57 protein-coding genes and 2 riboswitches (2 of these 59 cut by a window edge) are annotated in these 55,741 nt (G+C 68.6%); of the genes, 26 read left to right on the forward strand and 31 right to left on the reverse strand.

Annotated features, from left to right (window positions below; all coding sequences use genetic code 11):
• The 13 genes from M3195_RS06740 to M3195_RS06800 form a co-directional block, all read right to left on the reverse strand.
• Window positions 1-288 carry the 5' portion of a PH domain-containing protein gene (locus M3195_RS06740; protein WP_251585858.1) on the reverse strand. 276 nt of this gene lie to the left of the window's left edge, so the window shows 288 of its 564 coding nt (coding positions 1-288); it begins with the start codon at window positions 286-288; its stop codon lies off the left edge, out of view.
• 2 nt (window positions 289-290) lie between these two features.
• Window positions 291-1,964: a dipeptide ABC transporter ATP-binding protein gene (locus M3195_RS06745; protein WP_251585860.1), complete on the reverse strand. Its 1,674-nt coding sequence runs from the start codon at window positions 1,962-1,964 to the stop codon at window positions 291-293.
• Complete coding sequence (locus tag M3195_RS06750; RefSeq protein ID WP_251585862.1) at window positions 1,961-2,905, reverse strand: ABC transporter permease; 945 nt, start codon at window positions 2,903-2,905, stop codon at window positions 1,961-1,963. The genes M3195_RS06745 and M3195_RS06750 overlap by 4 nt, the downstream gene beginning before the upstream one ends.
• The gene (locus M3195_RS06755; protein WP_251585864.1) at window positions 2,898-3,824 is read right to left on the reverse strand and encodes an ABC transporter permease; all 927 of its coding nucleotides are present in this window, start codon (window positions 3,822-3,824) and stop codon (window positions 2,898-2,900) included. The genes M3195_RS06750 and M3195_RS06755 overlap by 8 nt, the downstream gene beginning before the upstream one ends.
• A gap of 100 nt (window positions 3,825-3,924) precedes the next feature.
• The gene (locus tag M3195_RS06760) at window positions 3,925-5,559 is read right to left on the reverse strand and encodes a peptide ABC transporter substrate-binding protein (protein WP_251585866.1); all 1,635 of its coding nucleotides are present in this window, start codon (window positions 5,557-5,559) and stop codon (window positions 3,925-3,927) included.
• A gap of 259 nt (window positions 5,560-5,818) precedes the next feature.
• A complete protein-coding gene (gene gcvP / locus M3195_RS06765) occupies window positions 5,819-8,641 on the reverse strand; it encodes an aminomethyl-transferring glycine dehydrogenase (RefSeq protein ID WP_251586439.1) in 2,823 nt (940 codons plus the stop codon).
• A gap of 61 nt (window positions 8,642-8,702) precedes the next feature.
• On the reverse strand, window positions 8,703-9,080 hold the full coding sequence (gene gcvH / locus M3195_RS06770) for a glycine cleavage system protein GcvH (RefSeq protein ID WP_251585868.1): 378 nt from the start codon (window positions 9,078-9,080) through the stop codon (window positions 8,703-8,705).
• The gene (gene gcvT, locus M3195_RS06775) at window positions 9,077-10,183 is read right to left on the reverse strand and encodes a glycine cleavage system aminomethyltransferase GcvT (protein WP_251585870.1); all 1,107 of its coding nucleotides are present in this window, start codon (window positions 10,181-10,183) and stop codon (window positions 9,077-9,079) included. The genes gcvH and gcvT overlap by 4 nt, the downstream gene beginning before the upstream one ends.
• Window positions 10,184-10,237: 54 nt before the next feature.
• Window positions 10,238-10,330: riboswitch (glycine riboswitch) on the reverse strand.
• A 1-nt stretch (window position 10,331) separates the two neighbouring features.
• Window positions 10,332-10,426, reverse strand: a riboswitch (glycine riboswitch).
• A 58-nt stretch (window positions 10,427-10,484) separates the two neighbouring features.
• Window positions 10,485-11,321 carry an ABC transporter ATP-binding protein gene (locus M3195_RS06780; RefSeq protein WP_251585872.1) on the reverse strand — a complete coding sequence of 279 codons (837 nt, stop codon included), beginning with the start codon at window positions 11,319-11,321 and terminating at the stop codon, window positions 10,485-10,487.
• The gene (locus M3195_RS06785; protein WP_251585874.1) at window positions 11,318-12,181 is read right to left on the reverse strand and encodes an ABC transporter ATP-binding protein; all 864 of its coding nucleotides are present in this window, start codon (window positions 12,179-12,181) and stop codon (window positions 11,318-11,320) included. Before M3195_RS06785 ends, M3195_RS06780 begins: the two co-directional genes overlap by 4 nt.
• Complete coding sequence (locus M3195_RS06790; RefSeq protein WP_251585876.1) at window positions 12,178-13,161, reverse strand: ABC transporter permease; 984 nt, start codon at window positions 13,159-13,161, stop codon at window positions 12,178-12,180. The genes M3195_RS06785 and M3195_RS06790 overlap by 4 nt, the downstream gene beginning before the upstream one ends.
• Window positions 13,154-14,149 carry an ABC transporter permease gene (locus M3195_RS06795; protein WP_251585878.1) on the reverse strand — a complete coding sequence of 332 codons (996 nt, stop codon included), beginning with the start codon at window positions 14,147-14,149 and terminating at the stop codon, window positions 13,154-13,156. The genes M3195_RS06790 and M3195_RS06795 overlap by 8 nt, the downstream gene beginning before the upstream one ends.
• A gap of 40 nt (window positions 14,150-14,189) precedes the next feature.
• Window positions 14,190-15,881: an ABC transporter substrate-binding protein gene (locus M3195_RS06800; RefSeq protein ID WP_251585879.1), complete on the reverse strand. Its 1,692-nt coding sequence runs from the start codon at window positions 15,879-15,881 to the stop codon at window positions 14,190-14,192.
• Between the two features lie 276 nt (window positions 15,882-16,157).
• Between M3195_RS06800 and M3195_RS06805 the strand changes: the two genes are divergently transcribed.
• The 7 genes from M3195_RS06805 (at window position 16,158) to M3195_RS06835 (ending at window position 23,492) form a co-directional block, all read left to right on the forward strand.
• Window positions 16,158-16,844, forward strand: coding sequence for an NUDIX hydrolase (locus M3195_RS06805; RefSeq protein ID WP_251586441.1), 687 nt, complete (start codon window positions 16,158-16,160; stop codon window positions 16,842-16,844).
• Window positions 16,841-18,178, forward strand: coding sequence for a quinolinate synthase NadA (nadA, locus tag M3195_RS06810; RefSeq protein ID WP_251585880.1), 1,338 nt, complete (start codon window positions 16,841-16,843; stop codon window positions 18,176-18,178). The genes M3195_RS06805 and nadA overlap by 4 nt, the downstream gene beginning before the upstream one ends.
• Window positions 18,175-19,659 carry an L-aspartate oxidase gene (gene nadB / locus M3195_RS06815; RefSeq protein WP_251585881.1) on the forward strand — a complete coding sequence of 495 codons (1,485 nt, stop codon included), beginning with the start codon at window positions 18,175-18,177 and terminating at the stop codon, window positions 19,657-19,659. Before nadA ends, nadB begins: the two co-directional genes overlap by 4 nt.
• A complete protein-coding gene (nadC, locus tag M3195_RS06820) occupies window positions 19,659-20,510 on the forward strand; it encodes a carboxylating nicotinate-nucleotide diphosphorylase (RefSeq protein ID WP_251585883.1) in 852 nt (283 codons plus the stop codon). The genes nadB and nadC overlap by 1 nt, the downstream gene beginning before the upstream one ends.
• A 4-nt stretch (window positions 20,511-20,514) precedes the next feature.
• Entirely contained in the window at window positions 20,515-21,654 is a 1,140-nt protein-coding gene (locus tag M3195_RS06825; RefSeq protein WP_251585885.1) for a cysteine desulfurase family protein, read from the forward strand.
• 88 nt (window positions 21,655-21,742) lie between these two features.
• Window positions 21,743-22,690, forward strand: coding sequence for a glycosyltransferase family 2 protein (locus tag M3195_RS06830; RefSeq protein ID WP_251585887.1), 948 nt, complete (start codon window positions 21,743-21,745; stop codon window positions 22,688-22,690).
• A gap of 28 nt (window positions 22,691-22,718) precedes the next feature.
• Window positions 22,719-23,492: an SDR family NAD(P)-dependent oxidoreductase gene (locus tag M3195_RS06835; RefSeq protein WP_251585889.1), complete on the forward strand. Its 774-nt coding sequence runs from the start codon at window positions 22,719-22,721 to the stop codon at window positions 23,490-23,492.
• A 21-nt stretch (window positions 23,493-23,513) separates the two neighbouring features.
• Here the strand turns inward: M3195_RS06835 and M3195_RS06840 are convergent, their stop codons facing one another.
• Window positions 23,514-25,565 carry an ABC transporter ATP-binding protein gene (locus M3195_RS06840; protein ID WP_251586443.1) on the reverse strand — a complete coding sequence of 684 codons (2,052 nt, stop codon included), beginning with the start codon at window positions 25,563-25,565 and terminating at the stop codon, window positions 23,514-23,516.
• 196 nt (window positions 25,566-25,761) lie between these two features.
• On the opposite strand from M3195_RS06840, the gene M3195_RS06845 reads away from it, so the two are divergent.
• A complete protein-coding gene (locus M3195_RS06845) occupies window positions 25,762-27,237 on the forward strand; it encodes an MDR family MFS transporter (protein WP_251585891.1) in 1,476 nt (491 codons plus the stop codon).
• Between the two features lie 24 nt (window positions 27,238-27,261).
• Here the strand turns inward: M3195_RS06845 and M3195_RS06850 are convergent, their stop codons facing one another.
• Window positions 27,262-27,411 carry a hypothetical protein gene (locus M3195_RS06850; protein WP_251585893.1) on the reverse strand — a complete coding sequence of 50 codons (150 nt, stop codon included), beginning with the start codon at window positions 27,409-27,411 and terminating at the stop codon, window positions 27,262-27,264.
• A gap of 118 nt (window positions 27,412-27,529) precedes the next feature.
• Between M3195_RS06850 and M3195_RS06855 the strand changes: the two genes are divergently transcribed.
• Window positions 27,530-28,129, forward strand: coding sequence for a 1-acyl-sn-glycerol-3-phosphate acyltransferase (locus tag M3195_RS06855; RefSeq protein ID WP_251585895.1), 600 nt, complete (start codon window positions 27,530-27,532; stop codon window positions 28,127-28,129).
• Here M3195_RS06855 and M3195_RS06860 read toward each other — a convergent pair.
• A complete protein-coding gene (locus tag M3195_RS06860; RefSeq protein WP_251585911.1) occupies window positions 28,096-28,296 on the reverse strand; it encodes a hypothetical protein in 201 nt (66 codons plus the stop codon). The genes M3195_RS06855 and M3195_RS06860 overlap by 34 nt on opposite strands.
• 84 nt (window positions 28,297-28,380) lie before the next feature.
• Between M3195_RS06860 and M3195_RS06865 the strand changes: the two genes are divergently transcribed.
• Window positions 28,381-28,905, forward strand: a complete 525-nt coding sequence (locus tag M3195_RS06865) for a DUF6328 family protein (protein ID WP_251585913.1) — start codon at window positions 28,381-28,383, stop codon at window positions 28,903-28,905.
• Window positions 28,906-28,930: 25 nt separating this feature from the next.
• Here the strand turns inward: M3195_RS06865 and M3195_RS06870 are convergent, their stop codons facing one another.
• Window positions 28,931-29,470, reverse strand: coding sequence for a Dps family protein (locus M3195_RS06870; RefSeq protein WP_251585915.1), 540 nt, complete (start codon window positions 29,468-29,470; stop codon window positions 28,931-28,933).
• Between the two features lie 102 nt (window positions 29,471-29,572).
• Between M3195_RS06870 and M3195_RS06875 the strand changes: the two genes are divergently transcribed.
• The 3 genes from M3195_RS06875 (at window position 29,573) to M3195_RS06885 (ending at window position 30,933) form a co-directional block, all read left to right on the forward strand.
• On the forward strand, window positions 29,573-30,082 hold the full coding sequence (locus M3195_RS06875) for a GNAT family N-acetyltransferase (protein WP_251585916.1): 510 nt from the start codon (window positions 29,573-29,575) through the stop codon (window positions 30,080-30,082).
• A 76-nt stretch (window positions 30,083-30,158) separates the two neighbouring features.
• Window positions 30,159-30,458, forward strand: a complete 300-nt coding sequence (locus M3195_RS06880; RefSeq protein WP_096715219.1) for a Fe-S cluster assembly protein HesB — start codon at window positions 30,159-30,161, stop codon at window positions 30,456-30,458.
• A gap of 130 nt (window positions 30,459-30,588) precedes the next feature.
• Entirely contained in the window at window positions 30,589-30,933 is a 345-nt protein-coding gene (locus M3195_RS06885; RefSeq protein ID WP_251585917.1) for a LysR family transcriptional regulator, read from the forward strand.
• Between the two features lie 39 nt (window positions 30,934-30,972).
• Here M3195_RS06885 and M3195_RS06890 read toward each other — a convergent pair whose 3' ends face one another.
• Both M3195_RS06890 and M3195_RS06895 read right to left on the reverse strand, forming a co-directional pair.
• On the reverse strand, window positions 30,973-31,533 hold the full coding sequence (locus M3195_RS06890) for an alpha/beta fold hydrolase (protein WP_251585918.1): 561 nt from the start codon (window positions 31,531-31,533) through the stop codon (window positions 30,973-30,975).
• Between the two features lie 99 nt (window positions 31,534-31,632).
• Window positions 31,633-33,057 (reverse strand): M20/M25/M40 family metallo-hydrolase, encoded by a 1,425-nt coding sequence (locus tag M3195_RS06895; protein ID WP_251585919.1) that lies wholly within the window; start codon window positions 33,055-33,057, stop codon window positions 31,633-31,635.
• Window positions 33,058-33,261: 204 nt separating this feature from the next.
• Here M3195_RS06895 and M3195_RS06900 point away from each other — a divergent pair, with 204 nt between their 5' ends.
• A complete protein-coding gene (locus M3195_RS06900) occupies window positions 33,262-34,143 on the forward strand; it encodes a manganese catalase family protein (RefSeq protein ID WP_251585921.1) in 882 nt (293 codons plus the stop codon).
• Between the two features lie 69 nt (window positions 34,144-34,212).
• Here M3195_RS06900 and ychF read toward each other — a convergent pair whose 3' ends face one another.
• Window positions 34,213-35,286, reverse strand: a complete 1,074-nt coding sequence (gene ychF / locus M3195_RS06905) for a redox-regulated ATPase YchF (RefSeq protein ID WP_251585923.1) — start codon at window positions 35,284-35,286, stop codon at window positions 34,213-34,215.
• A 36-nt stretch (window positions 35,287-35,322) separates the two neighbouring features.
• Window positions 35,323-36,063, reverse strand: a complete 741-nt coding sequence (locus M3195_RS06910; protein ID WP_251585925.1) for a class I SAM-dependent methyltransferase — start codon at window positions 36,061-36,063, stop codon at window positions 35,323-35,325.
• A 59-nt stretch (window positions 36,064-36,122) separates the two neighbouring features.
• Here M3195_RS06910 and M3195_RS06915 point away from each other — a divergent pair, with 59 nt between their 5' ends.
• Together M3195_RS06915 and M3195_RS06920 are read left to right on the forward strand one after the other, a co-directional pair.
• Window positions 36,123-36,746: an exonuclease domain-containing protein gene (locus M3195_RS06915; RefSeq protein WP_251585927.1), complete on the forward strand. Its 624-nt coding sequence runs from the start codon at window positions 36,123-36,125 to the stop codon at window positions 36,744-36,746.
• Between the two features lie 72 nt (window positions 36,747-36,818).
• On the forward strand, window positions 36,819-38,078 hold the full coding sequence (locus tag M3195_RS06920; RefSeq protein WP_251585929.1) for a DNA recombination protein RmuC: 1,260 nt from the start codon (window positions 36,819-36,821) through the stop codon (window positions 38,076-38,078).
• A 25-nt stretch (window positions 38,079-38,103) separates the two neighbouring features.
• Here the strand turns inward: M3195_RS06920 and M3195_RS06925 are convergent, their stop codons facing one another.
• A complete protein-coding gene (locus M3195_RS06925; protein ID WP_251585930.1) occupies window positions 38,104-38,406 on the reverse strand; it encodes a hypothetical protein in 303 nt (100 codons plus the stop codon).
• Between the two features lie 158 nt (window positions 38,407-38,564).
• Window positions 38,565-39,551 carry a class II fructose-bisphosphatase gene (gene glpX / locus M3195_RS06930; protein ID WP_251585932.1) on the reverse strand — a complete coding sequence of 329 codons (987 nt, stop codon included), beginning with the start codon at window positions 39,549-39,551 and terminating at the stop codon, window positions 38,565-38,567.
• Between the two features lie 182 nt (window positions 39,552-39,733).
• On the opposite strand from glpX, the gene fbaA reads away from it, so the two are divergent.
• The gene (fbaA, locus tag M3195_RS06935; protein WP_251585934.1) at window positions 39,734-40,762 is read left to right on the forward strand and encodes a class II fructose-bisphosphate aldolase; all 1,029 of its coding nucleotides are present in this window, start codon (window positions 39,734-39,736) and stop codon (window positions 40,760-40,762) included.
• A 65-nt stretch (window positions 40,763-40,827) separates the two neighbouring features.
• On the opposite strand, the gene M3195_RS06940 is transcribed toward fbaA, so the two are convergent.
• The 3 genes from M3195_RS06940 to M3195_RS06950 all read right to left on the reverse strand — a co-directional run bounded on the left by M3195_RS06940 (window position 40,828) and on the right by M3195_RS06950 (window position 43,437).
• Window positions 40,828-41,349: a DUF6264 family protein gene (locus M3195_RS06940; RefSeq protein WP_251585936.1), complete on the reverse strand. Its 522-nt coding sequence runs from the start codon at window positions 41,347-41,349 to the stop codon at window positions 40,828-40,830.
• Between the two features lie 253 nt (window positions 41,350-41,602).
• Window positions 41,603-42,391: an IclR family transcriptional regulator gene (locus M3195_RS17085; protein ID WP_251585938.1), complete on the reverse strand. Its 789-nt coding sequence runs from the start codon at window positions 42,389-42,391 to the stop codon at window positions 41,603-41,605.
• A gap of 2 nt (window positions 42,392-42,393) precedes the next feature.
• On the reverse strand, window positions 42,394-43,437 hold the full coding sequence (locus tag M3195_RS06950) for a 4-hydroxy-3-methylbut-2-enyl diphosphate reductase (protein ID WP_308211573.1): 1,044 nt from the start codon (window positions 43,435-43,437) through the stop codon (window positions 42,394-42,396).
• Between the two features lie 90 nt (window positions 43,438-43,527).
• Here M3195_RS06950 and xseA point away from each other — a divergent pair, with 90 nt between their 5' ends.
• The 6 genes from xseA to M3195_RS06980 all read left to right on the forward strand — a co-directional run bounded on the left by xseA (window position 43,528) and on the right by M3195_RS06980 (window position 48,982).
• Entirely contained in the window at window positions 43,528-44,808 is a 1,281-nt protein-coding gene (gene xseA, locus M3195_RS06955; RefSeq protein ID WP_251585942.1) for an exodeoxyribonuclease VII large subunit, read from the forward strand.
• A 110-nt stretch (window positions 44,809-44,918) separates the two neighbouring features.
• On the forward strand, window positions 44,919-45,158 hold the full coding sequence (locus tag M3195_RS06960; protein ID WP_251585944.1) for an exodeoxyribonuclease VII small subunit: 240 nt from the start codon (window positions 44,919-44,921) through the stop codon (window positions 45,156-45,158).
• On the forward strand, window positions 45,155-45,793 hold the full coding sequence (locus tag M3195_RS06965; RefSeq protein WP_251585945.1) for a DUF4245 family protein: 639 nt from the start codon (window positions 45,155-45,157) through the stop codon (window positions 45,791-45,793). Before M3195_RS06960 ends, M3195_RS06965 begins: the two co-directional genes overlap by 4 nt.
• A 3-nt stretch (window positions 45,794-45,796) precedes the next feature.
• The gene (locus M3195_RS06970) at window positions 45,797-46,486 is read left to right on the forward strand and encodes a carbonic anhydrase (protein ID WP_251585946.1); all 690 of its coding nucleotides are present in this window, start codon (window positions 45,797-45,799) and stop codon (window positions 46,484-46,486) included.
• Entirely contained in the window at window positions 46,483-47,883 is a 1,401-nt protein-coding gene (locus tag M3195_RS06975; protein ID WP_251585947.1) for a class II fumarate hydratase, read from the forward strand. The genes M3195_RS06970 and M3195_RS06975 overlap by 4 nt, the downstream gene beginning before the upstream one ends.
• Window positions 47,884-48,145: 262 nt before the next feature.
• The gene (locus M3195_RS06980) at window positions 48,146-48,982 is read left to right on the forward strand and encodes a type IV toxin-antitoxin system AbiEi family antitoxin domain-containing protein (protein ID WP_251585949.1); all 837 of its coding nucleotides are present in this window, start codon (window positions 48,146-48,148) and stop codon (window positions 48,980-48,982) included.
• 166 nt (window positions 48,983-49,148) lie between these two features.
• Here M3195_RS06980 and M3195_RS06985 read toward each other — a convergent pair whose 3' ends face one another.
• Together M3195_RS06985 and M3195_RS06990 are read right to left on the reverse strand one after the other, a co-directional pair.
• Complete coding sequence (locus M3195_RS06985) at window positions 49,149-50,534, reverse strand: PhoH family protein (protein WP_374209307.1); 1,386 nt, start codon at window positions 50,532-50,534, stop codon at window positions 49,149-49,151.
• Between the two features lie 198 nt (window positions 50,535-50,732).
• Window positions 50,733-51,512 carry an isoprenyl transferase gene (locus tag M3195_RS06990; protein ID WP_251586447.1) on the reverse strand — a complete coding sequence of 260 codons (780 nt, stop codon included), beginning with the start codon at window positions 51,510-51,512 and terminating at the stop codon, window positions 50,733-50,735.
• Window positions 51,513-51,630: 118 nt separating this feature from the next.
• Here M3195_RS06990 and trhA point away from each other — a divergent pair, with 118 nt between their 5' ends.
• Window positions 51,631-52,359 carry a PAQR family membrane homeostasis protein TrhA gene (gene trhA / locus M3195_RS06995; RefSeq protein ID WP_251585951.1) on the forward strand — a complete coding sequence of 243 codons (729 nt, stop codon included), beginning with the start codon at window positions 51,631-51,633 and terminating at the stop codon, window positions 52,357-52,359.
• 10 nt (window positions 52,360-52,369) lie between these two features.
• On the opposite strand, the gene M3195_RS07000 is transcribed toward trhA, so the two are convergent.
• Window positions 52,370-52,654: a hypothetical protein gene (locus M3195_RS07000; protein WP_251585953.1), complete on the reverse strand. Its 285-nt coding sequence runs from the start codon at window positions 52,652-52,654 to the stop codon at window positions 52,370-52,372.
• Between the two features lie 69 nt (window positions 52,655-52,723).
• Here M3195_RS07000 and M3195_RS07005 point away from each other — a divergent pair, with 69 nt between their 5' ends.
• Window positions 52,724-53,110: a DUF4307 domain-containing protein gene (locus M3195_RS07005; RefSeq protein WP_251585955.1), complete on the forward strand. Its 387-nt coding sequence runs from the start codon at window positions 52,724-52,726 to the stop codon at window positions 53,108-53,110.
• Between the two features lie 96 nt (window positions 53,111-53,206).
• Window positions 53,207-53,695, forward strand: coding sequence for a transcription elongation factor GreA (gene greA, locus M3195_RS07010; protein WP_251585957.1), 489 nt, complete (start codon window positions 53,207-53,209; stop codon window positions 53,693-53,695).
• A gap of 133 nt (window positions 53,696-53,828) precedes the next feature.
• Here greA and ilvA read toward each other — a convergent pair whose 3' ends face one another.
• The gene (gene ilvA, locus M3195_RS07015; protein ID WP_251585958.1) at window positions 53,829-55,058 is read right to left on the reverse strand and encodes a threonine ammonia-lyase; all 1,230 of its coding nucleotides are present in this window, start codon (window positions 55,056-55,058) and stop codon (window positions 53,829-53,831) included.
• A protein-coding gene (locus M3195_RS07020) for an AI-2E family transporter (RefSeq protein WP_251585960.1) crosses the window boundary here: on the reverse strand, window positions 55,055-55,741 show its 3' portion. 510 nt of this gene lie beyond the right edge of the window; only the last 687 of its 1,197 coding nucleotides appear in the window; the start codon falls outside the window, past its right edge — the gene reads right to left on this strand; the stop codon is at window positions 55,055-55,057. Before M3195_RS07020 ends, ilvA begins: the two co-directional genes overlap by 4 nt.

The following is a 55,741-nucleotide window of genomic DNA, read 5'->3' on the forward strand; positions in this document are numbered from 1 at the left end:
CAGGTCGATGTCGCGGACGCGGTTCCAGCCGAACGACGTGCGACGGAGCATGTTCTGCACCACCGCCCCGCTCTCGTTGACGCGCACGGTGGAGACGAACGCGACCTCGTAGACGACCCAGAGGCCCAGCAGCACCCAGGGCGCGAGCAAGAGCATCTGCCCCCACCCAGCGCGGACGACGGCGTCGCCGAGGAGAAAGAGCGCGAGCAGCGAGCACAGCACGAACGTCACCGGCCCGGAGGCCGCGCGGAACGTCCGCGCGGCCTCCTGCCGTGGGTCAGCAGACACGCTCAGTGTCCGCCGAGGGTGATCGACGCGCCCGGGATCGCCTGCAGCAGACGCTCCGTGTACTCCTGCTGCGGTTTGGCGAAGATCTCGTCGACCGTGCCCTGCTCGACGATCTTTCCCTTCTCCATCACGCACACGAGGTCGCTGGACACACGCACGACGGCGAGGTCGTGCGTGATGAACAGGTAGGTCAGACCCAACTCGGACTGCAGGTCGGCGAGAAGCTGCAGCACCTGGTCCTGCACGAGCACGTCGAGTGCGGACACGGCCTCGTCGAGCACGATGATGTCGGGCTTGAGCGCGAGGGCGCGCGCGATCGCCACGCGCTGGCGCTGGCCACCTGACAGCTCGTTCGGATACCGCGTCGCCAGTGCACGAGGAAGCGCGACCTGGTCGAGCAGCTCCTCCACACGCTCTCGGCGCGACGCTCGATCGCCGACGCCGTGGATCTGCAGCGGTTCCGCGATCGTGTTGCCGATGTTGCGCAACGGGTCGAGCGAGCCGTACGGGTCCTGGAAGACGGGCTGCATCCGTCGGCGCAGACCGAAGGCCTGCGCGTTCGAGAGGTTCGACACGTCCTGCCCGTCGATCTCGATCGTACCGGCGGTCGGATCCTCGAGCTTGAGGACCATCTTCGCCACCGTGGACTTGCCCGAGCCCGACTCGCCGACGAGGGCGAGCGTCTTGCCGCGTGGGATCTCGAAGGACACGTCGTCCACGGCGCGGAAGTCCTCGCTGCGGAACCCGCCCTGCCGGATCTTGTAGTCCTTCGTGAGGCCGGCCACGCGCACAGTCGGCGGGATGTCGGCGAGGTCGTCGAGCGTCTCGATGCCCCGATCCTCCACGACGGCCTGGATGCGCTGCGACGCCACGCTCGGCGCCGCGGCCACGAGCCGCTTCGTGTAGGGATGCTGCGGGTTCTCGAGGATCTCGCGACTGGGGCCGGCTTCGACGATGTTGCCGCCGTTCATCACGATGATCTTGTCCGCGCGCTCGGCCGCGAGACCGAGGTCGTGGGTGATCAGGAGCACCGAGGTGCCCTTGTCGCGCGTGAGCGACGCCATGTGATCCAGGATGACCCGTTGCACGGTCACGTCGAGAGCCGAGGTCGGCTCGTCGGCGATGAGGAGCTTCGGGTCGGCCGCGAGGCCGATGCCGATCAGCGCGCGCTGTCGCATGCCCCCGGAGAACTGATGCGGGAACTGATGCAGACGGCGCTCCGCGTCGGAGAGACCGGCCTGCTTCAGGACTTCGATCGCCCTCGCCTTGACCTCCTGGCGCCCCTGCGCGATGCCGTTGGCGCGGATCGCCTCCTTGACCTGGAAGCCGATGCTCCACACGGGGTTGAGGTTCGACATCGGGTCCTGTGGCACGAAGCCGATGTCCCGTCCGCGGACGGCCTCGATCTCGCGTCGTCCGAGCGTCGTGAGCTCACGCCCGTCGAGCGTGATCGAGCCGCCGGTCACCGTGCCGGTGCCGGGGAGCAGATTCACGATGGCGGTCGCCGTCGTGGACTTGCCTGAGCCGGACTCTCCCACGATCGCCACGGTCTCCCCCGGCATGACGTCGAAGCTCACGCCGTGCAGGACCTCGCGCAGCCCGTCCTGGGTACGGAAGGCGACCTTCAGATCGCGGATACTGAGCAGGGGGATCTGGTCGACTGCGCGTTCGCTCATCGGCGTGCCCTCGCCTTCGGGTCGAGGGCGTCTCGGATGAGCTCGCCCAGGGTCACGAACGCGAGGACCGCGAGGGTCAACGCGATCGACGGATAGATGAGCGCCATCGGAGCCACACGCAGCGAGGCCTGGGCCTTGCTGATGTCAAGACCCCACGACATGACGTCACTGCCGAGGCCCACGCCGAGGAACGACAGGGTCGCTTCCGCGACGATCGCCGCGGCGAGGCCGAGGGTGGAGACCACCAGGAGCGGCGCGATCGCGTTCGGGATGACGTGATTCAGCAGGATGCGGAACTTCGACAGCCCCAGTGCTTCGGAGGCCATGACGAAGTCCGCCTGACGGACGCGCAGGACCTCCGCGCGGACCACCCGTGCTGTCGACGCCCATGCGAACGCGCCGATGGCGAACGCAAGCGTCCACACGGATCGGGAGTCACGGAACACCGTCATGACGACCACGGCCGCCAGGATGTACGGGATCGCGAAGAAGATGTCCCCGACGCGCGAGAGCAGTCCGTCGAGCCATCCGCCGTAGAACCCGGCGAGGGCGCCCATGATGAGGCCGAGGATCGACGAGATGACAGTGGCGATCAGGCCCACCGCGAGCGAGGTCTGCGATCCCCACACGATCCGAGCGTAGATGTCGCAGCCCTGGAACGTGAATCCCAGAGGGTGACCGTCGGCCGGTCCGCCGTTGCTGTTCGAGAGCTGGCAGTCGGCGTTGGGCGGCGTAGAGGTGAACAGGGTCGGCCACAGCGCCATCACGAGGAAGAAGAGCGCGAGCACGACCGAGAACCAGAAGAGCGGACGACGCCGCAGATCGGCCCACGCATCGCGCCAGAGGTTGCTCGGTTTGTCCGCGACGCGGACGGCGTCGACGGCGATCGACTCGGTCTCGACCGGGGCGACGTAGTGATTCTGTGCAGTGGGATCAGGCATAGCGAATCCTCGGGTCGAGCAGACCGTAGAGCAGGTCGATGACAAGGTTGACCAGGACGTAGAGGATCACGAAGACCGTCACGAACGAGACGACGGTCGGCCCCTCGCCTCGCTGGATCGCCTGGAACAGCGTGTTACCCACACCGGGAACGTTGAAGATGCCCTCGGTCACGGTCGCGCCGACCAGCAGCACGCCGAAGTTCGTGGCGGAGTTCGTGATGACCGGGATGAGGGAGTTGCGCAGCACGTGCACGGGCAGCACGCGCGAGCGCGAGAGGCCCTTGCTGTAGGCGGTGCGGACCCAGTCCTGGTTGAGCGTGTCGATCACCGAGCTGCGCATCAGACGCATGCTGACGGCGTACAGGCTGAAGCCGAGCACGATCGCCGGGAGCCAGAGTCCGCCCCAGTCGTTGTCGGCGCCGACCGTCGGTTTGAACCACCCGAGTTGGATGGCCAGGAAGTACTGGGCGAGGAAGGCCACCACGAAGATCGGGATCGCGATCGCGACGAGCGCGACGACGAGCGACACGTTGTCGAAGAGCTTGCCCTTGCGCAGCGCGGAGATCGTGCCGATGATGATCGCCAGCACGAACTCGATCGCGATCGCCATGACGGCGAGCCTGCCCGTGACGGGCAGGGTCGCGGCGAGCACAGCCGACACAGGACGACCCGAGTAGGTCGTTCCGAGATCGCCCTGGAACACACCGGCGATGTAGTACCCGTATTGGACGATGAAGGGCTGATCGAGGTGGTACTGCGCGCGGAGCTGCTCGATGACGGCAGGGTTCGGCGTCTTGTCGCCGAAGAGCGCGAGGATGGGGTCGCCGGGCATGGCGAACACGAGGAAGTAGATGAGCAGGGTGGCCCCGAAGAAGACCGGGATCACCTGCAGAAGACGTCTCAGGATGTAACCGAGCATCCGCTGTCCCTTCTGGAGGGCGAGGAAAGCGAGGCGAACACAAGCCTGTGAGGCGGTGACGAAGAATCGTCACCGCCTCACAGGTGAAGTGCCGTCAGACTTACTCGCCGGCCTTCGTGATCTCGTAGTACAGCGGCACGGAGTTCCAGCCGAACGTGACGTTGTCGACGTTCTCACTGAACCCACCGGTCACGTTGGAGTACCACAGCGGGATCGCCGGGAGGTCCTGGAACAGGACCTCCTGCGCCTTGGTGAAGTCCTCGATCTGAGCGTCGGCGTCGGGGTTGCTGATGCCTGCCTCGATCAGGTCGTCGAACTCAGGGTTCGAGTAGTCACCGTCGTTGGAACCTGCGCCGGTCGCGTAGAGCGGGCCGAGGAAGTTGTACAGACCCGGGTAGTCCGCCTGCCATCCCGAACGCGCCGCCGTGGTGATGGTGCGGTCGTTGATCTTCGTACGAAGATCCTGGAAGGTCGGGTACGGGTCGCCGGACGCCTCGATGCCGAGCGTGTTCTTGATGCTGTTGCTTACAGCGTCGACCCACGCGTCGTGTCCGCCGTCGGCGTTGTACGCGATCTTGAACTCGCCGTCCCACGGTGCGATGGCGTCGGCCTGGGCCCACAGCTCCTTCGCCTTCTCGGGGTCGTACTTCAGCACCTCGTTGCCGGGGACCGAGTCCGACCAGCCGTCGATGACCGGAGACGTGAAGTCGGCGGCCGGGGTGCGGGTGCCGGAGAAGATCGTCTCGGTGATCTCCTCGCGGTTGATCGCCATCGACAGGGCCTGACGACGCAGCTGGCCCTCTTCGCCGCTGAAGTGCGGGAGGAACTGGCCGATCGTGAACGACTGGAACACGGCCGACGGCTGGTTCACGGCGCGGTCCCCGAGCTCGTCCTGGAAGACCGGGAGCGAGTTGGTCGGGATCGCGTCGATGACGTCGACCTCGTTGCCCTGCAGGTCGGCGTATGCGGCTTCCTGCGTGGCGTAGAACTTGATCGTCACGCCACCGTTCTGGGCCTTGCGGCCGCCGTCGTAGTCGTCGTTGCGCACGAGGTCGATCTGCACGTCGTGCTGCCACGCGTCTGCGCCGTCGATCATGTACGGGCCGTTGCCGATCGGGTTCTGACCGAAGGCCTCCATGTCCTCGAAAGCGACATCGGGAAGCGGGTAGAACGCCGAGTAGCCCAGACGGAGAGCGAAGTCCGACGCCGGCTTGTTCAGGGCGATCGTGAACGTGTAGTCGTCGACCTGCTTCAGTCCGGTCAGCTCGGAGTCGGTGTCGTAGCTGAAGCCCTCGATGTCCTCGAAGAAGTAGCTCGAGAGGTGAGCGTTCGACGCCTTGGCGCCCTCGTTCCACGCCTTGATGAAGTTGTCGGCGGTGACCTCTTCACCGTCGGTGAAGGTCTGCCCCTCCTTCAGCTTGACCGTGATGTTCTGGGGATCCTCAGTGGTGATCTCCTCGGCCATGTCGTTGACCGGCTTGCCGTCGGCGTCGTAATAGATGAGGCCCGCGAAGATCTCGTCGAGGATCTTGCCGCCGCCCACCTCGTTGGTGTTGGTGGGGATCAGCGGGTTCTCGGGCTCGGAGCCGTTCGTCGTGATGATGGCATCCGGGTCGACATCGCCGCCGGCGCTGCCGCCGCCGTTGTTGCCGCCGCCGCTCGCGCAGCCCGCGAGCGCCAGGGCGCCGATCGCGAACAGCGCGGTGCCCGCAAGGGCGATCTTGTTGCGCTTCACTGTGTGTCCTCCTGTGGACGGGTATTCATCAGACTGCGCGCTCATCATCGAACGCGTAGGGATAGTCGACTGTAACCCGGGGTTTGCGCAACCCCGCGCTCAGCTAATGAACTGTTACTCAGTGGTGACCATCCGTAATATTGCGGAAACACGGGGTCGACGCGAGTAGGTTTGTTGACCGCCTCGAGCGGTCGGCGACGACTGCAGACGCAGAAGGGGGGCGGATGCCGCGGCATCCGACCCCCTTCTGCACCCGTGATCAGGCGAACGCTTCGATCGGCGGGCAGGCGCAGACGAGGTTGCGGTCGCCGTAGGCCTGGTCGATGCGGCGCACCGGCGGCCAGTACTTGCCCGCGACGAGGGCGTGCACCGGATAGGCGGCGTCCTCCCGCGTGTAGGCGTGCTCCCACTCCCCCGCGATGAGCGACACCGCGGTGTGCGGAGCATTCACCAGGGGGTTGTCGCCGGCGGGCCAGCGTCCGGCGGCGACGGCATCCGCCTCCGCCTTGATCATGACCATGGCCTCCACGAAGCGCTCGATCTCGTCGATGTCCTCCGACTCGGTCGGCTCGACCATGAGCGTCCCTGCGACCGGGAACGACATCGTGGGCGCGTGGAAGCCGTAGTCGATGAGCCGCTTCGCGACGTCGTCGACCGTCACACCCGTCGCCTCCTTGAGAGGACGCAGATCGAGGATGCACTCGTGCGCCACGCGTCCGTGCTCTCCGCTGTAGAGCACCGGGTAGTGCTCGCCGAGCCTGGCCGCGATGTAGTTCGCCGAGAGGACAGCCGATGCCGTGGCGCGACGCAGTCCGTCGGCGCCCATCATGCGGACATACGCCCACGAGATCGGCAGGATGCCGGCGGAGCCGTACGGCGCGGCCGAGATCGGACCGCCGTCGAACACGAAGCCGCCCGCGTGCTCGGCGCGCTGCGCGAGGGGATGCGAGGGCAGGAAAGGCGCGAGGTGCGCTTTCGCGGCGACCGGGCCCACTCCGGGTCCGCCGCCGCCGTGCGGGATCGCGAACGTCTTGTGCAGGTTGAGGTGCGAGACGTCGCCGCCCAGGTCGCCGAAGCGCGCATAGCCGAGCAGTGCGTTGAGGTTGGCGCCGTCGACGTAGACCTGACCGCCCGCGTCGTGCACGGCGGAGGTGATCTCCACGACGTCCTGCTCGTACACGCCGTGCGTGGACGGGTAGGTGATCATCAGCGCGGCCAGCTCATCGGCGTGCTGCGCGATCTTGGCGCGCAGATCCGCGAGGTCGACGTTGCCGAGCTCGTCGGTCGCGACAACGACCACCTTCATACCGGCGAGCACCGCCGAGGCGGCGTTCGTGCCATGAGCCGACGACGGGATCAGGCAGATCGTGCGATGCGTGTCGCCGTTCGCGTGGTGGTATCCCCGGATCGCGAGGAGCCCGGCGAGCTCGCCCTGCGAGCCCGCGTTCGGCTGCAGCGAGACGGCGTCGTATCCGGTGACCTCGGCGAGCCATGACTCGAGCTGCTCGATGAGGTCGAGGTAGCCCTGCACGTCGGAAGCCGGGGCGAACGGGTGGATGCCCGCGAACTCCGGCCACGTGATCGCGGCCATCTCGGTGGCCGCGTTGAGCTTCATAGTGCAGGAGCCGAGCGGGATCATGCCCCGGTCGAGCGCGTAGTCACGGTCGGCGAGCGACTTCAGGTACCGCATCATGGCGGTCTCGCTGCGGTGAGCGTGGAAGACCGGGTGCGTCAGGTACTCGTCCTCGCGGAGCAGCGCCTCGGGGAGCGCCGAGAGCGGGCCGGTCACCCCGAACACCCGCTGCTGCGGCCCGCCGAACACGCGCGCGACCTCATGCAGGTTGGCGGTCGTCGTCGTCTCGTCGACCGAGATCCCGACCGTGTCGGCGTCCACCGCACGCAGGAGGATGCCCTTCTCGTGCGCGGCGGCGATGCGCTCGGCTGCAGCGCCGGAAACCCGCACCTGCAGGGTGTCGAAGAAGGCGTCGTGCACGACCTCCGCGCCCGCCTCGATCAGCCAGTCGCGCAGCAGAGCGGCCTTCGCGGCCGTCTCCCGGGCGATGGCGCTGAGCCCGTCCGGGCCGTGGTACACCGCGTACATGGATGCCATGACGGCGAGCAGCACCTGTGCGGTGCAGATGTTCGACGTGGCCTTCTCTCGGCGGATGTGCTGCTCGCGCGTCTGCAGCGACAGGCGATAGGCGGGCCTGCCGTCGGCGTCGACCGAGACGCCGACGAGGCGTCCGGGCAGCTGCCGCTCGAGACCGGCGCGCACGGCCATGTACCCGGCGTGCGGTCCGCCGAACCCCATCGGCACTCCGAAGCGCTGCGTCGTTCCGACCGCGACATCGGCGCCCATGCTTCCCGGCGAGGCGACGAGCGTCAAGGCGAGCAGGTCGGCCGCGACGACCGCGAGGCCTCCGGCGAGGTGCGCCGCGTCGATCACGGCGCTCGGGTCCCACACGCGTCCTGACGCGCCGGGATACTGCACGAACACGCCGAACAGTTCGGCGGGCAGCTCCTCCCCCGCGGCGAGGTCGACCGTCACGAGTTCGATGCCCACGGCCTCGGCCCGGGCGGCGAGGAGCGCCGTCGTCTGCGGGAACGCATCGGCGTCGACGGCGAACACGTTCGAGGTCGTCTTCGAGGCGCGGCGCGCGAGCAGCATCCCCTCGACGACAGCCGTCGACTCGTCGAGCATCGAGGCGTTCGCGGTGGTGAGCCCTGTCAGTTCCGAGACCATCGTCTGGAAGTTGATGAGCGCCTCGAGGCGGCCCTGCGAGATCTCCGGCTGGTACGGCGTGTAGGCGGTGTACCAGGACGGGTTCTCCAGGACGTTCCGCTGGATGACGCTCGGCGTGATCGTGCCGTAGTACCCGAGGCCGATCATCGGCCGGTTCACCGCGTTGCGGCGGGCGAGCGAACGGAGTTCGGCCAGCGCCTCCGTCTCGCTCGCAGCGGGCGGAATGACGCTGTCCTCGCGCTCGGGCGTGAAGATCGAGGCGGGCACCGCCTCGCGCATGAGGGCCTCGATCGGGCTCTGCTCGGCGGACTCGGAGGAGAGTCCGAGCGCCTCGAGCATCCGGCTCTGGGCGGACGAGGTGAGTCCGATATGACGGTCGGCGAAAGAGACCACGACGCGATCAGCCCTCCGTGTGCGCGACGTACGCGTCACGATCGAGAAGTCCGTCGAGAGCATCGTCGGCGACCTCGACCTTGATCAGCCACGCGTCCTCGAACGGCGAGGAGTTCAGCAGAGCCGGGTCGTCGACGACGGCCTGGTTCACCTCGGTCACCGTGCCTGCGACGGGCGCATACAGCTCGGAGACGGACTTGGTCGATTCGGCCTCGCCGAACACGTCGCCGCGGGAGACGGCGGTGCCGACGGCAGGCAGCTCCACGAAGACGATGTCGCCGAGGGCGTCAGCAGCGAAGTCGGTGATGCCGACGGTCGCCACGGCGCCGTCGACCGAGACCCATTCGTGCTCTTCGCTGTACTTGAGGGTGGTCAGGTCGGTCATTTCGTCCTCCGATAGAAAGGCAGAGCGGTCACGGTGGCGGGGATGCGGGTTCCTCGCACGTCTAGGAATACTGCGGATCCCTCCGCAGCGAAAGAAGGGTCGACGTACGCCATCGCGATGGGGTGGCCGAGCGTCGGGCTCAGCGCCCCGCTCGTGATCTCGCCGATCGGCGTGCCGTCCTCGGTCACCACCGCGTAGCCGGCGCGACCGGCGCGCTTGCCCTCGGCGGCGAGACCGACGAGGACGCGGGCATCGGATGCCGGGTCGACGGCATCCTTCCCGACGAAGCTCTCCTTCGCCGAGACGACGACGCGGCCGAGGCCCGCCTGGGCGGGCTTCGTGTCGAGCGTGAGCTCGTGGCCGTAGAGCGGCATGCCCGCTTCCAGACGGAGGGTGTCGCGGGCGGCGAGGCCGGCCGGGATCAACCCGTGCGGTCCACCCGCGGCGACCACGGCGTCCCACAGCGCGCCGGCGAGTGCCGCGGGGATGAGGAGCTCGAAGCCGTCCTCGCCGGTGTAGCCGGTCCGGGCGAGCAGGAGCGGCTGACCGTCGAATGTCGCGGTGGCCCACGCGTAGTAGCGCTGCTCGGCCCACGGGATGCTGACGTCGGCGATGCCCTCGGTCGCGGCGAGGATCGCCTCCGCCGTCGGGCCCTGCACCGCGATGAGAGCATGATCGTCGGAGACGTCCTCCACCTCGACCGTGAAGGCGTCGGTGCGGGCTGACAGCGCCTCACGCACGGCATCCCGGTTTCCGGCGTTCGAGATGACGAGATAGTCGTCGTCGTCCAGGCGATAGACGATCACGTCGTCGATGATGCCTCCGGTCTCGGCGAGCAGCAGCGAGTACTTCGCCTTGCCGACGGCGAGCGCGGACAGACGCCCGGCCAGGGCGTGGTCGAGGTAGGCGTCCGCCTCGTCGCCGCGCACTGTGAACTCGGCCATGTGCGAGATGTCGAAGATCCCCGCGGCCTGACGCACCGCGTGGTGCTCGGCGAGGTCGGACGTGTAGCGGACCGGCATCTGCCAGCCGCCGAAGTCGGTGAAGGACGCGCCGAGAGACTGGTGGCGTTCTCGCAGCGGTGTGTAGCGGGGGTCGGACATGGAGTTCTCCCGGGCTGGGTGGGGCGGAACGACGGCGACGTCGTTCCTCGGAACTCCCCCTCTGTCATGGGCCTGAGAGTTTCACCCCGGAGGGCTTTCACCGTCGGCGGACCCGAACAGCTCGCTCGGAATCGCTTTTCAGAGTGGCCGGGGCTCCGCGGTACGCGTACCTGAGAGATTGGCGGGGAGGCTTGCTCCTTCGGTGCCCGGCTGCGTTCGCCGGGGCTCTCCCGCGTGGCCCGTTCGGCCTGTGTTCGATTGTGGTCCCAGTGTAGCGGGTGGCCCGTCCCGGCCACTGCCCTCAGAGCCCGGCCAGCTCCGCCCTCACCTCGTCGCGCAGGCGACCCAGGTTCTCGGGCTCGGGCGCGGCGCCGAGCAGTGTCCTGGTGTACTCGTGCTGCGGGTTGAGGATCACGTCGTCCGCCGGTCCTCGCTCGACGACGTCGCCCTTGTAGAGGACCATGATCTCGTCGCTGAAATGCCGCGCGGTGGCGAGGTCGTGCGTGATGTACAGCACCCCGAGGTCGTCCTCGCGCTGCAGGTCGGCGAGCAGGTTCAGCACTCCGAGCCGGATCGACACGTCGAGCATCGACACGGGCTCATCAGCGACGATGAACCGTGCACCGGGCGCCAGGGCGCGCGCGATCGCGACGCGCTGGCGCTGCCCGCCCGATAGCTCGTGCGGACGACGCTCGGCGAAGCCCTCCGCCGGCGTGAGGCGTACGCGCTCCAGCAGCTCGAGAGCACGCTGGCGCACCTCGCTGCGGGAGAGCTGCGGGTGGTGCAGCCGGATCGGCCGCTCGAGGTGGTGGAAGATCGTGTGATACGGGTTCAAAGACGCGAACGGGTCCTGGAACACCATCTGCACCTGCGAACGGTAGCCCTCCACCGCGCGACCGCTCGTGCCGGTCTCCTTCCCGTCGAGCAGGATCTGCCCGCCCGTCGGGGTCTCGAGCTTCATCAGCATCCGAGCGATCGTCGACTTCCCCGATCCGGACTCCCCGACGAGCGCGATCGTCTTGCCCGCCTCGATCGTGAAAGAGACGTCTTTGACAGCGTGCAGTGTCGAGGTCTTGAAGCCGGATCGCAGGTGGAAGTCCTTGACGAGGTTCCTCGCCTCGAGGGTGGCGGCGCTCATCGGATCTCCTCCTGGCTGACGCGGCTGCCGGTGCGGACGAAGTCGCCCCGCTCGCCCGTCAGGCTCGGGAAGCTCGACAGCAGGCGCTTGGTGTACTCGTGCTGCGGGGTGCGGTAGATCTCTTCCGCCGTGCCCTGCTCGACGATCTCGCCCTGCAGCATCACCGCGATGCGGTCGCTGATCTCGATGAGCATCGGCAGGTCGTGGGTGATGAAGATGACCGCGAACCCGAGGCGCTCCCGCAGGCGCATGATCTCGCGGATGATGCCCCGCTGCACGACGACATCGAGGGCGGTGGTCGGTTCGTCCATGACCATGACCTGCGGATCGAGGGCGAGAGCCATCGCGATCATCATGCGCTGGCGCATGCCGCCGGACAGCTCATGCGGGAAGCTGCGGAGGCGGGAGGGGTCGACGCCGACGAGCGTGAGCAGCTCCTCCGCCCTGACCTGCTTGTCCTGCTTCGACATGCCCGGTCGGTGCGTGTCGAAGATGTCGAAGATCTGCGCCCGTACATCGATCACCGGGTTGAGGGAGTTCATCGCTCCCTGGAACACCATGGAGATCTTGTCCCAGCGGAAGGCCCGCAGCCCGTCGCCGTCGAGGGCGACCACGTCGATGTCGGTGCCGTTGCGATCGTGGAACACGATCTCGCCGCCCGTCATCAGCGCCGGCGCCTTGAGCAGTCGGTTCATGCCGTACGCGAGAGTGGTCTTGCCGCACCCGGATTCTCCGGCGAGACCGAGGATCTCCCCGCGGTGGAGGGTCAATGAGACGTTGCGAACCGCCTTGACCGGCGGGTCGACCTCGTACTCGATGGACACGTTGCGGGCCGTCAGCACGGCTTCCGGAGCGCTCACGCGGCGACTCCCTTCGTCTTGGCGGCCTTGCGGACCCGACGAGCCGCGTCCGGCGCGTTGCGCAGCTTGGGGTTGATGACCTCGTCGATCGCGAAGTTGATGAGGGCGAGACCGGCGCCGAGCACGGCGATCATGACGCCGGGTGGTACGAACCACCACCATGCGCCGCGTCCGAGCGCCTGTCCGGACTGGGCGTCGTTGAGGATGCTCCCCCACGTGATCGACGAGTTGGGGCCGAGACCGAGGTACGACAGGCCGGCCTCCCCGAGGATCGCGAAGATGATCGCGAAGAGGAACTGCGCGGTGAGCAGCGGAAGCAGGTTCGGCATGATCTCGACGAGGATGACGCGGAACGAGCGCTCCCCCGCGACCTTCGACGCGTAGACGTAGTCGCGCGTGCGCAGCGATCGGGTCTGCAGCCGCAGCACGTAGGCGGCGCCGGCCCACGACGTGATACCGAGCACGAAGGCGACGAGCTGCCAGCTGCGCTGCGGCACGAACGAGGCGATCACCATCACGAGCGGAAGCCCGGGGATGACGATCATCACGTTCGTCAGAAGTGCGAGGGCGTCTTCGCGCCAGCCGCCGAGGTAGCCGGCGAGCACGCCGAAGACCAGCGACAGGACGATCGCGATGCCGCCTGCCACGACGCCCACCAGCAGTGATCCCTGGGCACCGATCGCGAGCTGCGCGAGCATGTCGTTGCCGAGCTTGGTCGTACCGAGCCAGTGCTCCGCGGATGGCGGCTGCAGGGCGGCGTTGTCGGTGCTGCGGGGGTTCTGGGTGAAGAACGGGGCGATGATCGCGAAGAGCACGATCGACAGGACGAGCACCATGCCCACGACGAACTTCGCCGAGCGGGTCGGCAGGAGGCCGCGCCCCTTCCGCGGCTTCTGCGTCGCGAGCGTGACGGTGGTGGCCGGCTCGGAGGTCGGCTGCTCCTTGACGATCTGCATCGGGGTGAGCTTGGTGTCAGACATTCTGGCGGGCCCTCGGGTCGATGAATCCGTAGATCAGGTCCATGAAGAAGTTGGCGGCGAGCACCGTGATCGTGATGACCAGGAACAGGCCCTGCATGAGGGCGTAGTCGTTGTTCGTCACGGCCTGGAACATGAGCTTGCCGATGCCCGGATACGTGAACACCTGCTCCATGACGATGGAGCCTGCGACGACGAAGCCGAGGGTGATCGAGAACCCGGCGATCGACGGGATCGCGGCGTTGCGCGCGGCGTACGTCGTCATGATGCGACGCGGGCGCAGACCCTTGGCCTCTGCGGTGAGGACGTAGTCCTCCGACATCGTCTGCACCATCATGTTGCGCATGCCGAAGAGCCAGCCGCCGACGGAGCTGACCACGATGGTGAGCGCCGGGAGGATCGCGTGCGACAGCGCGTTCGAGAAGAAGGCCCACGTCGGCTCGGGGCCGTCGGGGAAGTCGAACACGTCGTAACCGCCGAAGATCGGGAACCATCCGAGCCCGACGGCGAAGACGGCGACGAGGATGAGCGCCATCCAGAAGTACGGGATGGACTGCAGAACGGTCGTCGCGGGGATGATGTGGTCGACCCAGGTGCCGCGCTTCCAGCCGGCCCAGGCCCCGAGCACGACGCCGAGGATGAAGGAGATCACGGTCGCGGTGCCGACGAGGATCAGCGTCCACGGCAGCGCCTGACCGATCAGCTCGGTCACCGGGGTCGGGAACTTGGTGACGGAGACGCCCAGGTCACCCTGGAACATCCGCCCCCAATAGGAGAGGTACTGCTCCCAGAGGGAGGAGTCGTCGCCGCCGAGAAGCAGCTTGATGTTGCGGATGGTGGTCTCGGAGACCTCGCCGCCCGCGCGTTGCATCTTGGCGATCATGATGTCGGCGGGATTGCCCGGCATCATGCGGGGAAGCAGGAAGTTGATGGAGATGGCGGCCCACAGCGTGAACGCGTAGAACCCTATTCGTCGTGCGTAGAACTTCATGACGGTCTTCTTCGACTCCCTGCTTCCCCGGTGACGCGGATTACTCGGCGGGCTGGAGGTGCGTCAGCACGTAGCCGGCCGCGATCGAGCCCCAGGACGGCGGGAAGGCGTAGAGGTCGTCCTCCGTGGGCCAGCCCGTGTAGTCCTTCGTGTTGTAGAAGGTCTGGGTCGCGTTGATCACCAGCGGGATGTACGGCAGGTCGCGCACGATCTCGGTCTGGATCGTCCCGTAGAGCTGCTTCTTCGTCGCCTCGTCGTTCGTGCTGATCGCGGACTGCACGGCCTGGTCGACGACCGGGTTGTTGTAGCGGCTGAAGTTCCAGCGGCCGGTGGGGACCTCTTCGCCCACGGGGCCGGTGGAGCCCACGGTCGTGCCGCCGAACCAGTCGCGGTAGATCTGGAACGGGTCGGCGACCGACGTGCCGATCATGCCGCCGACGATGAGCTGGAAGTCGCCGCTCTGACGCGAGTCGGAGAACTCCTGCCACTGCACGGTCGAGGCGTTGATCTTGATGCCGGCGGCCTCGGCCTGCTCGGCGATCAGCTTCGCGGCGTCGTTGTAGTCCGTCCAGCCGTCGACCGAGGTCAGCGTGAGCTCGACCTTCTGGCCGCCCTTCTCATAGATGCCGTCCGAGCCCTTGGTGTAGCCGGCGGCCTCGAGGATCGACCCCGCCTCGGCGGCATCCGGCTCCTGCGGGCTGACCTCGTTCGCGGAATCGGCGACCCACTTCTCGTCGCGGGGAAGCAGCGCGTACGTGGGCGAGATGTCGCCGGTCAGGCCGACGAACGCCTTGTCCTTGATGGTGCTGCGATCGATCGCGGCGTTCAGCGCCTGACGAACAGCGACGTCGGTCTGCGGGCCGGAGCAGCCGAGCTCGGCATTGGAGCAGGTGTAGAGAACTGTCGGGTCCTGCGGGGTGTTGATCCACGAGATGGCGCCGTTCGCGGTGACGTCGTCGGGGTTCGGGATGAACATGCCGGTCCAGTCGAGCTTGCCTGCGGCGAGGAGGTCCTGCGCGGTCTGGTTGTTGTCGACCGCGATGTACTGCACCTTCTTGACCCCGAGGTCGTCGGCGCCCCGGAAGTTCTCGTTCGCGACGAGGGTGTAGGACTCGCTCGTGGTCTTGTCGACGACGTAGGGACCGGAGCCGACCGGCTCCTCGTTGGCGAAGTTCGCGTAGTCGTCGACGTCCGCCCAGATGTGCTCGGGGAGGATGTACGTCGAGCCGAGGCGCTGGAACTCGGTCGTGAACTGCGCGGTCGAGTACGTGAGCACGACGGTCGTGTCGTCGGTCGCCTCGGCCGAGACGAGGCCGTTGCCCTCGGGGTTGTTGGCCTCGTAGTTGAACGAGAACGCGACATCGGCTGCGGTGAGCGGCTCGCCGTCGCTCCACTTCAGATCGGGCTTGATGGTGATCGTGATCACCGTGCCGTCCTCGTTGTACTCGTAGGTGTCGCCGATCATGCCCTCGGGCTCGGAGTCGGCGGTCTTGTTGAAGAAGAACAGCGGCTCGTAGATGGGGCCGAGCGCACCGTGGAGCACGGTGGGCGCGAAGGGGTTGTAGTTCGCCGTGATCGGGGTCTGGCTTCCGGCCCAGACGCGGAGCGCGCGGTCGCCGTCGGCGCCGCTCCCGTCGTTGCCACCCGCGCCACAGGCCGTCAGGCCCAGGGCGAGGACGGAAGCCCCCGCCACGGCGGTGAGCGCGATCTTGCGCTTTCCGGTACGGATCATTCTGTCAATTCCTCTCGGTGCTGCACTGCAGGAGGGATTCTCCGGATGGAGACGGACCCCTGGGCGGGGCTCGGGCAAACCCGGAAGGGGGTTTGTTAGGACAGTAACCTAACAAACCCGCCCACCCTCGACAAGACCTCTCGACGCTGCTGCATAACGTTTCGGACTCGACCGACGGATGCCGTCACATTGCCGCACTAAGGGTCGCGATGACACTAAGATCGATCGCGGGAGGTTAAGGTGCCAGAGACCCGAAGTGACGCGATCGACATCGCCGTGTCGACCGTGATCCTCACGCTGCGGCGTGCCGAAAGCGGCGAAGCCGTGCTCGCCCTTCCGCTCGTGCGGCGCACCCGCGCGCCCTTCGACGGCGAGTGGGCGCTGCCGGGTGGATGGCTCACCTCGACCGAGTCTCCCGTCGACGCGGCAGCGCGCACCCTGGCCGAGACCACCGGCCTCACCCCGAGCTACCTCGAGCAGCTGTACGCGTTCGGAGCCGTCGACCGCTCCCCCACCCGGGTCGTGTCGATCGTGTACTGGGCGCTGCTGCGGCAGGACGACGTCGACGCGCAGAGCGCCGCGCACCGCGCATCCGGTCTCGCGCCGGAGAACGTGCGCTGGTTCGATCTCTCCGAGCGCCCGGCACTCGCCTTCGACCACGACAAGATCGTCGCTTATGCACTGTGGCGCCTCCGCAACAAGGTCGGCTACAGCCGCGTCGCGCAGGGGTTCCTCCCCGCCGAGTTCACTCTCTCCGATCTCCGTGAGGCGTATCAGTCGATCCTCGGCCGCCAGCTGGACCCGGCGAACTTCCGCCGTCAGGTCGAGGCCACGGGGAATCTGATCCCCACCGACCGCTTCCGCACCGGGAGCCACCGGCCCGCCCGCCTGTACCGATACGACACCGATGTGGAGCTGGCCGATCGCGGCCCGCTCGGTCCCGAGGAAACGAGCATCCGATGAGCATCACCTTCGTCCCCACCCCGTCCGTGCCGACCTCGGACGCCTCCGTGGATCACGCGATCCAGGCGATCGTCGCCGGCGCCTCGACCGACACGACCTGTACGACGGATCTCGCCGCAGGGCCCTGGGACTTCGACATCCGGCCCGGCTACGGACCGGGGTCGTCGATGGGCGACGTGATCCCCACCGGCGCACCGCGGCAGGGCGAACTGCCGGCCGAGTATCGCGAGGCGACGGAGGAGGAGCTCGACCGGCGGATCCGTGCCGCGAAGGAGATGCTCGGCGATCGCGCCGTGATCCTCGGCCACTTCTATCAGCGGGAGGAGGTCGTGCGGCACGCCGACTACGTCGGCGACTCGTTCCAGCTCGCGACAGCGGCTAAGGATCGATTGGATGCCGAGGCCATCGTGTTCTGCGGAGTGCACTTCATGGCCGAGACCGCCGACCTGCTCTCCGGGCCCGATCAGGCCGTCGTGCTGCCGAACCTCGCCGCCGGCTGCTCCATGGCCGACATGGCCGACATCGATCAGGTCGAGGACTGCTGGGAGCAGCTGGCCGATGTGCTCGGCGATCTCGACGAGCAGGACGAGGACGGGCGCGTCCCGGTGATCCCCGTGACCTACATGAACTCCTCCGCGGCGATCAAGGGCTTCGTCGGACGCCACGGCGGGATCGTCTGCACCTCCTCGAACGCGCAGACGGTGCTGGAGTGGGCGTTCGAGCGCGGTCGCCGCGTGCTCTTCTTCCCCGACCAGCACCTCGGCCGCAACACGGCGAAAGCCATGGGCGTTCCGCTCTCGCAGATGCCGATGTGGAATCCGCGCAAGCCGCTCGGCGGATCCACCGAGGCGGAGCTCGCCGACTCCCGCGTCATCCTCTGGCACGGATTCTGCTCCGTGCACCGCCGATTCACCGTCGGCCAGATCGAGCAGGCGCGCCGCGAGCATCCCGACGTCCGCGTCATCGTGCACCCCGAGTGCCCGATGGAGGTCGTCGACGCCGCCGACGAGGCGGGGTCGACCGACTACATCCGCCGGGCCATCGCCGCCGCGACCGAGCCCACCACCTTCGCGATCGGCACCGAGATCAACCTGGTGCGGCGCCTCGCCGCGCAGTTCCCGCAGCACGAGATCTTCTGCCTCGACCCGGTCGTGTGCCCGTGCTCCACGATGTACCGCATCCATCCGGGCTATCTCGCATGGGTGCTCGAGGAGCTCGTCGCCGGACGCACCCCGAACCGCATCCAGGTGCCGTCCGACGTGGCCGTTCCCGCCCGCGTCGCCCTCGAGCGCATGCTCGCCGCCAAGCCACCGGTGGCGGCGAGCGCGCGATGAACGTCGTCGTCGTCGGATCCGGCATCGCCGGGCTCATCGCCGCGCTGCACGCCGCGGAGGCCGGCCACGGCGTGACGCTCCTCACGAAGGGCGCCATCGGAGACGGATGCACGGGCTACGCACAGGGCGGCGTCGCCGGCGTCTACGGAACCGACGATTCCGCGGAGCAGCACGCCGCAGACACCCTCAGCGCGGGCGCCGGACTCGCCGATGCCGAAGCCGTCGACGTGCTCGTGCAGGGCGCGGCCGCGCGGATCGCCGAGCTGATCGCCCGGGGCGTCGCCTTCGACCGGGATGCCGACGGCCGGCTGCTGCTCGGACGGGAAGCGGCGCACAGCCACGCGCGCATCGTGCACGCGGGCGGGGATGCGACGGGCGCGGCGATCTCACGGGCACTGGTGGCGGCAGCGCGCCGGGACGCGCGGGTCGCGGTCCTCGAGCATGCCATGCTGGTCGACCTCATCGTCGCGGACGGCGCGGTGCGCGGCATCCGTCTTCTCCGCGACGGCGCAGCGGCCGACCTGGAAGCCGATGCGGTGATCCTCGCGACGGGCGGCGCGGGGTGCCTCTACGCGCATACGACGAACCCCGAGGGCACGACCGGCGACGGCATCGCGGCGGCGATCCGTGCCGGTGCGGCGGTGGCCGACCTCGAGTTCGTGCAGTTCCATCCCACCGTGCTCGCGGTCGGCTCCCCGTTTCTGATCTCGGAGGCCGTGCGCGGCGAGGGGGCGACGCTCGTCGACGACACGGGCCGACGCTTCGTCTTCGACAGCCACCCCGACGGCGAGCTGGCACCCCGCGACATCGTGTCGCGGGCGATCGCGCGGCAGGCCGCCGCCCAGGGCTCGCCCGTCCATCTCGACGCGACGACGCTCGGGGCGACCAGGCTGGCCCGACGGTTCCCGACGATCGATCGGGTCACCCGCGAGCGCGGCCTGGACTGGTCGGCGCATCCAATCCCCGTCACACCCGCCGCTCACTATCTGATGGGTGGGGTGCAGACCGATCTCGACGGCCGCACCACCCTCCCGGGCCTTCTCGCGGTCGGCGAGGTCGCCCGCACCGGTGTGCACGGCGCGAACAGACTGGCCTCGAACTCACTGCTGGAGGGAGCCGTGTTCGGTGCCCGCGCGGCAGCCGCACTCACCGCCCCGTGGATCGAGCTGCGGGTCGCCGCTCCCCCGCAGCCGACGACCGCGCCCGCCACCGCCGACGCCCCTTTCGACCGCGTTGCGCTGCAACGACTGATGTGGGAGCACGTCGGACTGCTCCGTGACACCGACGGCCTCGACGTGGCTCTCGCGGCCGTGCGGGCGTGGGGCGCCGCAGCGACTCCACCCGTGACGGCTCAGGAGCATGAGGACGCGAACCTCCTGCTGCTGGCCGAGGCCACGGCATCAGCAGCCCTCGCCCGTGTCGATCCGATCGGCGCGCACTATCGCGAACCCGAACCCGCACCACTTCTGGAGACCGTCTGATGCTCACTCCCGCCGTCATCGCTCGCGTCGTCGGCGCCGCCCTCGACGAGGACGCGCCGTGGGGAGACCTCACGAGTTCCGCTCTGCTGCCGTCGGATGCGACGGCCACCGCCGATCTCGTCGCGCGGGAAACCGGCGTCTTCAGTGGCGGCGATGTCTTCAGCGCCGCCTTCAGGCTCACCGACCCGGCGCTCCGAGTCGATGTGCACGTCGGCGACGGAGACGAGTTCTTCGCCGGCGACGTGCTGGCGACCGTATCGGGGAGCGCCCGCGGCATCCTGACTGCCGAGCGGATCGCGCTGAACTTCACGCAGCGCATGAGCGGAATCGCCACGCTCACCGCTGCCTACGTCCGCGCGACCGAGGGCACCGCGGCCCGTATCGCCGACACCCGCAAGACCACGCCGGGGCTGCGGGCGTTCGAGCGGCACGCGGTCGTCTCCGGCGGCGGGCACAATCACCGTCACTCGCTCTCCGACGCGGTCATGGCGAAGGACAACCACCTCGCCGTACTGCAGCGCTCGGGACGCGACCTGGCCTCCGCCCTGCGAGACGCCCTCGCGCAGCTCCCCCACACGACCCACGTCGTCGTCGAGGTCGACCGCCTCGACCAGATCGACGCGGTCATCGCCGGTGGCGCCCACACCGTTCTGCTCGACAACTTCACACCGGACGAACTGCGCGCGGGCGTCGCCCTCATCGGCGGACGCGCGCAGGTCGAGGCGTCGGGGGGTGTGAGTCTCGACAGCGTCGCCGCCATCGCCGCCGCCGGGGTCGACGTGATCTCGGTCGGGGCGCTCACGCACTCCGCCCGCGCACTGGACCTCGGCCTGGACGTGCGGATCGACTGAGCGGATGCTGTACCTCGACCACGCCGCGACCTCGCCCCTGCGCCCCGAGGTGCGCGACGCCATGCTCCCCTACCTGACCGGAGCGTTCGGCAACCCCTCCAGCCATCACACCGTCGGCGAGGCCGCGGCGCAGGCGCTGGAGGCCGCGAGGTCGCGGGTGGCGACGGTGCTCGGATTCCGGAGCGGAGATGTGATCTTCACGGGCGGCGGTACGGAGGCGAACAACCTCGCCGTCAAAGGCATCGTGCTCGCAGCGCTCGCTCGCGGACGGCGTCACCTCGTCGTATCGTCGATCGAGCACGAGTCGATTCTCGCCCCCGCCGACTACCTTCGCCGATTCCACGACGTCGAGGTGACTCACCTGCCGGTCGACCGCGCCGGGCGCATCGAGGCCGGCGACCTGCGTGCCGCGCTGCGCGACGACACCGCGCTCGTCTCGGTCGACCACGCGAACAACGAGATCGGCACGGTGCAGGACGTCGCCGCGATCTCGGCACTGACCTCGGTGGCTGGCGTGCCGCTGCACGTCGACGCCGTGCAGTCGGCGGGTTGGCTTCCCCTGCGCGGGGTCGGCGCGGATGCCGTGACGATCGCCGGGCACAAGATCGGCGCACCCCAGGGCATCGGCGTGCTCGCTGTTCGGGGTCGTGTGCCCGTCGAACCGCTGCTGCACGGAGGAGGACAGGAACGCGGACGCCGTTCCGGCACCGAGAACGTCGCCGGCGCCATCGCGCTCGCCACCGCGCTCGAGCTCGCTGCCTCGGAACAGCGGGAGGTGCACGCGCGGGTCGGCGAAGCCACCGCGCGGTTCATCGCCGGTGTGCTCTCCGCTGTGCCAGAAGCCTCACTCACCGGCGATCCGCACTCGCGTCTGCCGGGTTGCGCGAGCTTCACGTTCGCCGGGATCAACGGCGAGACGGTGCTGCTCGAGCTCGAGCGTCGTGGCGTCGTGTCGTCGAGCGGATCGGCCTGCGCCGCCGACAGCGGCGAGCCGTCGCACGTGCTGCTCGCCTGCGGCCTCGATCCGGATCTCGCTCAGACCGCCGTGCGCTTCACGTTCGGGCGCGAGCCGTTGTCTGCGGACGTCCCCGACCGACTCGCCGCCGCGGTCGCCGAGGCGGTGGGCGCAGCGGCGGGCAACTGACGACGAAGCACGGCGCGCCGGCCGTCGCGTGCTCGGTCGGCCGCGGTCGACGAGGATCGCCCCGCACGTTGCGCTCTAGACTCGGCTGGTGACCGCCTCCGACCCGATCGTGACGATGATCGTCCCCGGGCGCGACATCGCCGCCTTCGCATCCGCTGCCGTCGAGTCGCTCCGCGCGCAGACGGAGGACCGGTGGCAGGCCGTCCTCGTCGATGACGGATCGCACGACGCGACCGCGAGCGTCTTCGCTGCGGCCGTCGACGCCGACCCCCGCTTCCGTCTGATCTCGAACGACGAGTCGCGTGGCCTCGGAGCCGCGCGCAACGCGGCACTCGACACCGTCGACACCCCGTACGTGGGGTTCCTCGACGGCGATGATGAGCTCGCACCGACGGCGCTCGAACGCCTGACCGGCACCCTCTCCGCGACAGGGAGCGACCTCGTCGCCGGCGCATACGTGCGATCCCGGTTCGACGGCGAGCGCTACGTCTCCGGTCGCGTGCAGCCCTGGGTCGCCGCCGCCACCGATCCGGAGCGCCTCGGTACGACGATCATCGACCACCCTGCGGCGAGCGCGAACATCGTCGCCTGGTCGAAGGTGAGCCGCACCGAGATGTGGGACCGGCTCCGGTTCCCCGAGGGCGTCGCTTATGAGGACCAGATCGTCGCTCAGCTGCTGTACACCCGCGCGCGCACCTTCGACGTGATCCCCGACGCGATCGTCCGCTGGCGGGTGCGCGCCGACGGGACGTCGATCACTCAGGGCAAGGGCAGACTCCCCGTGTTGCGCGACTACCTCTCGGCGCTCCGCGGCGGCATCCGCGTGCTGCAGGAGGCGGGCGCCGCGGCCGCGGTGACGGCCCGGCTCGATCTCATCCTGGCGATGGACGTCCCTCCTCTGCGGGACATCGCCACTCAGCATCCGGACCCCGAGTACGGCAGAACGCTCGACGCCTTCGTCTCGGAGCTGCAGACGCTCCCCCAGTTCGCCGACGCCCGCCCCGACCCCACCATCACCGCCGGACTGAGCTGGTGACCTCCGACTCCGCGAAGGAGAGACATCCGTGAACGACTACCTCACCGATCTGTTCTCGCTGCATGGCCGCACCGCCGTCGTCACGGGCGGCAGTTCCGGCATCGGGCGCGGCATCGCGACCGCGCTCGCCCGCGCCGGAGCGGCGACCGTGATCGTCGCCCGCGGTGAGGAGCGGATCGATAGCACCGTGCGTGAACTGAGGGATGCGGGATGCCGCGCGGCCGGTGTCGTGGGCGACCTCGGCTCTCGCGACGGCATCCGAGCGCTCGCGGAAGCCGCCGTCGGTCCCTTCGGCGAACCGGACATCCTCGTGAACTCCGCCGGCATCAACATCCGTCCGCCGTACGCCGAGATCACCGAGGACGACTGGGAGGCGACCATGACAGTGAACGCGCTCGCGCCCTTTCTGCTCGGACAGCGGTATGCGACCGGCATGGCCGAGCGCGGATACGGCAGGATCATCCACATCAGCTCTCAGCAGGCCCATCGGGCGTTCGTCTCGAGCGGCGTGTACGGCGCGTCGAAAGGGGCTGTGGAGTCGCTGATGCGCTCGGAGGCGGAGGCATGGGGCGGTTCCGGGGTCACGAGCAACACCCTCGTTCCGGGCTTCGTGCTCACCCCGCTGAACGCGCGTCTGCAGGAGGATCCGGAGCAGATCGCCGCTCTGGCGGCGCGCACGATGATCGGTCGCAACGGACTCCCCGAGGACTTCGCGGCCGCGGCGGTGTTCCTCGCCGGAGCGGGGTCGGGGTACATCACGGGACACTCGCTGTTCGTGGACGGCGGCTTGTCGGTCCACTGAAGCCGCCCCAGGGGCTGCAGGTCAGTGCTGCTCCGGGTACACCCGGTCGTCGGCGGGCGGCGCATCGAGCAGCGGTACCGCGGTCGTGAGGGTGGCCACGGCATCCTCACCTGCCGAATCGTCGGGCGCGCGATCGGCGCGACGTTCCGCGAGCGCAGCGCCGACTCCTCCGGTGACGGCGTGTTCGACCTCGGCCTCGGTGTCGAGCACTCGTGACGCGGCCACCTGCTGGGCCGCCAGCTCGGCGTAGAAGCCACCCTGAGCCAGGAGTTCCGCGTGGGTGCCCGACTCGACGATCTGCCCTGCCTCGAGCACGTGGATGACGTCTGCCGACATGACCGTCGACAGTCGGTGCGCGATCGTGAGGGTCGTCCGTCCCTTCGCGGCTTCGTCGAGAGCTTCCTGCACGACCCGCTCCGAGACGGTGTCCAGGGCGGAGGTCGCCTCATCGAGGAGAAGAACCGGCGGATCCTTCAGCAGCACGCGCGCGATCGCGATGCGCTGCTTCTCGCCGCCCGAGAGGCGGTAGCCGCGCTCTCCCACGACGGTGTCGTACCCCTGCTCGAACCCCGCGATGATGTGGTGGATGTTGGCCGCCGTGCACGCGGCGATCATCTCCTCCTCGGTCGCCCCGGGCTTCGCGTAGAGCAGGTTGTCGCGAATCGTCGCGTGGAACAGATAAGTCTCCTGCGAGACGATGCCGACCTGGTCGATGATCGACTCCTGTGTGAGCGAGCGCACGTCGGCGCCCGCGAAGAGCACCGCACCGCCGTGTGCCTCGTAGAGGCGCGGCGCCAGGTAGAGGACGGTCGTCTTGCCTGCGCCCGACGGCCCGACGAACGCGACATGCTGCCCGGGCTCCGCCACGAAGGAGACCCCCTGCAGGGTCGGACGTGCGTCCGGAGCCGCGTCGGGGTAGCGGAAGACGACCTGGTCGAACTCGATCCTTCCGCGAGGGCCGGGCGCCTGGGCGACGTCGATCGCGTCGGGGGCGTCCTGGATCTCCGGCACGAGATCGAGGTACTCGAAGATGCGCGCGAACAGCGCCGACGAGGTCTGCAGGTCGAGCGACACCCGCATGAGCCCCATCAGCGGCTGCAGGAGACGTGCCTGCACGGTCGTGAAGGCGACGATCGTGCCGGCGGTGATCGCACCGGTGCCGCCCGCGATCAGGTAGCCCGAGACGAGGTAGATGATGGCGGGGACGCTGGCCATGAGGACCTGGACGACCGCGAAGAAGCCCTGCCCGCTCATGGCGCGACGCACCTGCAGCACGACCTGGTTGCGGTTCTCCGCCTGATAACGAGCCGATTCCGTGCGCTGCCGGTTGAAGGCCTTCGAGAGCAGCATCCCCGAGACGCTCAGCGTCTCCTGCGTGATCGAGGTGAGCTCGGACAGCGACTCCTGCGTCTCACCGGCGATGCGTGCCCGTACCTGACCGACGCGGCGCTGCACGATGATGAGGAACGGCATGAGGACGACCGCTATCAGGGTGAGCCGCCAATCGATGAGGATCATCGCGACGAGAGACGCGATCACCGTCACGACGTTGCCGAGGATGCTCGTGACCGTGTTCGTGAGCACGCCGGAGACCCCGCCGACGTCGTTCTGCAGCCGCGACTGGATCACTCCGGTCTTCGTGCGGGTGAAGAACCCGAGCTCCATGGCCTGCAGATGCTCGAAGAGTCGAACGCGCAGGTCGCCGGTCACGCTGTTGCCCACGGTGGAGGTGAGCCAGGTCTGCGCGACGCCGAGTGCGGCCGAGAGCAGGAAGAGTCCGATCATGCCGCCCACGAGCCAGCCGAGCAGCGACAGCTGCGGGCCACCGCCGTCTACCGGGAAGAGCGCGTCGTCGAAGATGCGCTGCACGAGGAGCGGAGGAATCACCGCGATGCCGGCGCCGACGACCACGAGGATGCCCGTCACGGCGATCCGCCAGCGGTACGGCCGAAACAGTGCGACCACGCGGGTGCCGAGCCCGTCGATCCGGGGCGCCTCGGCGTTCATGCGCCGCTGCGCCGCCTCGTCGACGCCGCGGAAGCCTCCGCCGCGCCCTGCCATACCGCCGCCCATGCTCATGTCGCCAGCGTAGTCAGCGCCGACGACACCGGGCCCGGACCCGTCCGGTCGGATCTCCGCCGAGAGCGGATTCGCCCGGATGCGGAATGGAATGTCCGAACCTGACGTTACGCTGAGTGTTCTCAGTGGGCTCGCTGTCCTCAGCGCACTCGCACACTCTTTCCCTCTCCCGCTCCTAGGAGGCCGCCGCATGTCTGCCGTCGACACCGGTTCCATCACCACATCACCTCCTTCAGCCAGGGGCGAGATCGCGGCCAGCGACATGCGTGTCATCTGGCTGCTGCTGGTCGCCGCCTTCGTCGCCATCCTCAACGAGACGACGATGGGCATCGCGATACCGCATCTCAACGCCGATCTGGGCATCCCGCCCGAGCTCGGCCAATGGCTCACGAGCGCCTTCATGCTGACGATGGCGGTCGTCATCCCGACGACGGGGTTCATCCTGCAGCGCTTCACCACGAGGCAGGTGTTCATCGCCGCGATGACCGCTTTCTCGCTCGGCACGCTGGTGGCGCTCGTGGCGCCCGGCTTCACCGTGCTCCTCGCCGGGCGCGTCATCCAGGCCGCGGGGACCGGAATCATGATGCCGCTGCTGATGACCACGATCATGAACGTCGTGCCGCCCCAGTCGCGGGGCCGCATGATGGGTCGCGTTGGTCTGGTCATCTCCCTCGCTCCGGCGATCGGCCCGACCCTCGCGGGTGCCGTGCTCGAGACGCTGAACTGGCGGGCGCTGTTCGCCATCGTGCTTCCGATCGCGATCATCTCCCTTCTCATGGGCGCCAAGTGGATGACGAACCTCGGCGAGACCCGTGTCGTGCCGCTCGACGTGCTGTCGATCCCGCTCGCCGCGCTCGGCTTCGGCGGAATCGTCTTCGGCCTCAGCCAGTTCGGCGGGGAGGGCGGCTCAGGAGAAGCGGCCGGCATCATCGCGCTCGTCGTCGGCGCCCTCGCGCTCGGCCTCTTCGTGTGGCGTCAGCTCATCCTGCAGCGCGTCGACGACGCCCTGCTCGACCTGCGGGTCTTCCGCTCCGTGAACTTCACGTTCTCGGTCATCATCATGACGATCCTCGCGCTGTCGATGTTCGGCACCCTCACCCTGCTTCCGCAGTACCTGCAGAACGTCGCGGGTCTGAACGCCCTCGAGTCGGGTCTGATCCTCCTGCCCGGCTCGGTGCTGATGGGTCTTCTCGGTCCGGTCATGGGCCGCATCTACGATGCGAAGGGCACTCGCCCGCTGCTCATCCCCGGGACGATCCTCGTCTCCGCGTCCCTGTTCTTCTACTCGACGGTCGGCGAGCACACGGTCTTCTGGGTGCTCATCCTGGTGCAGGCGGCCATGTCGGTCGGCCTCGCCATGTCGTTCACGCCGCTGTTCTCGGCGTCGCTCGGCTCGCTCGACCGCTCGCTCTACTCGCATGGCTCCGCCGTGCTCAACACGCTGCAGCAGGTGGGCGGTGCAGCCGGCGTCGCTCTGCTCACCGTGACGTACTCGTCGATCCTGCACGCCGGTGAGAGCGAGGGCCTGACGACGGCGGTCGCGGGAGCGCCGGGTGCGCGGATGGCGTTCCTGATCGCCGCGATCATCTCGCTCGCAGCGGTCGTGCTCAGCGCGTTCGTGCGCAAGCCCGCCGAGGAACCGTCCGGTTTCCACGGCGCTCACTGACCGCCGGGTGGCGCGCGGGACCCGCTACGGCTTCTTCGGCCCGGGGAAGTGGCAGACGCCTCCGCTGCAGTAGCCGACGCTGTCATCGGCGTCGTCCAGCAGATTCAGGGCGCCGGGCAACGGCGACAGCGCTGGGCGCTGCTCGTGCTCTGCGGGTTCCTGTGTCGTGGCCATCCCTCGATGGTACGCCTGCTGCGACCCATCGGCGCCATGCCCGCTCACGCAACCGCATACCGGTCCTGCGCCTGTCAAGCGTCAGGGAATCGACAGCCCGCTCCCCTAGCTTTGACGCATGGTGACCCGACTCCTCGCCCGCCTCTACTGGGCGCTCAGCCGCTGGACCCTGATCGTCGACGCGGTGCCCACCCGGCCGACCGTGCTGATCGGTGCCCCGCACACCTCCAACTGGGACTTCGTGCTCATGCTGGCGATCGCATGGCGCCTCGGCATCGATGTGCGCTGGCTCGGCAAGAGCAGCCTGTTCCGGGGGTGGCGGGGTCCGATCATGCGCCGCCTCGGCGGCATCCCCGTCGATCGGTCCGACCCGGCGCGCGTGGTGGGCGATGTGGTCGAGCGTGTGAACCGAGGCGAGGTCTTCGGCCTTGTCGTCACTCCGGACGGCACGCGCAGCGCGACAGGCCACTGGAAGTCGGGCTTCTACCGCATCGCCCGCGAGACAGGCATGCCGCTGACGCTCGGATTCGTCGACCGTACGACGATGACGACCGGACTGGGGCCGACCATCGACCTGACCGGCGACGTCGGCGCCGACATGGACCGCATCCGCGCCTTCTATTCCGACAAGGCCGGACTGCGCCCCGAACGGCGCCGCGAGCCGAGGCTCCGCGAAGAGACGGGTCAGACCTCTTTCGACGTCTCCGACCGCGCGTAATCGAGGTCGTCGTCGGTGAGGGCCTCGGCCATCCCGACGACGGCGCCGGTGATCTCTCGGATCTCCTCCCGGGCGATCTCGCCCACGTGCGGCGCATGCTCGAAGACACCGAGCCTCGCCTCGTCGGAGAGCTCGTTCCACCATTCCCTGATCGGTGGCAGAGTCATCGTCGGTTCCCTCTCCCGCGCGAGCGGTCGACATGCGCGTCAAGAGTCTGGACAGCAGTGAGCGGCGACCGGGAAACTGTCGACATGGATTCGGAAGACCGCCCGCTGCACCCGATCGAACGCGATGACCGCGAAGACGGTCGGGATGAGACGGTCAACGAGCGCGCCGACCGCAACTGGGACGAGCTTCTGCAAGAGCTCCGGGTGATGCAGACCGGTACGCAGATCCTCACGGGCTTCCTCCTCGCGGTCGCGTTCCAGCCTCGTTTCGAGGACATGGACGCCTTTCAGCGCGACGTCTACGTCGTGCTCGTCGGTCTGGCCGCGCTGGCGACCATCCTCGCACTCGCGCCGGTCGGGATGCACCGGGCGCTCTTCGGTCGCCAACGCAAGCCGCAGCTCGTGCGGGTGGCGGCGCGCATCGTGCGGATCGATCTGATCGTCATCGCGGCGCTCACCGTCGGCGTGACCACCCTCATCATCGACTTCACCGTCAACCGCACGGCCGGTCTCGTCGCGCTCATCGCCTCGGTCGTGGTGATCGTCGGGTTGTGGCTCGCGATGCCGGCCCTCGTTCGACGGGCTCGGAACGACATCCGCGAAAGATGAGTCCGAGCCCGTCGCACGTCAATTCTCAGCTGCCTGCGGGAGTGCGGTTCTCCGCGCTGACCATCCATGCGAACTGCTCGAGGCTCTCGAGCACGGCGTGCAGGATGTCGGCCGAGGTGGGGTCCTCCTCATCGACCGCGTCGTGCACATCGCGCATCGTGGCGATGGCCGCCTCCAAGCGCGCGGTGATGAGGTCGATCGTGTCCTCGGTCGACACCTCGCCCATGGGGAAGGCGGGCAGGGAGGTCGTCTCCGCGATCGTGTCGGTGCGGCCGTCGGGAACGGCGTGCAGCGCGCGCATGCGCTCGGCGACCGTGTCGCTGAACGTGCGGGCGGCCTCGATGATCTCGTCGAGCTGGCGGTGGGTGTCGCGGAAGTTGCGTCCGACCACGTTCCAGTGCGCCTGCTTGCCCTGCAGCGAGAGTTCGATCAGGTCGACCAGCACGGTCTGCAGATTCGCCGCGAGAGTGGGCGACGCGGTGAATCCTTTCTCGGCGTTCTGGCGACGGGTGGTCTTCGCACCGCGCTTGCTGGTCGCGGTGCCGGTGCTCTTCTTCTCAGCCATGTGAATCCTCCTCGCCGCGACGATAGCCGGGATGCCCGACCGGGATCGAGGGGGTTGACACCCGCTCCCCGCACCGCCGATGGTGGCGTGCGGAGGTCACGAATGACAGACACGAACGAGCAGGTCGAGATCGCGCCGCTGAGTGCCGCAGATGCGGGCGAGGTGATGACTCTGCAGCGCGCCGCCTTCGTCTCGGAGGCTCAGATCTACGGCAGCGCCGACATGCCCCCGCTGACGCAGACGCTGGCCGAGGTCGAGGCGGAGCTGCGCTCAGGTTCGGGCCTCGGCGCGCGCCTCGACGGCCGGCTGGTCGGAGCCATCCGGTTCGCGGAGGACGAGCGGATGCTGTTGATCGGCCGCATCGCGATCGCCCCCGACATGCAGGGAGAGGGCATCGGTCGGACGCTGCTGTCGGCGGCCGAGGAGTCATCGTCGGCGGAGGAGGCCGAGCTGTTCACCGGGAGCCTCAGCGAGGCGAACATCCGCCTGTACGAGGCGTGCGGGTACGTGGAGAGCGCTCGCATCCCCCAGGGCGACGGCACCGACCAGGTGTTCCTGCGCAAACCTCTGCATCCGGTGGGAGAACCCTCCGAACCGGGCGCGTCGGGTTGATCCTGCGGACCGGGTTCGGCATCGTGGCCCGGACACGTCGCGACCGCCTCGTGTCCGCTACCGGAAGGAGAGTCTCGTGCTCACCCTCACCGACAACGCAACCGCAATCGTGAACACCCTCGTCAGCCGTCAGACCGACGCCGCAGACGCCGGTCTTCGCATCCACTCGACACCCGATCCCGGCCCCGACGGCGGCGCCCGCCTCGCGGTGCTGGTCGCACCCGACCCGGAGCCGGCCGACCAGGTGGTCGAGGTCTCCGGCACCCGTCTCTTCCTCGACGAGACCGCTGCCGCCGCACTCGACGACAAGGTGCTCGACGCCGGCGTCGACGACGAGGGCGCCGTGTCCTTCGCCGTGCTCAGCCAGGTCGCCTGACCTCACCAGCTTCATCACGGATGCCGCGGCTCGTCGAGCCGCGGCATCCGTGTGTCCGGGACGTGGCGCGCTCCGACCCGCGCCTCGCGTAGGTTGGGAGGAGACCCTGCACCGCCGAGGAGGCAGACGGATGAAGATCGCCCTGCTGCGCCGTTACGTCGTGCTCGCCGAGACGCTGCACTTCCCGCGGGCGGCCGAGCATCTCGGCATCCCGCTGGCTTCGCTGTACACGTCGCTCGACAAGCTCGAGGAAGAGGTCGGCCACACGCTCATCAACCGCGAGGGGATCCCGCGGCTGACCAGCGTGGGGTCACTGTTCCTCAGGGAGGCGCAGGCAGCTGTCGCGGCGGCTCCCCCGGCCGCACCGAAGGCGGTGGCGCCGGCCGGCGGCAAGGCGAAGGCGTCGAAGGGCAAGGGGCGCGCCCCGATCGTCAAGGGGCAGCCGAAGCCCTACAAGAAGCGTCAGGGCCGCTGAGCCCTTCCGGGCTCGCCACTTCCGCGTCGGGCGCGACCGTCAGTCCCAGTCGAGGTACTCCTCGATGATCACGCCGGTCTCGATCGGGTGATCCATGGGGAAGAGGTGGTCGCCGGCGATGGTCTTGATGCTGGAGCGGTCGGGCACGGTCGCCTGCAGCGCCTCGGCGTTCGCGGGCGGGGTGTCGGTGTCCTCCGTGCCCTGCACGATCAGCACGGGGATCGCCGGCGCGACGGGGATGTCGACGTCCTCCACGCCGAGCAGCAGCAGGCCGTTCGCGCGGTCGGTGTGAGCGGCGACGAGGGCCCGCGCGATCGTGCCACCGAACCCGTGACCGCCGACCCAGGTGTCGTCGATGCCGACGTGGTCGATCACGGCCACGGCATCCTCGACCCGTTCCTCGAGAGTCGCGTCACCTGCACGGTGGCCTATGCGCAGCACGTGGAAGCCGGCCTCTTCGGCGAGGTAGTGGGCGGCGACACCCAACACGTCAGCAGCGAGCCCCTGCTCCTGGATGAGGACCAGCTTGACCGGACCGTCGCCCTCGTCGGCGAAGGGGATCGCACGGCCGTCGGGCTCGAAGATCTGCGTGTCGGTCATGGGCGTGGTTCTCCTCGTGCCGTCTCAGGGGGTGGTGAGGGGCTCGCAGCGGTAAACTCAGCACTCGCCGTCGTCCCCTCGCCCTCCAGCGTATCCCGCTCAGTCGCGCAGAGCGGATCTTCCTCGGCGCGCGACCTCCCGCCAGAGGTGCGCGATCGTGGCGGCGCCCTGCAGCAGCATCCGCACGTCCACGCTCTCGTCACTGGCGTGCCAGTGGTCTTCGGGCAGGCCGGTTCCGAGGAACGTCACCGACACCCCGAGTTCCCGTGACAGCAGCTCGGCAGGCCCTCCCCCGGCATTGCCCATGCGTCCGCGCACCTCGGTTCCGTAGCCGCGTGTGAGGGCGAGCTCGAGAGCGTCGAGCATCGCGCTCGGCGGCGACGTGTACGGTTCCTGCGCGATCCGCTCGTCGACCGTCAGTTCGTACGCCGCTCCGACGGGCATCGTGGCGGCGACGTACTCTCGAAGGCGATCGGCGATGTCGTGGTTGCGTTGATCCGGAACCGCGCGGATGCTGAGCGACGCCGTCGCCTCGCGTGGGATCACTGAGCGTTCGATCCCCGCCGGATCCCCTGCGAGCAGGGAGATCACCTCGATGGCCGGCCGCACCCAGAGTCGCTCGGGAACGGTGTACCCCGCCTCGCCCGTGATCGCGCGCGTCTCGGTGCGCTCGAGCCAGACGTCCTCGTCGAACGGAAGCTCGCCCAGCTCTCTGCGTCGGTCGGGAGACAGGGCGGCGACCCCGTCGTAGAAGCCGGGGATGGCGATTCGGTCCGAATCGTCGTGCATCCCGGCGAGGATCCGGGCGAGGATCAGCGAAGGATTCGGGGTGGCCCCCGACGCGACCCCGCTGTGCACGTCACGTTCGGGTCCCATCACGGTCAGCGTGGCGGTGAGGGTGCCGCGCATCGAGGTGACGGGCGCCGGCGCGTCGTCGCGCCACTGGATCGAGTCGGAGAAGATGATCGCGTCGCAGGCGAGGCGGTCGCGGTGCTCCTGGAGCAGCGTCTCGAGGTTCGGCGAGCCGATCTCCTCCTCGCCGTCGATGAGAAGTTTCACGTTCAGAGGCAGATCGCCGCAGGCGTCGAACGCTCGCAGCCCCCAGACGTGCGCGAGCACCTGCCCCTTCGCGTCCGACGCCCCGCGCCCGTAGAGACGTCCGTCACGGAGAACAGGAGTGAACGGCTCTGTCTCGCTCCACTCCTCCGGCTTGGCGTGGCGCACGTCATGATGGCTGTAGACGAGGATCGTGGGCGCCTCGGGGTCGACCAGTCTCTCGCCGAGCACCGCGAAGGAATCCCCCGTCGGCAGCAACGTCGTCTCAAGCCCAGCGTCACGCATCTCGCCTGCGATCCAGTGCGCCGATCGCGTCATGTCCATCCGACGGTCGGGATCCGCCGACACGGAGGGGATCATCACCCAGGCGGAGAGCCGATCGAGGATGTCGCCCGCGGCATCCTCCAGGTACGAAGCGAACCCGTCGCTGGCCCGGTCGTCTGCCGCGCGCGGATCCGTGTCGTCCATGCGGGCCACCCTGGCCTTTCTGGCGTTCTCCGCGCTTCGGGCTTGACGCGGGCGTGCGGACCCCGCTACACGACCACGGAGAAGCGGTCGACGGGCGGGCGCGCGATTGTCGCAGGGATGAGTCGATCTGAAAACCCCCCTCGTGATCCGGTGTCACGAGCGTTGCATGGCCAGTCCACCGACAGACGATCAGAAAGGCGCACCATGTTCTTCCATCGACAGGAGCTCCAGTTCTCCGCGACACCCGAGGCCCCGGATGCCGTCTACGCGCGAAAGCTCCAGGAGGTGCTCGGCGGACAATACGGCGAGATCACCGTCGCGATGCAGTACCAGTTCCAGGCGTGGAACATGCACATTCCCGGCAAGTACCGCGATCTGGTGTTCGGCATCGGCGCGGAGGAGATGGGCCATGTCGAGATGCTCGCGGTCATGATCGCGCAACTGCTCGAGAAGGCGCCGCTCGGCATCACGGAGGATGCCGTGCAGGACGACCCGACCGTGGCCGCGATCGTCGGCGGCACCGACGTGCAGCAGGGCATCGTCGCCGGCGCCGGGGCGCGGCCGGTCGACAGCAACGGAAACCCGTGGCAGGGCTCGTACATCACGTCGAGCGGCAATCTGCTCGCCGACTTCATGGCCAACGCCAACGCCGAGATGCAGGGCCGCGTGCAGGTCGCGCGGCTGTACCACATGACCGATGACCACGGCATCCGGGACATGCTCGGCTTCCTGCTCGCCCGCGACACGATGCACCAGAACCAGTGGCTCGCGGCGGTCGAGGAGCTCAAGGCGGAGGGAGCCGAGGAGCTACCTGTGCCGAGCAACTTCCCGCTCAACAAGGAGCACCGGGAGGTCTCGTACCAGTACCTCAACTTCAGCGACGGAGCGGCGGCCGCCGAGGGGTCCTGGGCGAGCGGACCGACACCCGACGGCAAGGGTGAGTTCAGCTACCACGACGGTCCGACGACGACGGCTGTCATGCCACCGCCCACCCGGCCGGACGCGCGCTTCTACGGCACGACCGACATGCCGAACGTCGTGGAGAAGGTCGCCGGCGCCGCCCAGGACGCGATGAACAAGGAGTGACGCGAGGACATCGGACGCTCGTGCTCCCTCTCGGTCAGACGCGGATCAGGCCGAGAGGGCATGGGCGCCTCAGTTGTTGAAACGGAACTCCACGACGTCGCCGTCCTGCATGACGTAGTCCTTACCTTCGAGGCGAGCCTTGCCCTTGGCGCGGGCCTCGACGACGGACCCCGTCTCGACGAGGTCGTCGAACGAGACGATCTCCGCCTTGATGAAGCCCTTCTCGAAGTCGGTGTGGATGACACCAGCGGCCTGCGGCGCTTTCGATCCCTTGGGGATCGTCCAGGCCCGCGCCTCCTTCGGACCGGCGGTCAGGTAGGTCTGCAGACCCAGCGTGTCGAACCCGATGCGGGCGAGCTGGTCGAGCCCGGACTCGTCCTGGCCGGTCGACGCGAGCAGCTCCGCAGCATCCTCGGGGTCGAGGTCCTTGAGCTCCGACTCGATCTTCGCGTCGAGGAAGATCGCCTTCGCGGGGGCGACGAGCGCGGCGAGCTCGTCCTTGCGGGCGGTGTCTGTGAGCACGCCCTCGTCGACATTGAACACGAAGATGACGGGCTTCGAGGTGAGGAGTCCGAGCTCGCGGATCGGCGCGAGGTCGAGGCCGCTGACGGAGAGCAGGATGCCGCGCTCCAGGGCGTCCTTCGCGGCCTTCGCCGTCTCGAGCACGACCGGCTCGATCTTCTTGCCCCGCACTTCCTTCTCGTACCGTGTGATGGCCCGGTCGACGGTCTCGAGGTCGGCGAGCATCAGCTCGGCGTTGATCGTCTCCATGTCGGATGCCGGGTTCACCGCCCCGTCGACATGCACGACGTCGTCGTCGGCGAAGCCGCGGACGACCTGCGCGATCGCATCGGCCTCACGGATGTTCGCGAGGAACTTGTTGCCGAGCCCCTCCCCCTCGCTCGCGCCGCGCACGATGCCGGCGATGTCGACGAACGACACGGCGGCGGGCAGGATGCGCTCGCTGTGGAAGATCTCGGCGAGCTTGTCGAGCCGCGGATCGGGCAGGTTCACCACGCCGACGTTCGGCTCGATCGTCGCGAACGGGTAGTTCGCCGCGAGCACGTCGTTCTTGGTCAGGGCGTTGAACAGGGTGGACTTGCCGACGTTGGGCAGGCCGACGATGCCGATAGTGAGAGCCACGGGGTACGAGTCTACCCGGCGCCCGGACTCGTCCCGTCAGCCCTTGCGGCTGCGGAACGCCCGCGTGACATACGGGAGGTCGATCGTCGCGTCGCCCTCGAGGCCGAGCTCGTCGAACAGCGCATCCATGTTCCGACGGATGCGCTGCTTCTCCTCGTCCGACGCGGCGATGACGTAACTCCGCGAGGACGCCATCCGGTGCAGCAGCTCCCGCGTGATCGGACGCACCCACTCCCACGACTGCTCCTCGAGCGCCCCCATCGGCGGCACGACCTCGGGTCCCCCTTCTGCGAGCATGACCTCCGCGTGGCTGCCGTGCATGATCTCGGTGAGGCGGCGCACCCAGTCGACGCGTTCGTCCCGGATATTCCAGATCAGCCCGAGCACGCCGCCGTCGCGGAGCACCCGACCGACCTCCGCCGAGCCGCGCACCGGATCGACCCAGTGCCACGCCTGGCCGAGCACGACGGCGTCGAGACCGGCGTCCGGGAGGGGCAGGTTCTCGGCGGTGCCCACGAACGTCGGCACCCCGGGGATCGCTCCGCGCAGAGTCGCGAGCATCTCGGCATCCGGATCGATCGCGACGATCTGGGCATCCGGCGCCTTGGCAAGGACGCGCGTGAGCTTGCCGGTCCCGGCGCCGACGTCGGCGATGCGGTGCGAGTCGGCGGGTAGCGGCTCCAGCATCCACGCCACGGCCTCGAACGGGTAGTCGGGTCGGCCGAGCTCGTAGTTGTGCGCCTCGGCGCCGAAGGATGTCGACAGTCCATCGCTCATGTCGTCAGCCTACGGCGCGTCCTCCTCACCGCTCGTTCCCTGCGGGAGAGAGTGGAGAGGTGCCCATGGACTTCACCGCGATCGACTTCGAGACGGCGAACTCCAGCCCCGCCTCCGCCTGCTCCGTCGGACTCGTCCGAGTCCGCGACGGCCGCGTCGTCGCAACGGCGGGATGGCTGATCCGCCCGCCTGCGGGACACGACGAGTTCCAGGAGTGGAACGTGAGGATCCACGGGATCCGCGCGCAGGACGTGGTTTCGGCCGCATCATGGATCGATCAATTCGCCGCGCTGTGCGACTTCGCCGGCTCCGACGTGCTCGTGGCGCACAACGCCGGATTCGACCTCAACGTCCTCCGGCGGGCGTCGGAGGCGACGGGTCTCGACTGCCCTCCGTACCGCTCGCTCTGCAGCCTGCAGGTGGCCCGCAAGGTGTACGACCTCGAGTCGTACCGACTTCCGAAAGCCGCCGAGGCGGCCGGGTTCACCGGCTTCTCCCACCACGACGCCCTCGCGGATGCACTGGCGTGCGCGCACATCGTGATGGATGCCGCGCAGCGCCTCGCTGTGCCCGACGTGTTCACCCTCGCGGAGGCTCTCGGCCTGCGGGTGACGACTCCTCGCGCACCGCAGCCGCGCCCCGCCGAGACGCTCGTCGCCGCGCAAGACCTCGCGGTCGCCTGACGCCTACTCCTCTGGTCGCCCGAACACCGGGTCGTTCCGGGGAATGTCGGAGGCCGCGGGCACCATGGAGCCATGGATGCTCTGACGATCGTTCTCCTGCTCGCGGCGCTGCTGCTCGGCGCCGCAGGCGAATGGGTGCTTCGCGCCGGACGCGGCGGTGTCGACCTCGCGCGCGCCGAGGCCGAGCTCGCCGCCCTGCGTGACGACCGCGACCGGCAGTACGACCTGTATCGGGATGCCGTCGAGCACTCGCGTTCGGCGCAGCGGGCCGAAGCCGAGCGCGTGCAGCAGCAGAACGCCGTTCTCACGGCCCTCGCACCCGTGCGCGAGAGTCTGCGACAGATGCAGACGAAGGTGTCGGCCATGGAGCAGGAGCGTCATGAGCAGTTCGGCTCGTTGGCCGAGCAGCTGCGACGGGCACAGGAGTCCGATGAGGCCCTGCGCGCGACGACCGAGTCGCTCGCCGGAGCGCTCCGATCGACGGCGACGCGCGGCGTCTGGGGCGAGACCCAGCTCCGCCGTGTCGTCGAAGCAGCCGGACTCACCCGGCACGTCGACTTCGACCTGCAGACGACCATCGCCTCCGACCGCGGCCAGGGTCGCCCCGACATGGTGATCCGTCTGGCGGGCGGCGCATCGATCGCGGTCGACGCCAAGGTCCCGCTCGACTCGTTCCTCGAGGCTTCGGCGCTCCCGGTCGGCGACGCGCACGAGGCGCAGCGGCGCGTGCACATGCAGAAGCACGTCAAAGCCGTACGCGCGCACATCGACGCGCTCGCGAAGAAGGCGTACTGGTCCGGGCTCGAGTCGGGTCCTGAGTTCGTGATCTGCTTCCTGCCCAGTGAGTCCCTGCTGTCCGCTGCCATCGATGAGGACCCCACCCTGCTCGACTACGCCTTCGGCCGACGCGTCGCGCTGGCCTCGCCGGTCAACCTGTGGGCGGTGCTCAAGACAGTCGCCTACACGTGGACGCAGCAGGAGGTCTCGACCGAGGCCCGTGCTCTTCTCGCACTGGGTACGCAACTCTACGACCGCCTCGGCGTCCTCGCCGGGCATGCCGACGATCTGCGTCGCGCTCTGGACCGCACGGTCGAGAGCTACAACCGCTTCGCCGGCTCGCTCGAGAGCCGGGTACTCGTGACTGCGCGCCAGTTCCCCGGCATTGACACGGCGGGGCTGACCGAGTCACCGAAGGGTGTGACCACGCAGACGCGACGCTTCACCGCACCCGAGCTGATCGAGGGTGGTCAGCCCATCGATCACGCCCTGTTCGCCGACGTGGGCGAGGTGCGTTCGCGTGCGGAGGGGGCGGTCGAGCGCAGCGGCGACTGATTCCCCGCCGTGCAGAATGACCGGATCAGGCGATGCCGGGCACGCCGCTCATCAGCAGGATGACGAGACCGCTCGTGACCACGAACGCACCGATCATCCACCACGAGCTGAGCTCATGTCCTTCGTCACGGCGCTTGCGGAACAGCACGTCCGCGCGACGCGCAGGATCGGTGACGACGGGCGACGGCGCTCCGGGAGGCGTCGCTGCGGGCGCCGCGGCTCCGGGCGCCGAGATCTCGTCGACGTTCACACGCAGGATGCGACCTGTGTTGGTGGTGACGATCTTCGTCCGCGCGGCCTGAGAACCACTCGTCTGCTGCGTTGCCATCTGTTCGCCCTCCTGTGCCTGCGGTGCCTGGCGGCTCCGTCGACGGCGACAAACCCAGGGTCAATTGTGACACGACCCCGCAGGAAAGCTCGGCGCCGGGTCGCCGCGAGGGCATACCGGCTCGGTAACGATGACCCGACGACGCAGCCCCGATCAGGTCAGAGCCACTTCGAGACGAGGTGCTCCGAAGCGATGCGACGCAGTGTTCCCGAGGCCCCGCGCAGCACGACGCTCTCGGTGTAGATGTACCCGTGCTCGCGACGGACGCCGGCGACGAGCTGGCCATCGGTGACGCCCGTCGCGACGAAGATCGTGTTGTCCCCGCGCACGAGGTCATCGGCCTCGTAGACCTTGTCCATGTCCAGCCCGGCGTCGATGCCACGCTGCCGCTCGTCGTCGTCGCGGGGCCACAGGCGACCCTGGATGTGTCCCCCCAGAGCCTTGATCGCGCACGCGGTGACGATCCCCTCCGGGCTGCCTCCGACACCGACGCACATGTCCGTCCGCGCGGCGTGTCGCGCCGCGTTGATGCCGCCGGCCACATCGCCGTCGCTCATCAAACGGGTGCCGGCTCCGGCATCCCTGATCTCCTGGATGAGCTTCTCGTGCCGCGGCCGATTCAGCACCGAGACCACGATCTCGTCCACCGGCTTGCCCAGCGCGCCCGCGAGCTTGCGGATGTTCTCGCCGATCGGAAGTCGGATGTCGACGACGCCGACGCCCGCGGGTCCGGTGACGAGCTTGTCCATGTAGAAGACGCTCGAAGCGTCGAGCATCGAGCCGCGATCCGACACCGCGATCACCGAGAGCGCGTTCTGACGACCGGCGGCGGTCAGCGAGGTGCCGTCGATCGGATCCACAGCGATGTCGCACTCGGGCCCGGTGCCGGTTCCGACGACCTCGCCGTTGAACAGCATCGGGGCGTTGTCCTTCTCCCCCTCGCCGATCACGACCCGACCCTGGAACGCGACCGTGCCGAGGAACGCGCGCATCGCGTCGACCGCCGCACCGTCGGCCGCCTCCTTGGCGCCGCGGCCGATGAAGGGAACGGCTCGGATCGCCGCCGCCTCAGTCGCGCGCACCAGCTCCATTGCGAGGTTTCGGTCGGGACGCAGGGGGCTCAGATCGGCCGTCAGACTCACCATGCGGTCAGCCTAGCCATGGAGCAGTGACAGCGAGCCGGTTTTCGGCGCCTCGAGCCCGAAGGAATTGCGATTCTTAACGTCAGGGCAGGGAGCGACCTCCGGCATGACGTCCTCGACGGCATCCGAACATCGACCCCGATAGAGTGACAGCTGTCCCGGCTTCACCTATCGCAGGAGTTCTCATGCCCGTCGCCACCCCGGATCAGTACGCCGAAATGCTCGACCGCGCGAAGGCCGGCGGCTTCGCGTACCCCGCCTTCAACGTCTCCAGCTCGCAGACGATCAACGCCGTCCTGCAGGGCCTGACCGAGGCCGGCTCCGACGGCATCATCCAGGTCACCACGGGCGGTGCCGACTACTTCGCAGGCCACACCGTCAAGGCCCGCGCCACCGGCGCTCTCGCTTTCGCGCGCTACGCGACCGAGGTCGCCAAGAACTACCCCGTCACCGTGGCGCTGCACACCGACCACTGCCCGAAGGATGCCCTCGCCGGCTTCGTCGAGCCGCTCATCGCGGCATCCGAGGAAGAGGTGAAGGCCGGCCGCAACCCGATCTTCCAATCGCACATGTGGGACGGCTCGGCCGTGCCGCTCGCGGAGAACATCGAGATCGCGAAGGACCTCCTCCCCCGCATGAAGGCGATCAACGCGATCCTCGAGGTCGAGATCGGCGTCGTCGGCGGCGAGGAGGACGGCGTCGCGCACGAGGGCTCCAACGAGGCGCTCTACACGACGTTCGCCGACGTCGACCAGGCCGTGCAGGCGCTGGGCCTCGGCGAGCAGGGCCGCTACATCGCGGCGCTCACGTTCGGAAACGTCCACGGGGTCTACAAGCCGGGTGGCGTGAAGCTGCGTCCGGAGCTCCTGGGCGCGATCCAGGAGCAGGTGGCTGCGAAGTACAACACGGGCCCCAAGCCGCTCGATCTCGTCTTCCACGGCGGCTCGGGCTCGACCGACGACGAGATCGCGCTCGCGGTCGCGAACGGCGTCATCAAGATGAACATCGACACCGACACGCAGTACGCATACACGCGGGCGATCGCGGACTACATGTTCAAGAACTACGACGGCGTCCTGAAGGTCGACGGCGAGGTCGGCAACAAGAAGCAGTACGACCCGCGCGCCTGGGGCAAGATCGCCGAGACCGCGATGGCAGCTCGCGTCGTCGAATCGACGCGCCAGCTCGGCTCGTACGGCCAGTCGAAGAGCTGACCCACCGCTGACAGACGGATGCCCCGGCCGAGTCGGCCGGGGCATCCGTGCATTCCGGACCTGTGTCAGCGTCCGGTGGTGCTCGTGATGTACCCGATGAACGCCGGGTCACCCATCATCGGGATGGCCGCGCAGATCGACGTGAGCAGCAGGGTGATCACCGCTCCGACGATGGGCACCCACCAGCTGAGGCGTCTGCCGCGCAGCCGTCGTAGCGAGACCGCCGCGGTCAGAGACCACCCGACCACGAGCACGATCGCGGCTATGGTGCCCCAGACGCGCCCCTGCGCGATGTTGGTGAACTCGCCATCGACGCCGACGACTTTCATGACCTCGTTCATCGCGGTCGGAAAATCCAGGTAGGAGATCGCGGTCAGAACGACGTTGATGAGGCCGTAGGCGAGCAGTGCGATCGTGACGAACCGGTCGACGGGATTCTTCGGCCAAGCGGGCAGCTCCGCCTCGGTCGCAGCCGGAGCAGCGGCGACGGCGGCATCCGGCATCTCGTCGAGCGGGGGCAGGCCCGCCGCCCTGCGCTGTTCCTCGGGAGTGGCGAGCTCTCCATACTGCGGCCGCTGATCGGTCATCCCGTCATGCTATCCGGGCCACCTTCGAGCGACTCCCAGAGGAGTCGCCCGCAAAACGATGACGGCCCCGGAGGCTTGGGGAATCCTCGGGGCCGCGGACGGCGGTGCTGGGGACACGTGCCGTCCTGATGGTAGATGGAACGCTGGGGACGTTCTCACACCAGTAGCCTCGTTTGCACAGAGGACTACATCTTGATGATAGGAGCTGCCGTCTGCGCCCACCAGGGCGATTTCTTCAGATAGTGAAACAACCTCAGATGGAGAAGTCGGGAGACGGAGTGCTCCCGTCGAGAGCGTCGGCACCCAACTGCAGAGACAGCCTCTGCGCCGCCCGCTGCATCAACGTCACCAGGCTCCGCCCCACGATGTGATCCGACGGCAGCGAGATGGCCAGAGACGCCATGACGTTGGGGGCGATCACCGGGACGGCCACGCACGTGTTCCCGATCGCGTACTCCTCCTGGTCGACGGCGAATCCCGGCGAGTGCTCGAGCTGCGTGAGCAGGGTCCGACGATCGCTGATGGTCCTCGGAGTCAGCTCCTCGAGACGGTGCCGCGACAGATAATCCAGCCGCTCGTCGTCGGAGAGGTCCGCGAGGATCTGCTTGCCGAGCGCCGTCGCGTGCGCGCTGGCGTCGAGACCGACCCAGAGCTCGATGCGGGGATTGCGCACGGCGTCGACGATGTCGACGAGGTGCATCTCACCGTCGTGGTATCGCGACAGGTACGCCGTCGCGCCGATCTCGTCGGTGACGGCGCGGAGTGCCGACCGCACCCGAGCGAGGAACACCCCTCGCGCCTCGGTCTCCGATTGGAAGGCCGGGAAGCGAGTCCCGAGGACAAGCCCATCGGGTTCGCTCGTGAGGTAGCCCTCGTGGATCAGGGTGCGCACGAGGTTGTACGTCGTGCCGGTGGTGAGTCCCGTGACGGCGGAGAGAGTCTTCACCGGCATCGGGCGAGGCGAGTTGGCGACGATGTCGACCAGGCGCAGCGCGCGCTGCACCGACCCGATGAGGGTCGGCTCCGCCTCGGCGGCGTTCACCGCTATGCGCCTCCGCCAGACGCGCGACCTCCCAGTGCCCGCGAGTCTCGCTGACCCGAGGCATCCTGTCGCAGTTCCTTCGGCAGGGAGAACATGAGGTCCTCCTCGGCCGTCTTCACCTCTTCGACGTCCCGGTAACCGGCGCCGTCGAGGGCGTCGAGCACCTCGCGCACCAGCACTTCGGGCACCGAGGCCCCGCTGGTCACACCGACGGTGGCGACGCCGTCGAGCCACTCCTGCTTGACCTCCTCCGCGTAGTCCACGCGGTAGGCGGCCTTGGCGCCGTACTCGAGGGCGACCTCGACGAGACGCACACTGTTCGACGAGTTCGCGGACCCGACGACGATGACGAGATCCGCGTCCTTCGCGACCTTCTTGATCGCGACCTGGCGGTTCTGGGTCGCGTAGCAGATGTCGTCGGACGGCGGGTTGTGCAGTTCGGGGAAGCGGGTGCGCAGACGGTTGACGGTCTCCATCGTCTCGTCGACCGACAGCGTGGTCTGCGAGAGCCAGACGACCTTCGACGGGTCCTTCACCTCGACCGTGTCGGCCTCCTCCGGGGAGTTCACGACGGTGACGTGCTCCGGAGCCTCTCCCGCCGTGCCCTCGACCTCTTCGTGGCCGTCGTGACCGATGAGCAGGATCTCGAAGTCGTCGCGCGCGAAGCGCACGGCCTCGCGGTGCACCTTGGTGACGAGGGGGCAGGTGGCGTCGATCGCGTGGAGCCCTCGATCGGATGCCGCGTTCACGACCGCCGGCGACACTCCGTGCGCGCTGAAGACGACGTGCGCGCCTTCGGGGATCTCGTCGACCTCCTCCACGAAGATCGCGCCCTTCTCCTCGAGCTCTGTCACGACGTGGATGTTGTGCACGATCTGCTTGCGCACGTAGACGGGCGCGCCGTAGCGCTCGAGCGCCTTCTCGACCGCGACCACGGCGCGGTCGACGCCGGCGCAGTATCCGCGCGGGGCGGCGAGCAGAACACGCTTCTGTCCGACCACCGGGTTATCCTGAAGCCGACCTGCCGCCGCACGTACTCGTGGGATGCGGGGAGTCGGGAGATGAACGGCAGTCGAAGTCACCCTTCGATTCTACCGTCGGCTACCTGAGCAGGACCGGGAAGGTGCACTGAGCGGATGACAGTCTTCGAAGCGTCGACACGCCCCGGCGAGACGCCTCCCGCCGACGCCGTCGCTCCGCGGGATTCGTCGGCCTCCGCCCCGACCTCGGTGGCGCGGTTGAACGCCACGATCCGCGACTTCGTCGCCCGCTGGAACACTGTCTGGGTCGAGGGCGAGATCACCTCGTGGAACGTCCGCGCCGGCAACATCTTCGCCCGGCTGAAGGACACGCGCTCCGATGCCCAGATCTCGATCCGCATCTGGTCGAGCGTGCGGCCGCGGATCCCGAACGACCTCGGTGTCGGCGACCACGTCGTCGCAGCGGTCAAGGCCGACTACTTCGTGAAGTCCGGCGACTTCAGCTTCGCGGTGTCGGCCATGAAGCACGTCGGCCTCGGCGACCAGCTCGAACGCCTCGAGCGGCTGCGTGCGCAGCTCCGGCAGGAGGGTCTGTTCGATCCCGCACGCAAGAAACGACTGCCCTTCCTCCCGCACGTGATCGGCCTCATCACCGGCGAGCGGTCGGATGCCGAGAAGGATGTGCACCGCAACGCCGAGCTGCGCTGGCCGCAGGTGCGGTTCCGCACCGAGTACGCGGCGGTGCAGGGCGATCGGTGCGTGCCTGACACCCTGGCCGCCCTCGCGCGGCTCGACGCCGATCCCGACGTCGACGTCATCGTCATAGCCCGCGGTGGCGGCGATCCGCAGACCCTGCTCGGCTTCAGCGACGAGCGCCTGGTGCGCGCCGTCGCGGCGGCATCCACCCCCGTCGTGAGCGCGATCGGTCACGAGAACGACCATCCCCTGCTCGACGACGTCGCCGACTTGCGCGCATCGACCCCGACCGATGCTGCGAAGCGCGTCGTGCCGGACGTGAGCGAGCAGCGAGCGGTCATCGCCCAGCTGCGCGCGCGGGCGACGTCACGTCTCACCCAGCGGATCACGCACGACATCGCCCAGCTGGAACAACTGCGTTCACGGCCTGCGCTGCGGTCCCCCGATCCGATCATCGACTCGCGCTCGCAGGAGGTGTGGCTCATGCTCTCCCGGGGCCGCGACAGCATCACCCGGCAGCTCGACGCCGCGGGAAGGAAGACGAGCGAGCTGCGGGCCTCGCTGCGCGCGCTCTCCCCCGCGGCGACGCTCGCCCGTGGGTACGCGATCGCGCACCTCGACGGGGGCCCGATCCTCCGGGACGCCGCCGATGCTCCGGCGGGCAGCGCTCTCACCATCACCGTCGATCGCGGCTCGATCGCCGCCCGGTCCGAGGGCGAGATCGCCGAGAGCGACGGCTGACGTCGGACGGCTCCCGAGCCCGTCGTCGCGCCGGGACCACCGTCTGCGGAGACCGCGCGACGCCGGTCTCTCCGGGTGAGCGCGCTGCACGCACCGCGTAGGATGGAGGCGTGAGTGCGCTGAACGACACCCCTGTGGAGACGCTGTCGTTCGAGGCCGCGCGCGACGAGCTCGTCACGGTGGTGGCGGAACTCGAACAGGGCGCGCCGACCCTCGAGCAGTCGCTGGCCCTGTGGGAGCGCGGCGAGGCCCTCGCCGCCCGCTGCGAGGAGTGGCTCCTCGGCGCGAAGCGCCGCCTGGACGCTGCCAGGGCCGCGGCATCCGACTCGCCCGAGCGAGCGGAATCATGAGCAAGCGCTCCCCGATCGTGGCCGAGCTCGGCCGCCCCGAGACGCCGGAGGAGACCGCGGCTCGCAAGGCCGAGTTCAGCAAGGCGTACCGGTCGAGTCAGACGGTGCGCGGACTCATCGCCGCTCTGCTCGCCACCCTGGCGATCGTCGTCGTCATCGTGCTGGCCGTCCCCCGTGGCGAGCCCGCGACCGAGCGGAAGATCGACGTGACCGGCATCGCCGCCGACGTGGAGTCGTCGCTCGGCAGCCCCGTCATCGTCCCCGAGCTCGACGACTTCTGGCGCGTGAACGCCGCGGGTCTCACGAGCGGTGCCACACCCGTGTGGGATGTGACCCTGGCACCGGCAGCGGAGAACGAGCGCGGATTCATCAAGCTTGCCCAGGCCTTCGGGGTCGACTCGTCGTGGGCGCCGCAGCGACTGAACGGCGTCGCGCCGACCGATACCACCTCGATCGGCGGAATCGAGTGGGACGTCTACTCGCTCGGCGACGCCGGCGCCGAGCAGAACGTCACCTACGCCATCGGCACTCAGGCCGGCGAGGACTACGTGCTGCTGTACGGCTCGCGGTCGGCCGAATCGACAGCAGACCTCGCCGAAACCCTCGTCCCCCAGATCCGCGACCTCTCGGAGTAGCCCATGACGCACCCGCTCACGCCCGCCGCCGCCTGGACGCAGATGCAGGAGGGGAATCGGCGATTCGTGAACGACGAGCCCCGTCACCCCAATCAGGACGTGGCGAGGCGCCGCGACCTGGAGGCCGCTCAGCATCCCGTGGCGACCCTCTTCGGGTGCTCCGACTCCCGCCTCGCCGCCGAGATCATCTTCGACCTCGGCCTCGGCGACCTCTTCGTCGTGCGCAACGCCGGCCAGGTGATCGGCGAGTCCATCGTCGCGAGCCTCGAGTACGCCGTGGCAGTGCTCGAGGTGCCGCTGATCGTGGTGCTCGCACATGACTCGTGCGGCGCCGTGCGCGCCGCGATCGACGGCACCGCGATCGATGCCGACCCGCTGCCTCCGCACATCTGGAAGCTCATCGCCCCGATCGTGCCCGCGGCCCGGAAGGTGCTCGCCGAGAGCGGCGGATCGACCGTCGACGAGATCGACGCCGAGCTCGTCGGTCGCGAGCACCTGCGCAACACCGTCGGCGACCTGCTGCAGTCGTCCGAGATCATCTCGAACGCCGTCGCCGATGGGCGACTGGGCATCGTGGGCGCGAACTACCGACTCGCAGAGGGCACCGCAGTGCCCGTCATCACCGTCGGCATCGAGCCCGACGGCATCGAGACCGAGGGGCAGAGCCCCGCAACCAAGGAAGGTTCGGAATGACCGACACCCAGCAGGAGTACCGCATCGAGCACGACACCATGGGCGAGGTGCGGGTGCCCGTCAACGCGCTCTATGGGGCGCAGACCCAGCGTGCGGTGGAGAACTTCCCGATCTCGGGCAAGGGCCTGGAGTCGGCGCAGATCGCCGCGCTCGCCCGCATCAAGAAGGCGGCAGCGCTCGCAAACAAGGAGCTCGGCACGCTCGACGGCGCGATCGCCGACGCCATCGCGCAGGCCGCCGACCAGGTGGCCACCGGCACGCACGACGGCGAGTTCCCCGTCGACACCTATCAGACCGGTTCCGGCACGTCGTCGAACATGAACATGAATGAGGTCCTGGCGACGCTGGCGACCCGCATCCTCGGCGCGAACGTGCACCCGAACGACCACGTCAACGCCTCGCAGTCGTCGAACGACGTCTTCCCGACCTCCGTGCACATCGCCGTCACGCAGGCGCTCATCGACACGCTCATCCCGGCTCTCGACCACCTCGCCGTCGCTCTCGAGGCGAAGGCGGAGCTGTGGAAGGATGCTGTCAAGTCCGGCCGCACGCATCTCATGGACGCCACTCCGGTCACCCTCGGTCAGGAGTTCGGCGGCTACGCTCGTCAGATCCGCCTGGGCATCGAGCGCGTGCAGTCCGCGCTCCCCCGCGTCGCCGAGGTGCCCCTGGGCGGTACCGCCACCGGCACCGGCATCAACACCCCGCTCGGCTTCCCGCAGAAGGTCATCGAGCTTCTCGCTTCCGAGACCGAGCTGCCGATCACCGAGGCGAAGGACCACTTCGAGGCGCAGGGCGCCCGCGACGGTCTCGTCGAGGCATCGGGCGCGCTGCGCACCATCGCCGTCTCCCTCACGAAGATCAACAACGACCTGCGCTGGATGGGCTCCGGCCCCAACACGGGTCTCGGCGAGCTGCACATCCCCGACCTGCAGCCGGGATCGTCGATCATGCCGGGCAAGGTCAACCCCGTCGTGCCGGAGGCCGTGCTCATGGTGTGCGCGCGCGTGATCGGCAACGACGCGACGGTCGCCTGGGCCGGAGCATCCGGTTCCTTCGAGCTGAACGTCGCCATCCCCGTCATGGGCACGGCTCTGCTCGAGTCGATCCGTCTGCTCGCGAACGCCTCGCGCGTGCTCGCCGACAAGACCGTCGACGGCCTGCAGGCAAACCTCGAGCGCGCGGCGGCCTTCGCCGGCATGAGCCCGTCGATCGTGACCCCGCTCAACAAGCTCATCGGCTACGAGGCGGCGGCGAAGATCGCCAAGCACTCGGTCGCCAAGGGCATCACGGTGCGCGACGCGGTGATCGACCTCGGCTACGTCGAGCGCGGCGAGCTCACTCTCGAGCAGCTCGACGAGAAGCTCGACCTGCTCTCGATGACCCACCCGGGCTGACCCGGGTCGCGCCCCGCGCCTCCGGGCCGACACCCACTTCGGGGGCCGACACCCACTTCGGGGGCCGACACCCACTTCGGGGGCCGACACGCCAGATCACGACCAGGACGCGCGTTCCGGTCCGACATCCGGCGTGTCGGCCCCCGTTCTGTGTGACGCCACTTCTTCTGCTCCGACACGTCTTCGGAGCACCTGTCCCCAAGAACGGCCCTGTGGCGCGAACGCCGGTTCGGAAACGGACCCGAACGGCCACCCTGGGCTGATGCTCTCACCCCACGATGTCCTCACCACGCTCGGCGGTCTCGCGCGAGGAACCACGCTCCAAGGCGTCGGCGTCACGCGCCAACGACTCTCGCATGCGGTGAGGCGCGGCGAGATCGAGCGCGTGCGTCCCGGCGTCTTCGCGACCACGTCGCTGCAGGGCCAGGTCCGAGAAGCAGCGCTGCACGGCGGCGCACTCACCTGCGCGGCTGCTCTGCGCACCCACGGGATCTGGGTGTTCGACGACGACGATCGCCCGCACGTCTGGATCGGACGTCGCGGTCGCGCCTTCGACCACAGCGGATGCCGGTGCGTCAGCCATTACTTCCGCGGGAACGTCCCGCTGGGCGTCGTCGACGTCGAGACAGCCCTTGTGCAGGTGCACCGTTGCCTCGGTGACGAGGTGTTCTTCGCCGCGCTGGAGTCGGCGCTCAACCTGCGCCGACTCAGCAAGGCTGCGGTTCAGCGCATCCGTCGATCCCTTCCGCGGTACGCGCGGTGGCTCGTCGACCTGGCTCGAACGGACGCGCAGAGCGGGCTCGAATCGCTGCTGCGACTGCGTCTCCATCTGCTCGGATTCACGCTCGCCTGTCAGGTGGCGATTCACGGCGTGGGTCGTGTCGATTTCGTGATCGGCGACCGCCTCATCATCGAGGTGGACGGACGAGAGAATCACACCGGAGCCGCGAACCGGCACCGTGATCTGATGCGGGACGCCTCGGCCTCGGCCGCCGGCTACGAGACCCTGCGCTTCAGCTACGCGCAGATCGTGCACGGCTGGCCGGCCGTGCAGGCGGCGATCATGGGAGCCGCGGTGCGTGTGCACGAACACTCCTGAGACGCGACGATTCGGGGGCCGACACGCCACCATCCGGCCATTCGGCCCCGAAGAGTCCGTGATCTGGCGTGTCGGCCCCCACAGTGTCACACACCGCCCCCGCCCCGAGACACACGGATGCCGCAGGGACACGCCCCTGCGGCATCCGCCTGTTCCGTCCCGGTCTCTAGCTGAGCTCGCCGCCCTCCAGCAGTTCGGTGACGAGCGCGGCGATCGCCGAGCGCTCAGACCGCATGAGCGTCACATGGGCGAAGAGGTCGTGCCCCTTGAGGGTCTCGATCACGCTGGCGATGCCGTCGTGGCGTCCCACCCGCAGGTTGTCGCGCTGACCGACGTCGTGGGTGAGGATGACCCGGGAGTTCTGGCCCATCCGGCTCAGCACGGTCAACAGCACGTTGCGTTCGAGCGACTGCGCCTCGTCCACGATCACGAACGCGTCGTGCAGCGAGCGCCCGCGGATGTGCGTGAGCGGCAGCACCTCCAGCAGCCCGCGCTCGACGACCTCCTCCATGACGTTGCCGGAGACGACCGATCCGAGCGTGTCGAACACGGCCTGGCCCCACGGCCCCATCTTCTCGCCCTGGTCTCCGGGAAGGTACCCGAGCTCCTGACCCCCGACGGCGAACAGCGGACGGAAGACGATGATCTTCTTCTGCTGCTGACGCTCGAGCACGGCCTCCAGCCCGGCGCACAATGCGAGCGCCGACTTCCCCGTGCCGGCGCGGCCACCGAGCGACACGATCCCCACCTCCGGGTCGAGCAGCAGGTCGATGGCGATGCGCTGCTCGGCGGAGCGGCCGTGCATGCCGAAGATGTCGCGGTCACCGCGCACGAGGCGGTACTCGCCGTCTCCCGTGACGCGCCCCAGCGCCGAGCCCCGCTCGGAGTGGATGATGAGTCCGGTGTTCACGGGCAGGCCGCGAGCCTCTTCACTGATCCCGACCTCGCTCTCGTACAGGTCGCTGATCTCGTCACCCGACAGGTCGAGCGTGGTGATGCCCGTCCAGCCGGAGTCGACGGCCTGCTCTGCGAGGTACTCCTCGGCGCGGAGGCCCAGCGACGCGGCCTTCACGCGCATCGGAAGGTCCTTCGACACGATCGTGACGTCCTGGCCGTCCTGGGCGAGGTGCATCGCGACGGAGAGGATGCGGCTGTCGTTGTCGCTCAACCGGATGCCGGCGGGAAGCACCGACGTGTCGGCGTTGGCCAGCTCGACGCGGAGCGTGCCGCCTTCGCCGACCTCGACGGGGAAGTCCAGCCTGCCGTGCTCGATTCGCAGGTCGTCGAGGTGGCGCAGCGCCTGGCGCGCGAAGTAGCCGATCTCCGGGTCGTGACGCTTGCCCTCGAGCTCGGTGATGACGACGACCGGGAGGACGACGGAATGCTCCGCGAACCGGAACAGCGCCTGCGGATCGCTCAGCAGGACCGAGGTGTCGAGCACGTAGGTGCGCAGATCCTGATCAGGGACTGCGGACGTGGCCCGACTCGTCGTCTTACGGGTGGACTGCTGCGCGGTGCTGCTGGAGGACTGCTGCGCTGTACGTGAGGTCACGACCCACTCCCGACCCGGGGAATCCCGGCTATTCGAACGAGTCGACCAGGGGGTCACGAGTCGCGAACCTGAGGCCGACTCGACGGGCGCCTTGCCCGATGCCTAGAAGCTACGACCAGCCGCCGACATTTGGTCGGCTCGACACGCCAGCAATTCGTTACGTGTTGATGAACGGATCGTCGACGCGCACCGTCGGGGTCAGCGGCCGAAACGACGGTCGCGATCCGCGTAGTCGCGGATCGCGCGGAGGAAGTCCACCTGCCGGAGATCCGGGCCGAGCGCCTCGACGAAGTAGAACTCGCTGTGCGCGCTCTGCCAGAGGAGGAAGTCGCTGAGTCGCTGCTCGCCGCTCGTGCGGATCACGAGATCCGGGTCGGGCTGGCCGCCCGTGTAGAGGTGCTCCCCGATCATCTCCGGGGTGAGGTGGGCGGCGAGGTCCTCGATCGTGCCGCCGGACGCCTGGTGAGCGGTGACGATGCTGCGCACGGCGTCGACGATCTCGTTGCGTCCGCCGTATCCGACCGCGAGGTTCACGTGCAGACCCGTGTGATCCCTGGTTCGCTCCTGCGCATCCTCGAGCACGCGTGCGAGCTCCGGCGGCAGGATGTCGGAGCGACCGACGTGCTTGACCCGCCAGTTCCCCTCCCGTGACAGCTCGTCGGCGAGCTCGGCGATGATCTCGATGAGGTCGGCCAGCTCCGCGGAGTCGCGCTTGCGGAGATTGTCGCTGGACAGCAGGTAGAGCGAGACGACCCGGATGCCGAGCTCATCGCACCAGCCGAGGAACTCGATCATCTTCGCCGCGCCCGCGCGATGCCCTTCCGCAGGAGTGGCGTACCCGAGCTGTCGTGCCCACCGACGGTTGCCGTCGATCATCATGGCGACGTGATGCGGAACGGACGCCGGATCGAGGTGGCGGCGCAGCCGACTGGTGTAGAGGCGGTACAGCGGCCCCCGCCCCTGACCATCGCGTGACATCACCTCCCTACGCTATCGTGCGGTGCTCGGGAATGCCCGAGAGCGGCTTCCGGGCATCTGAGACGAGCTCTCAGGTTATGTACGCCTGGTGGAATGGCACGCCACCTAGAGTGAGCACGTGAGCACTCCCGACGCTTCCGCCCCCGACCTTCCCCAGCTCCCGCTGCTCGAGGAAGCGGCCGACGACGCGCACGTCGAGCTCAAGCCCACCTGGCGCGGCTGGATCCATGCCGGGACCTTCCCGGTCGCGATCGCGGCCGGCGTGCTGCTCATCGTGTTCGCGCAGGGCGGTGCCGCCAAGTGGGCGGCCGCCGTGTTCATGGCCTCCTCGCTGCTGCTGTTCGGCAACTCCGCGGTCTACCACCGCTTCAACTGGGGTCCCACGGTCAAAGTCGTGCTCAAGCGCATCGACCACGCGAACATCCTGCTGCTCATCGCCGGTACGTACACTCCGCTCGCCGTGCTCGCTCTTCCCCCGGAGAAGGGGATGCTGTTGCTCAGCCTCGTGTGGAGCGGTGCGCTGCTCGGCATCCTGTTCCGGGTGTTCTGGATCAACGCGCCCCGCTGGCTGTACGTCGCGCTCTATCTGCTGCTCGGCTGGGCCGCAGTGATGTACATCGTCGACCTGCTGAACGCCAACGTCGCGATGATGGTGCTCGTCATCGTCGGCGGGCTGCTCTACACGGGCGGTGCCGTGGTCTACGCGCTGAAGAAGCCGAACCCTTGGCCGGGGCACTTCGGCTTCCACGAGATCTTCCACGTCTGCACCGTACTGGCGTTCCTGTGCCACTGGACGGCGTGCCTGCTCATCGCGCTCGACCCGCTGTCACCGTCGCTCGGCGCCTAGCAGCTGGGGGTCAGCGCTTCTCAGGGTCGTCGTCACCCTCGCGCACGATCGGCAGGTCGGCGTCCGTCTCGGTCGCTTCATCGGCCGCGCGCGCAGCCTCTTCGGCATCCAGTTCTTCGCGCACCTCCTCGCGGTAGCGCACGCGACGGATCCGGCGGTTCATGTCGAGGATGAGCAGGATCACGGCGACGAGCAGGATCACCACGGCGGCGAAGCCGACGAATCCGGGGGTGACCGACTCGGGCGCCACCGTCATCGACGGCGTCGGCATCGGGGTCTCGGTCAGAGCGAGCATGGAGTCTGCCTTTCCTGCGCAGGTCGCATAACCTGGAGTTACCAGCCTAACGACCGGAAGACCCGCCCCGTGACGACCGCACAGCAGCTCGACGACCGCTATGGACGCACCCGCCGACGGAGGACGCCCTGGATCGTGCTGATCGTCGTGGCCGCGCTCCTGGTCGGGGCCTTCGGCTGGTCGATCGTGACGGAGCAGATGAACAGCGTCGACTCCGACGATCTGGGCTTCGACCTCGTCGACGAGCACACGGTCGACGTGCGCTTCCAGATCACCGGGGTGCAGGGCAAAAACGTCGTGTGCGTCGTCGAAGCGCTCGACGAGGAGTTCGGCGTGGTGGGCTGGAAGGTCGTCGAGATCCCGGCATCCGACTCCCACTCCCAGGCGCTGTCGACCACCGTGCCGACCGTCGCGGAGGCGACGACGGGTTTGGTGAACAGCTGCTGGGTCGCCTAGACTCGGGGCAGACAGACGACGCCCTGGCACCGTGCCGGGGCGTCTTGGCATATCCCCCGCGGAACGTCGGCGGATACCGAATGAAGGAGCTTCGTCATGTCTACTGACGCTCAGGTTCCCTTCCTCACGCAGGAAGCCTACGACCGGCTCGTCGCCGAGCTGGAGCACCTGTCGACGACGGGTCGCGAGGAGATCGCCAAGCGCATCGAGGCCGCCCGCGAAGAGGGCGACCTCAAGGAGAACGGCGGTTATCACGCCGCGAAGGACGAGCAGGGCAAGCAGGAGGCCCGCATCCGCACCCTCGAGGGTCTGCTGAAGACCGCGAAGGTCGGCGAGGCGCCGCCCAGCCGCGGCATCGTGGAGCCTGGCACGGTCGTCACGGCCGTCGTCGCGGGCGGCGAAGAGGTCTTCCTGCTCGGCAGTCGCGAGATCGCAGCCGGCAGCGACCTCGACGTCTACAGCGAGGCGAGCCCGCTCGGCAAGGCCATCCTCGGGCTGAAGGTCGGCGACAAGTCGTCGTACGAGGCGCCGAACGGCCGCTCGATCTCGGTCGAGATCGTCAACGTCGAGACCTACACCGGCTGACCGGTGACACGACGAAGGCCCCGTCCGATCGGACGGGGCCTTCGTCGTGTGCGCCGCGCTTGCGATGACGCCTTCCGCCGACACCTGTTGCAGCAATCCTGCGCGAATCGCGCCAGCGGGTGCCCAGTGAAACTCAGTCGGGCACGACCATGGGCACGAAACCCTCCCGCCGCAGCGTCTCCAGCGTGAAGTCGGAGTGCTCGGGTCCTCGCGTCTCGACGCTGAGCTCCAGGATGACGTCGTTGATCTGCAGCCCGTGTCCGTGGCGCGTGTGCATGGCCTCGATGACGTTGGCACCTGCCTCGGCGATGAGCTCCGAGACCCGCGCCAGCTGGCCGGGACGGTCGGGCAGCGGGATGCGGATCGTGAGATAGCGGCCGGAGGCGGCGAGTCCGTGCGAGACAACGCGCTGCAGCAGCAGCGGGTCGATGTTGCCGCCCGACAGCACGGCCATCGTCGTGCCGGACGAGTGCACCTTGCCGGCGAGGATCGCGGCGACACCGGCCGCGCCCGCAGGCTCCGCGACGACTCTCGTCTGCTCGAGCAGGATGAGGATCGCCCGAGCCAGATCGTCGTCGGAGACCGTGACCACCTCGTCGACGAGGTCCTTGATGATGCCGAAGGGGATCGCTCCGGGGCGTGCGACGAGGATGCCGTCGGCGATCGTCGGGCGGGTCTCGATGTCGACGGGTTCACCGGCTTCGAGCGAGGGCAGCATCGCGGCCGCGTTCTCCGCCTGGACGCCGATGATCCGCACGGCCCGCCCGCGCTCTGCGGCGCGCGCCCTGGCCGCCGCGGCGACTCCGGCGATGAGGCCGCCACCACCGATGCTCAGCACGATCGTGTCGACGTCGGGGGCGTCGTCGAGCAGCTCGAGTCCCAGCGTCCCCTGGCCGATCACGATGTCGCGGTGGTCGAACGGGTGGATGAGGACGGCGCCGGTGCGCTCCGCGAACTCGGCGGCCAGCCGGAGCGAGGTCGCGACCGTCTCGCCCTCGAGCACGACCTCGGCACCGTAGTTGCGGGTCGCGAGGAGCTTCGGCACCGGGACGCCGATCGGCATGAAGATCGTCGCGGGGATGCCGAGCGCCTGGGCGGCGAGGGCGACGCCCTGTGCGTGATTGCCGGCCGACGCGGCCACGACGCCGCGCGCCCGCTCCTCGGCGCTCAGCCGCGACAGGCGGTAGGCGGCTCCGCGGATCTTGAAGGAACCGGTGCGCTGCAGGTTCTCCATCTTGAGGAGCACGGGTGAACCCAGCACGTCGGTCAGAGCACGCGACGGAAGCGTCGGCGTGTGCATGATCACCTCAGCCAGACTCTGAGCGGCGTGCTCGAACTCGGTCAGGCTGGGGACTGCGCTCATCGATTCCTCCGTGTCCGCTCGCGCGGGACTGTGCTCCAGATCAGGTCGGCGTCCGGCTGATCGCCGGTGCGCCACGACCCCGTGCTGATGGTGACCGCGGCGACGTTGACGAACGCCGCGAGGGGCACCGCGAACAGTGCCCCGGGGATGCCGCCGACCATCGAGCCGCCGGCGACGACGAGCACCACGGCGAGCGGGTGCACCTTGACGGCCGAGCCCATCATGATCGGCTGCAGGATGTGTCCTTCCAGCTGCTGCACCGCGAGCACGACCCCGAGCATCGCGAGAGCGATCCAGGGTCCGTTGTACACGAGGGCGAGCAGCACGGCGATCGCGCCGGTCACGACCGCACCGACGATCGGCACGAACGAGCCGAGGAAGACGAGGACGGCGACGGGGATGGCGAGCGGGACGCCGAGGAGTGCCGCGCCGGCACCGATGCCGACGGCGTCGATGGCCGCGACGAAGAGCTGGGTGCGCGCGTAGTTGACGAGGGTCGCGAATCCGTTCGTCGCGGCGGCGTCGGCCGCCGGTCGCGCAGCGCGCGGGAACAGACGGAGGGTCCACCGCCAGATGCGGCCGCCGTCAGCGAGCAGGCAGATGAGGATGAAGAGCGCCAGCACCGCTCCGGTCACGACGTGCGCCGCGGTGGTTCCGACGGCCAGCGCACCGTTGAGGAGGGT

This window comes from Microbacterium hydrocarbonoxydans (genome assembly GCF_023715885.1).
In the GTDB taxonomy this organism is placed as follows: Bacteria; Actinomycetota; Actinomycetes; order Actinomycetales; family Microbacteriaceae; genus Microbacterium; species Microbacterium hydrocarbonoxydans_C.

Coding starts and splice junctions, on each gene's coding strand:
- M3195_RS06745 (WP_251585860.1), bottom strand. CDS start 1,964: ATGAGCGAACGCGCAGTCGACCAGATCCCCCTGCTCAGTATCCGCGAT.
- M3195_RS06750 (WP_251585862.1), bottom strand. CDS start 2,905: ATGCCTGATCCCACTGCACAGAATCACTACGTCGCCCCGGTCGAGACC.
- M3195_RS06755 (WP_251585864.1), bottom strand. CDS start 3,824: ATGCTCGGTTACATCCTGAGACGTCTTCTGCAGGTGATCCCGGTCTTC.
- gcvP (WP_251586439.1), bottom strand. CDS start 8,641: ATGCTCGAGGCGCTCGGACTCTCCTCCGAGTCCGCCGAGCAGAGCCCG.
- gcvH (WP_251585868.1), bottom strand. CDS start 9,080: ATGACCGACCTGACCACCCTCAAGTACAGCGAAGAGCACGAATGGGTC.
- gcvT (WP_251585870.1), bottom strand. CDS start 10,183: ATGTCCGACCCCCGCTACACACCGCTGCGAGAACGCCACCAGTCTCTC.
- M3195_RS06780 (WP_251585872.1), bottom strand. CDS start 11,321: ATGAGCGCCGCCACCCTCGAGGCGAGGAACCTCGTCAAGGACTTCCAC.
- M3195_RS06790 (WP_251585876.1), bottom strand. CDS start 13,161: ATGTCTGACACCAAGCTCACCCCGATGCAGATCGTCAAGGAGCAGCCG.
- M3195_RS06795 (WP_251585878.1), bottom strand. CDS start 14,149: ATGAAGTTCTACGCACGACGAATAGGGTTCTACGCGTTCACGCTGTGG.
- M3195_RS06800 (WP_251585879.1), bottom strand. CDS start 15,881: ATGATCCGTACCGGAAAGCGCAAGATCGCGCTCACCGCCGTGGCGGGG.
- nadA (WP_251585880.1), top strand. CDS start 16,841: ATGAGCATCACCTTCGTCCCCACCCCGTCCGTGCCGACCTCGGACGCC.
- nadB (WP_251585881.1), top strand. CDS start 18,175: ATGAACGTCGTCGTCGTCGGATCCGGCATCGCCGGGCTCATCGCCGCG.
- nadC (WP_251585883.1), top strand. CDS start 19,659: ATGCTCACTCCCGCCGTCATCGCTCGCGTCGTCGGCGCCGCCCTCGAC.
- M3195_RS06825 (WP_251585885.1), top strand. CDS start 20,515: ATGCTGTACCTCGACCACGCCGCGACCTCGCCCCTGCGCCCCGAGGTG.
- M3195_RS06840 (WP_251586443.1), bottom strand. CDS start 25,565: ATGGGCGGCGGTATGGCAGGGCGCGGCGGAGGCTTCCGCGGCGTCGAC.
- M3195_RS06845 (WP_251585891.1), top strand. CDS start 25,762: ATGTCTGCCGTCGACACCGGTTCCATCACCACATCACCTCCTTCAGCC.
- M3195_RS06850 (WP_251585893.1), bottom strand. CDS start 27,411: ATGGCCACGACACAGGAACCCGCAGAGCACGAGCAGCGCCCAGCGCTG.
- M3195_RS06855 (WP_251585895.1), top strand. CDS start 27,530: ATGGTGACCCGACTCCTCGCCCGCCTCTACTGGGCGCTCAGCCGCTGG.
- M3195_RS06860 (WP_251585911.1), bottom strand. CDS start 28,296: ATGACTCTGCCACCGATCAGGGAATGGTGGAACGAGCTCTCCGACGAG.
- M3195_RS06865 (WP_251585913.1), top strand. CDS start 28,381: ATGGATTCGGAAGACCGCCCGCTGCACCCGATCGAACGCGATGACCGC.
- M3195_RS06870 (WP_251585915.1), bottom strand. CDS start 29,470: ATGGCTGAGAAGAAGAGCACCGGCACCGCGACCAGCAAGCGCGGTGCG.
- M3195_RS06875 (WP_251585916.1), top strand. CDS start 29,573: ATGACAGACACGAACGAGCAGGTCGAGATCGCGCCGCTGAGTGCCGCA.
- M3195_RS06885 (WP_251585917.1), top strand. CDS start 30,589: ATGAAGATCGCCCTGCTGCGCCGTTACGTCGTGCTCGCCGAGACGCTG.
- M3195_RS06890 (WP_251585918.1), bottom strand. CDS start 31,533: ATGACCGACACGCAGATCTTCGAGCCCGACGGCCGTGCGATCCCCTTC.
- M3195_RS06895 (WP_251585919.1), bottom strand. CDS start 33,057: ATGGACGACACGGATCCGCGCGCGGCAGACGACCGGGCCAGCGACGGG.
- M3195_RS06900 (WP_251585921.1), top strand. CDS start 33,262: ATGTTCTTCCATCGACAGGAGCTCCAGTTCTCCGCGACACCCGAGGCC.
- M3195_RS06910 (WP_251585925.1), bottom strand. CDS start 36,063: ATGAGCGATGGACTGTCGACATCCTTCGGCGCCGAGGCGCACAACTAC.
- M3195_RS06920 (WP_251585929.1), top strand. CDS start 36,819: ATGGATGCTCTGACGATCGTTCTCCTGCTCGCGGCGCTGCTGCTCGGC.
- M3195_RS06925 (WP_251585930.1), bottom strand. CDS start 38,406: ATGGCAACGCAGCAGACGAGTGGTTCTCAGGCCGCGCGGACGAAGATC.
- glpX (WP_251585932.1), bottom strand. CDS start 39,551: ATGGTGAGTCTGACGGCCGATCTGAGCCCCCTGCGTCCCGACCGAAAC.
- fbaA (WP_251585934.1), top strand. CDS start 39,734: ATGCCCGTCGCCACCCCGGATCAGTACGCCGAAATGCTCGACCGCGCG.
- M3195_RS06940 (WP_251585936.1), bottom strand. CDS start 41,349: ATGACCGATCAGCGGCCGCAGTATGGAGAGCTCGCCACTCCCGAGGAA.
- xseA (WP_251585942.1), top strand. CDS start 43,528: ATGACAGTCTTCGAAGCGTCGACACGCCCCGGCGAGACGCCTCCCGCC.
- M3195_RS06965 (WP_251585945.1), top strand. CDS start 45,155: ATGAGCAAGCGCTCCCCGATCGTGGCCGAGCTCGGCCGCCCCGAGACG.
- M3195_RS06970 (WP_251585946.1), top strand. CDS start 45,797: ATGACGCACCCGCTCACGCCCGCCGCCGCCTGGACGCAGATGCAGGAG.
- M3195_RS06975 (WP_251585947.1), top strand. CDS start 46,483: ATGACCGACACCCAGCAGGAGTACCGCATCGAGCACGACACCATGGGC.
- M3195_RS06980 (WP_251585949.1), top strand. CDS start 48,146: ATGCTCTCACCCCACGATGTCCTCACCACGCTCGGCGGTCTCGCGCGA.
- M3195_RS06990 (WP_251586447.1), bottom strand. CDS start 51,512: ATGTCACGCGATGGTCAGGGGCGGGGGCCGCTGTACCGCCTCTACACC.
- M3195_RS07000 (WP_251585953.1), bottom strand. CDS start 52,654: ATGCTCGCTCTGACCGAGACCCCGATGCCGACGCCGTCGATGACGGTG.
- greA (WP_251585957.1), top strand. CDS start 53,207: ATGTCTACTGACGCTCAGGTTCCCTTCCTCACGCAGGAAGCCTACGAC.
- ilvA (WP_251585958.1), bottom strand. CDS start 55,058: ATGAGCGCAGTCCCCAGCCTGACCGAGTTCGAGCACGCCGCTCAGAGT.